Origin of the sequence: Methylocystis sp., assembly GCF_050246715.1 — a bacterium.
Taxonomy (GTDB): domain Bacteria; phylum Pseudomonadota; class Alphaproteobacteria; order Rhizobiales; family Beijerinckiaceae; genus Methylocystis.
On the sequence record NZ_JBFWVN010000006.1, the window covers coordinates 1 to 53937 of the forward strand.

Sequence of the window (53937 nt, forward strand, 5' to 3'; positions counted from 1 at the left end):
GAAGGCTCGTCTTCGATCCGGCCTTCCATGACACGGAAACCCTTATCGAACGCGTGACGGCCGGCTCATTCGACTATCGCGTGATTCCTGAAATTGCGCGCGCGATCCAGACGCATGTGAAATCGAGCGGGGCGCTCGAACGCTATGTGCTCAATCTCTGGCAGGCCCTGGTCAAGCCAGCTTCCCTGGGCATATCGCTGCCCGACGTCGACGTCGGCAATCTCCTCAAAGGCGGCGCGAGTCCGCGCGCTGTCGCGGCGCTGGCGCGCACGGCGCGCGTGAACGCCTGGCTCGAGGGACGTGATTATCTTGTTCCGGAAGACGTACGCGATGTGTTCATCGAAGTGATGGCGCACCGCATTTTCGTCGATCCGATTCACGCGCTGCGCGGCGACGATATCGTCAAGCGACTATGTCGAGCGGCTTTCGATGCGACGCCGGTTCCATGAACGGGATCGTCGATCTCCTCTATCGGCCACGCGGATGTTTCGCCGATAATCGCGCCGGCGTGCACAGCTCAAGCGAAGTCGGCGGCTTTGGAGTGTTTCGGGACCAGGCGCCTTTCATGCGCTATCCGGACGCCCGTCGCATCGACGTTCGCGCGACTCTGCGCGATCCGTTCGGCGAGACCTATGTGCGCCGCTTCGAACAAAGAGCGGCGATCGACGTTTATGCGCTCGTGGACCTCTCGGCGTCGATGAGCTTCGTCGGCGCGGCCGACAGGTTTCGCGTCGCCATCGGTCTTTGCGCCGCTCTCGCCTATTCGGCGACGCGAATCGGCGATCGTTTTGGTCTGCTTCCTTATGAGGATGATTTGATCGACCGGCTGGCAGTCCCAGCGACACGTTCGAGGAGAGCGGCGCTCGCCGCCGTCGAAAGGCTTGGCGCCGAAACGCCCCGCGGCTCGAACGCGAAAGGCGTGCTCGCCGCCGCGGAGGCGCTCGGCGCTATGCGCAAGCTGGTAATTCTCATTTCCGACTTCCGCTGGCCCGGGCGCCTGATCGAACAGGCGTTCGATGCGCTTGCGCTGCATGATGTCGCGCCGATCGTTCTGGTCGACTCAGTCGAGTCGGTGCCGCCGAAATGGGGGGTGTTGGCGCTTCGCGACAGCGAGAGCGGCCGCCGACAAACTCTGTTGATGAGGCCCGCGCTGCAGCGGCGCTGGATGGTGGCGGAGTTGGCGCGTCGGCAAATCCTTGTCCGTCTCTCATCGCTGCGCAGTCGCGTGCCGATCTATGTTGAGGACAATTTCGATCCCGTCGATCTCAGCATTCGGCTGACGGCGGCGTGAGGCGCGAGATGCGCATTGCCTGTCTCATCCTCGCGCTTATCGCAATGCATCCCGCCGCCGCACAGCAGCTGACGGTAAGCATCCGCCCGGCGCGCCCGTTCGGCTATTTCGTCGGCGATCTCATCCAGGCGCGCGTCGATGTCACGGGTCCCGAGAACGCCGCGCTTTCGCACGCCTCCTTGCCGAAGCCCGGACCGCTGACCGGTTCACTCGATCTCCGGGAGGCGCGGCTTCGCGAAACCGTTGAAAACGGCGCCCGCTTGTGGCGTCTCGATCTCACCTATCAGAATTTCTATGTCGCGCTCGATGCGCGGGAAATTGAGATTCCCGGTTTCGACCTCGCATTTTCAACAGCGGCGGGCGCGGAGGTGGCGAAGGTTCCCGCGTGGCGTGTCGGCGTCTCGCCTTTGCGCGAGATTACGCCCCAGAAGCAGGAAGAGGCAGTCGACTATATGCGTTCGGACGGTTCAACGCCTTTTGTCGACGAAGCTCTTCCGCGACATCTTGCGATTGGCGCCGGCGTCGCCGCCTTGTTGGTTTTCGCTCTCGTCGCACGTGATCGCGCGTGGCCGCCATTTCAGCGGCGCAGAGCGCGCATTTTTTCGGCGCTTGCCAACGATATTTCAAACCGGCTCCACGGGTCCGACGACAGAGAATTGGACGCAGCGATCCAGTCGGCGCATCGCGCGCTCGATACGGCCTATGGCGCAACTTTGCTGTCGTCCGATCTTGCTGATTTTCTGCGCAGGCGTCCGGAATTCCGGCCGCTGCAAATCGATTTCGAGCGGTTTTTCGCTGCCTCGAAACGGCGCTTCTTCAGCGGAGGGGAAGCGAGTGACGATTTCCACAGGGAGCAGCTTGCGCAATTCGTGACGGCGCTCGCGAAGCAGGAGCGCTCAGGATGAGCGCGCTCGGTTTCGATCACATTGAGGCGCTGTTTCTGGCGCCGCTGGCGTTGATTCCGTTTCTGCGATCCATTCTGCGCGACACGGCCATACCCTCGCTCCTCTCGGCTCCCGTCGACAGTCTTTCCGCTCTTGTCGGCAATATCCTGAAACTGAGCGGCGTCATCGGAATCGGCGCCAGCCTCTTCGGCGCTGCTGGTCCCCATATTGCCGGCGCGGAAATTGAGCGCTTCGCCGAAGGCGCGCAAATCGTCATGCTGATCGACCGCAGCGGCAGCATGAACGAGACCTTCGCCGGGCGAACGCCGTCTGGAGGCGAAGAGTCGAAGGCTTCGGCGGCGAAGCGCATTCTCAAACGCTTCGTCGAGGCGCGTCCTCACGATCTCGTCGGCGTCGCTGTATTTTCGACCGCGCCGATGCTGGTGACGCCGATCTCCGATCATCTCGACGCCACGAAAGCCGCGATCGACGCGATTGATCGTCCCGGTCTCGACTATACCAATATCGCCAGCGGTCTTGCGATGGCGCTTTCGATGTTCAAAACCAGCGAAGCGGATCTCTCGCGCGTCATCCTGCTCCTATCCGACGGCGCTGGCGTCATCGATCCGAAACTGCGTGACGATCTGAAGGCCGAGTTTCACAAGACCAATGTCAGTCTTTACTGGCTGTTCCTGCGCGCCGAAGGCAGCACAGGCATCTATGGCCAGCCGGACGGCGACGACGAGTCCCCGCAGGCCGCGCCGGAACGCCATCTCGATCTCTTCTTTCGGTCACTCGGCGTTCCTTACCGCGCCTTCGAAGTGGAAAGCGCCGAAGAGACGGAGAAGGCGCTTAAACAGATTGACCGGCTCGAACGTAATCCCGTGCGCTACGTCGAGAAAATGCCCCGTACGGATTTGAGCGCATCAGCTTTCGCGCTGGCGCTTGCCGCCACAGCGCTGCTCGTCGTGGCGAAGTTCGCCGAAGTCGGTTTGGGCGGCGAAGGCGGCGCGCGATGACGTTTCCTTTAACTCGCGCCGCAGCCCTTTGGCGTGAAACTCGGTCATCGCTTCTTGTTGCGCTCTGCGTCGCGCTTGTCATGGCGACGATTGTGTCGCTCGTCGACTGGCGCGGCGCCATTGACGCCAACAACGCCATCGAGGCGCTGGACCAGGGTCGCGATATCGCCGTCGATACGAACGCCAGATCCGAGACGCTTCTTGCCCGCATCGCCTTTCTAGCGAAGCGAGGCGAAATCGATCGTGCGCGCGCATTAGTGGAGGCGCTTGATCGGAGCGCAAATGTCGACATGCGCGCGCGCGGACATTATCTCCTGGCGAACGCGCTGCTGCGCAAGGCGTTCGGCCTCATCGAGCGCTCCGAAGTCGATGCAGCCAATCCTTTCGTCAACCTCGCCAAGCGCGAATATCGCCGTGCGCTGCAGCTCGCGCCGGACTATTGGGACGCCAAATATAATCTGGACGTCGCCGCGCGGCTTGTCCGAGACTTTCCGGATTACGAAAGAAAGAGCGGCGACGAACTCAGCGCCGATCCCAAAAAACTCTGGACCGATATTCCCGGCAAGCCGAAGGGCCTGCCGTGATGCGCCCGGACCTGCGCGATCCGCGGCTCATCATGCTGGTGCTGGCGATTCTATCGCTCATCGCCGCCTTGGTTGCGTTGAAGATCACGATTCGACGACCGTCTTTCGATTTGCTTGCCGTCGTCGACATCACCGGCAGTATGAACGTTCGTGACTATGCGGCGTCCGGCCTGCCGGTCAGCCGCCTCGACGCCGTAAAGGCGGCGCTTCGCGCCATGCTTGTCGAAGCCCCCTGCACATCGCATCTCAGTCTGGGGATTTTCAGTGAACGCAAGACATTTCTGCTGTTCGAGCCGATCGACGTTTGCGTCGATTTCGCGCCTCTCGAAGCCTCGATCGAGGCGCTCGATTGGCGCATGGCCTGGGAAGGCGACAGCCGCGTGTCTGCGGGCCTGTTTGGCGCCATCGATTTGGCGCGGCAATTGAAGAGCGATCTTCTTTTTTTCACCGATGGTCAGGAGGCGCCGCCGCTCCCGGCGCGTGGCGCGCCGACATTTGAGGGGCGCGCCGGCGAGGTGCGCGGCCTCGTCGTCGGTGTCGGCGGCTATGAGCTTTCTCCCATTCCGAAATTTGACGACAGGGGTCGCGAGATTGGATTTCTCGGCGTCGACGATGTTCCGCATGAGAGTCGCTTCGGCTTGCCGCCGGAAGGCGCTGAGCGGCGCGAAGGCTACAATGCGCGTAACGCCCCTTTCGGCGCCGCTGTGGCGGTTGGCGTCGAGCATCTGTCTTCCGTAAGGGAAGACTATTTGCGGTCGCTCGCCGAAAAAACGGGTCTCGCCTACGCGCATCTCGAGGACGGAAAGAGGCTGTGGTCGGACTATGCCGCCGTCGCCTCCGCCCGGTCTCGCGAAGGCGCTTTCGATTTGCGTCCGTTCTTCGGCTCAGCGGCTGCGCTCTTCATCTTTTTTGCCGCCGCCGGACCTTGGCTCGCCCGGGCTTTGGTTCGACTGCGGCAAGCCGTGCTCATCAACAGCCAACCGCGACCAGGGAGATCCAAATGAAAAAACTGCTGTTGCTCTTCGCTCTTTTGATGTGCGCGCCCGCGCTCGCACATGGGCCGACGCCGATCAAGGTCGATGAATCGATCGTCATCGCCGCCGACCCCAAAGCCGTGTGGGCGGTCGCGGGCAAGTTCGACGGTCTCGCAAACTGGCATCCCGACATTCAGTCGGTGAAGGCGACGGGTGGGGACGCCGCAGGCGCGGAACGCGAGATCGCCTTCAAGAAAGGCGGCGTTCTCAAAGAAGGGCTAGACGAATATGATCCAGGAGCGTTCAAACTCTCCTGGCGCATGTCCGACCCCAATCTCGACGCGATGCCGGTAAGTTCATACACGCTGACGTTCACGATCGAGCCTGCGCCGGCGGGCGGGAGCCTGGTGAAATGGCGCGGCCGTCTCTATCGCGGCGATACAAGCAATGAGCCTCCCGAAAACCTCAATGACGACGCGGCGCGCGTGGCGATGTCGAACTTCTTGCACGACGGTCTACAAAGCTTAAAGAAAAAGGTCGAAGGAAAATAGCCGCAGTGATGATGCTTGTTTCGCGTTACAAAACGCCAAGGCGATTCACATCGCGCGGCTAAACAAGCTTCATCGCCACCCTGTTTTCGACGGCGATGCGCAGCAGATCCGCCTTCGAGCGCGCGCCGAGCTTGCGTTTCAGCAAAATGCAATTATTCGCGACAGTCTTGTAGGAGACTTTCAGAATATGCGCGATTTCGGTCATGTCCTTGCCGTCGGCGAGATTGCGCAGGATTTCGATTTCCCGACCATTGAGGGCGTCGAGCGGATTGCTGGCGCGGCTCTGATCGGCGAAGGCGAGTTTCAGCGCGAAGGCGTTCGAGAGATAGCGCTCGCCCTCCGCCACTGCGCGGATCGCCTTGATAAAGACGCGCGGGTCCTCGTTCTTGGCGACGTAACCCCTCGCCCCGCCCTCTATGGCGCGCGCCGCAAAAACCGGATCGTCGTTCATGGTGAAGACGATGATTTTGGCGTTCGCGTCTCGCTTTAAGATCCGGCGCAGCAGTTCGAAACCCGAGACGCCGGGCAGATTGATGTCGAGCACGACAACGTCGGGCGCCGCCGAACCATAGCCTTCGAGCGCTTCGTCGGCGTTATGGGCCTCGAGCACTTCGATGTCGTTTTGTGCCGAAAGCATGCCGCGGCAGCCCTCGATCACCATGGGGTGGTCGTCGACGATGAGAACGCGCATTGTTTTTTCGCTTGTATGAGAGACAAAACCCATGTTGTGGGAACCGCTCGTCTTGTCAATCGATCGCCAGTGATCGTCAATGCTAAAGCACGGGACGTCGGACGAGGGCGCTCATCATGCGCGGTTTTTCGCTTAAAGCCAGGCTGGGGCGGTTGATCGGCATCGTGCTTGTCGCGACGCTGTTCATCAATCTAGCGATTCAGTTTCTTCACGCTGGGCCGCGCGTGCGCGCGGAAGCGGGAAGCAATCTTAGATTGATGCGGGAAGTTGTCTTGGCGACGATAGCAAATCTTCCCGAGAATGAAGATCCGGCGCCGGCGCTGAAGCGACTTTATGCGTCGCTCGGCAATCTTCGCCATGCGGATGTTGAGATCCTCGCGGCCAATGAACCGCCGCCTGCCGATTGGCTGGAGAAAATCCGCCATTCCGATCGCGGCGTTCCGGAATGGTTTGTGAAACTCGCCGGCGCCGCGCCGCGGGTCATGACAATTCCCGTGATCGTCAGCGGGCGCGCCTATAGCAACATCGTGGTGATCTCCAACCCATTCGACGAACTCGGAGAAATCTGGTCGGACATGTTATGGCTGGCGGCCATCAGCCTAGCGGTCACCACCATCTTTTTGACGCTCGTGCTTTTGTTTCTGCGTCACTCGCTTGCGCCCTTCGACGCCCTGAAGTCCGGCCTCGCGCGGTTGGAGGCCGGCAAGAGCGGCGTTCGCCTGTCGCTTGGCGGCGCGACCGAATTCAGATCGATCGCGGCTGCGCTGAATTCGCTCGGCGCGACGCTCGATCGCGTCAAGCAGGAAAACCGCGAACTCGTCGACAGGCTCATTCAGGTGCAGGAGGCGGAACGCAAGGATATTGCCCGCGACCTGCATGACGAGGCTGGTCCCTGCCTGTTTTCGATTCGCGCCACATCTGCGACTTTGCAGGAGCTTGTGTCGCATCCATCGCCCGACATCGACCGCTTGCGCCGGATGAGTTCGGCGATCGACAGGGCGAGCGAATCGCTTCAGTCGCTTTTCAGGAGTCTTCTCGACCGGCTGCGGCCGAAGGGTCTCGAAGAGCTTGGTCTGGAGCCGGCGCTTCGATCGCTCTTCGCCTCCTGGGCGCAGACCCATCCCGAGGTCGATTTGCGGCTCGTCGTCCGTCATGATCTTTCTGCGCTCGACGAGGAAACGGCGCTCGCCGCCTATCGCGTCGTACAGGAGGCGGTGACCAATATTTTTCGCCACTCCGGCGCGAGCAGGGGCGAAGTCATTCTGGAATTCGGATTGGACGCGCCTGCCGAATTTGATGATCCCGAAGGGAACGCGCCGCCGCACCTCAAAGTCGCCATCGAGGACAATGGGATCGGCCTTTCGGAAGGCATTGCGCCCGGCATGGGACTGCTCGGCATGAATGAACGCGTTCGCGCGCTGGGCGGCGCGCAACGGATTGAAAGACCGCAGTCCGGCGGCACGAGGATCATTGTGTCGCTTCCCTTGCGCGATGACGGCGAATGATCCGGCGAAGTCGTCCCATCGCTCACGCCAGTCGGGAAATTTCGGCAGGGAGATTGACGCAAGTTTCAAGATGAAAAATTGCGCGCCCCTCATTATTGTCGATTGAAGCCGCCGTCAGGGCGGAAACGACTCTGGAGGAGCAACGCCATGGCTTGGTCGCAACCCACTCTCGTCGAAATCTGCGTCGGCATGGAAATCACCAGCTATGAGTCGGCCGAGTTCTGATCGGCTGTATTCTTTCGGCGGCAGACACTGGAGCGCGCCGCGAGAGCGCGCTCTCAACTTTTAAGATCGAGCTCCTTTTCTGAATTTGGACCGTTCCGGCCCAAATCGGGCGCGGTTGTGCGCGAACCATCAGCCAGGCGGCGCGGTCGCCAGGCCATCATTGCTTGTCGGACATTTCGATCTGTTTCGAGCCAGTTTGTACGGCGGCGGCGGCGGTCGTTGCGGCGCCGGGCGCGCAGATTGTGGCGCTCGGGCTTATTTGCTGCTAGCATATTGTTTTTGAACGCCTCCTGCCGTTTAGAGCGCTTGCCCTCGGAAAATTTGCTCCTAATCTGGAGAGAATTGCACCGCCGAGGAGTAGGCAATGGCGTCCAGCGGCTTCCGTCTGCAGCTCGAAGGCTACGGCCTGACGACGGCAAATATCCTTTATCGTCTGCCGGATTATCCAAAGATCATCCAATCATATGTCTGGCAGGAATATGACCTTCATCCGGACTTTCCCGAGCTGCGCAAATTTCTCAGGTTCTGGATGCGCAGTCTCGATGGCCCGCTTCATTCGGTCATCGTCGCGCATTCAAGCCTCATCACGCCTGCTGAGATGAAGCTCCTTGACGGGGAGTTCAAAGTGCACTGACTCGGGCCGCCTTGCGAAACGAGGTTCGGCGAGACAAAATCGCCGCGGTTTCAAAGCGAGGCATGCCGTGACGGACGAGACGGACGCAAAATCTTGGATAGGGGCCTTCGAAGCGGCCGTAGTGATCGCCGTCGTGGCGGCGGCTTTCCTTCTGGCGAGGCACACGCGCGAGGTTCTTTCCCTGGATGAAGACCCCGAACCCCTCTCGCTGACCTTGGAGCGCGAAGCGGCCGAGGTGAACGCGACCCTTCCCGAAATGGTCAGCGAGGGCGTTCGCCTGGACAATACGACGGCAGGTCCGGGCAACGCCTTCAATTACAACTATACGATCGTCGATGACGAAGCGGCCCGGACTCTGGTCGCCAACCCCGAGAAGCTCGCCCAGTTGAAGACGCAGCTGCAGGAGCGCGTTTGTCTAACGATGCCGGAGCGCCGCGCGAGCGGCGCCATCATCAGATATTCTCTCAAAGACAATGAGGGCAAGATAATCGCCGACGTTTCAATCGACGCGGGGGACTGCTGAGAAAGGGCGGCGCGGCTCGCGGCGATTAAACTCCCGTCTCGAGTTTTTTCACTGTCCCGATGTTACGGGAGCGTCCGCTATTCAGCCGGCGCTTTCAGTCCGTTGCGGTGCGCCGCGATCCATTTTTGTAGTTCGGCGACATGGGCCCGCTCTTCCTGGACGAATTCCTTGGCGAGCGTTTTGATCTCTGGATCCTGTGTCGTCTCAAGCACATGCTTGTAATAATCGAAGCCGGCGCGTTCGGCCTCCAGCGCGATCTCCAGAGCCTGTCCGCGTCCCAGGAAGGGGTCAGCGGCCCAGATCGCCGCGGTTTCCGGGCTTTCAATGTCGGGCCAGACAAAATCTGTGGGCGCTTTTTCGGGCATTTTTCTAAATCCGGCGCGCGCACGGGCATCGTCGAGATGCAGTCGCGAATAATCCGCCAGCTGACGAAATAGCTTGCCGACTTCCCGGTTACCTGAGGACTCCATCGCATCGGCAAGCTGTCCGAACCGCTCTGCGGCGTCCTGCTCCAATCTGATGGCGTAGGCGAGAAACTCCTCGACCGACTCCATAATCTGTTCTCCCAGCGCGCAGCGTCTCTCGCGATCGTCTGCCAAGGCTCAATCGATGTTTGCGTCTCTTCATAGCCGCGCCAGCGGCCCACGCCAACCCACCGGCCGCCTATGCGGGAAAGAGGGCGGGACGCCGGCGTGAATCGGCCACTGTGAACCGGTATCCGCTGCGGTGGAAGATGCGCTACTGCGCAGGAACGCGCGATGGCTTTCCGTCTGCGCCGACGAAAGGAAATAGCCCGGCCTGAAAACATTGGGTCATATGTGCGGCTCTGGCGATCGCCTGTTCGGCCTGCGTCTTCGGCAGCGTTTCATTGGCGCTTTCGGTAAAGAGTTCTAGCCAGCGGGTAAAATGCGCTGGCTCGATCGGCAAATTGATGTGAACGCCGAATGGATGCCCTTGGTAGCGCTCCGTGCCAAGCAAGGATTTGGACCAGAAATTCGCGACAATTCCCATGTGCTGATCCAGATCGTCGATCGCCGAAAAGATCGGTCCCAGCAAGGCGTCCTTGGCGCCCTTGGCGTAGAAGCGGCGCACGCAATCGTCGATCGCGACCTCCAATTTGGCGCGTTCGGCTCCGTCCTTGATCGGCGGAATGGCGGCGGGCTCCATGGTTTTCTCCTCGTTTGCGTCCTGTTCCGGCGATCGAGCGCGGCTTCCGAAAAAGCGGAATCGGGTCTTTCGCCTAAAGTGCGCTCTATACTTTAGGAATCGGTCACTTTATTTGCATTTGGGCCATTTTGCCCAAATGCGGCGTGGTCTCGTTCCTGTTCGCGGCTTTCAGTGGAGTTGCGACCGCTTTTTTCTTGGCGTTGAGCAGAGCGTCGATTTTTTCGCGAACGAGTTCCGCCCGCAGCGGCTTCGCTAGGAAATCATGGGCGCCGGCGGCGATGCATATCTGGCCGAAGCCGCTCGACACCTGATCAACGACGACGAGAATTTTCGCTTCGGGAATGTGCGCCAGAAACTCCTGAATCAGATCTGGGCCATTGACGCGTATGACTCCCTCGGCAAGGACCAACAGGTCCGGCTTCATTTGCTTCGCTTTGGTCAGCGCGCCTGTCGCGCTCACCATTTCATGCGTCTCATATCCGTCGCGGAGCATGAACTGAACCGCTCCGCGAAGAATCTCATTGTCGTCGACAACGAAGACTCGCCAGCTTTTTATGACTTTCGTCCTCTCTACGCCGATCTTCATGGCAGTTCAGCTTGAGGATTGACCAACTGACTTACGAAGCAAAGCGCATGCCAATTAGGCGGCAACTCAGCCGGCGTCGGCGGGCGTCAAGCGGAAATAATCCGTCGATCGCTCCTGCGTCGCACGGCGTCGTCTTGCAGAACGCTATTGGCGCGCGTAACTCGCACCGCACTGTGGTTCGCATTTTCGGAGCTTTCTCGCGCATGAATCCGCTGAAATTATCTGCGTGAAGCAAGCGCCATACTTTGGAATTAAAACGTTTCCAAACTATCTGTGGCGGAAAGGCAACATTTGTCAAAAATATTACTGTACGCATTTGAATCTATACAGTTTAAAATGCTTCCATTGAGGAGTTTCTTTGATTGACCGGGCCGACCGCCAAATTTAGCTTCAGTCAAACTTCGCGAAAGCGCGAAAAAGGACAACGCACAAACCTCCCTGGCGGTTCCCGATGAGCGACGTTAAATCTCCAATATCGCTACGAATGCTGAATCAGTCGCGTTCGCGTAGCCGCGGCGCGGATTTTACCGCGGTAAAGGCGCTGGGCGTAGCCGCGGCGCTCGCTTCGAGCGTGAGCGCTTCGGCTCTGGCGCAGTCCGCTTCGACCACTCTACCGCCTGTCAAGATCGATGCGCCTCACGAAAAGCCGCGGGCGATGGCGCCGGCGAAACCCAAGCCAATCGCCGCCGCCCAGCCGCATCCGGCGCGTCACTCGACCGCCAATTCCCAGGCTGCGGGTCAACGCCGCGGCGCGCCGGGCGCGTCGGGCGGCGGCGGCCAGGGGTCGGGCGACGGCGGCCTGCCGATCCTTGCCACGGCGCCGAACGCCAATCCTTATGCTGATCCGGCTGCGCCCTATAAGGTCGATCGCCTGTCCTCGCCAAAATTCACCGAGCCGGTGCTCAACACGCCGCGCACGATCACTGTGCTGACCAAGGAAGTGCTCGACGACAAGAACGCCTTCACCTTACGCGAAATCGGCCGCAGCACGGCGGGCGTGACGCTCGGCACGGGCGAAGGCGGCAACGCATTTGGCGACCGCTTCTTCATTCGCGGCTTCGATGTGCGCAACGACATTTTCGTCGACGGCGTTCGCGATCCGGGCGTCAGCATTCGCGAAAACTTCTATACCGAACAGGTCGAAATTCTGCGCGGTCCTGGATCGACATTCGCTGGGCGCGGCACCGCCGGCGGCGCGATCAACATCGTCACCAAACAAGCGACCGATCGCGACTTCACCAATCTTACCGCGATCGGCGGCTTCTCCGACCACATGCGGCGGATAACGCTCGACGTCAACAAGGCGATCAGCCCTATCCTCGCGGTGCGCGTCAATGCGCTTTACCATGACTCGAATGTGGCGGGACGCAGCTTTGTCACCGACTACCGCGACGGCGTCGCCGGCTCGGTGGTGTTCAAGCCCCTTCCGGATTTGACGCTGACCGGCGAATATACGCATGTCTATCAGAACGGCCTGCCGGACTTTGGCGTTCCTTACAACCGGGTGTGGAACAGGCCGATGCCCGAAGGCGTCATTCCGCGCTATAACTGGTATGGTTTGATCAACCGCGACTTCCAGGTGGCGCTGCAGAATTTCGGCACCTTCACCGCGCATTATCGCTACAATGACAATCTCGTCTTTGACAGTCGCTTCCGGCAGAGCCGGTCGGTTCTGGACTATATCGGTTCGTTGGCGGAGGGCGCTAACCTTTTTGCTGGCACTGTGAGGATTAACGCGCAAAGCCGCTATCAAGTGGTGAACAATCTCGACGATCAGACCGAGGCGACGCTCAAAGTCGAGACGGGTCCTGTCAAACATGCGCTTGTCGCGGGCGTCGAATTCGCGCGGGAAGGCGTGACGCGCACCAATTACCAGGGGCTGTCTTCGGAATTGAACGGAATTCCCACTGGCAACAGCATTACCTGCAACCTCTATCTGCCGTGTACCTATCTGCCGTTTTTGACCACGCCATACCGCAATCCCGTTCCGACCCGGATCGCCGTCGACACGAAATCCGGCTATGTGATCGAGACGGCGAATTATCAGGACGTCGTGATCGTTAACGGCGGCGCGCGCTTTGACGATTACAACATCACGAGCCGCACCGAGAATCTGTCGACATTCGCGCGGAGTCATTCAGGCCTGTTCAATTGGAACGCCGGCGTCGTCTTCAAGCCGCTGCCCAATGTCAGCGCCTATGCCGCTTACGCGACTTCGGCGACGCCCGTCGGCGCCGAGCTCGACGGCGGCGCGGCCAATTATGGCGGCTTGAATACGGCGGTGCAGATTTTCCCTCCTCAAATGAACAAGGCGGGGGAGGTTGGTCTGAAATGGGAATTGTTTGACCGGCATTTGCTTGCAACCGCCGCTTTCTTCCGGACGGACGTGACCGGCGCACGAGAAGTGAATTCTCGCGTGACCACCGGTAACGCGGCCTATTTCGTCGACGGCATCGATCTCGAGGCGGCAGGCAATATCACGGAGAAGTGGATGATACTTGGCGGCATCGTGCTGATGGAATCGCAAGTGACGAGTTCCTATGCGCGCACCAACATCGGGCTGCCGCTCGCGAATATCGCGCATCAATCCTTCAGCCTGCTCTCGAAATATAAGGCGGGCGAACTGCTCGGCCTTGCGCCGGACGTGCTCGAAATCGGCGGCCAGTCGATCTATCGCTCGAAAATCTATGGCGGCAACAATCTCGTCGCCAATGGCGCTCCCGTCATCAACGCCTATGGCTGGCCGACGCCGACGGTCGCCAATCCCGTCTTGAACGTGCCGACGGAGCTGCCGTCATACTGGCGCTTCGACATTTTCACGGAGGCTAAGATCGGAAAGAACATCACGATGAAATTCTCGGTCAACAATTTGTTTGACCGCACGATCTATGACGCCTTCTACCAAACGGCGGCGCCCTTCGTGCAAATGTCGCCCGGCCGCTCCGTCTATCTTGAAACGCGCGTCCTGTTCTAGGAGTCGCATCAATGCTTGCTCACATAAGAGGCGCGCTCGAGAGAAAGGAGATCGACGTTCTGCGCCAGGCGATGGCGCAGGCGAAGTGGGAGGACGGCGCCTCGACAGCCGGTGCGAACGCCGGCGATCTGAAGCGTAATCAGCAGCTTGCGCCTGATTCCGAACTGTCGCGGGCGCTCGGCAAGCGGCTGCTTTCGTCGCTGCTTGCCAATCCTGCCTTTATTTCGGCGGCTGTCCCGCTACACATTTATCCGCCGCTCTTCAATCGCTACGGCGTCGGCGACCATTTCGATCCGCATGTCGACAATTCGATACGCGGCGACGCGGTGACTGGCGCGCGCATTCGAGTCGATCTCGCGGCGACCTTGCTGCTCTCCGAGCCCGATGAATATGAAGGCGGCGAACTGATCGTCGAAGACATCTACGGTTCAAGGCGATTCAAGCCGCCGGCGGGCGATCTCATCGTATACTCGGCTGGCAGTCTTCATATGGTGACGCCCGTGACGAGCGGCCTACGTCTCGCCTCATTTATGTGGCTGCAAAGCATGATCCGCGCCGATGAGGCGCGCAGCTTCATTTGCGATCTGGACGAGTCGATACAGGAGCTCGCGCCGCGCGTCGGGGCAGATGATGCGGATTTGCGCAGGCTAGTGACCGTCTACCACAATCTCATCCGCTATTGGGGAGAAGCATAGCGCTGATGCTTGTTTGCATTCCAGAAGTTCTTTCCAAACAGCAGGTCGCCTTTTTTCGCGCGGCGATGGACAAGGCGCCGTGGGAAGACGGCCGCGCGACCGCCGGCTCGCAGTCTTCCTTGGTGAAGAACAATCTTCAATTGCCGCAGAGCGGCGAGGTCGCGCGCGAACTTGGCGAGCATGTCCTCGAGGCGCTTGCGCAGTCGCCGATGTTCGTCTCGGCGGCGCTGCCCCACAGGATTTTCCCGCCGCTCTTTAATCGCTATGGCGTCGGTCATGATTTTGGATTGCATGTCGACAATGCGATCCGCGGCATTCCCGGAACGCCTATCCGCATTCGCACCGATCTCTCATGCACGCTGTTCCTTTCGGAAGCGGAAGAATATGACGGCGGCGAACTCGTGATCGAGGATCGGGTCGGACAGCAGGAAGTGAAACTCCCTGCCGGCGATCTGGTGCTGTATCCGTCGACGAGCCTTCATCTCGTCCGGGGCGTTACGCGCGGCGAACGCGTCGCGTCGTTTTTTTGGCTGCAGAGCATGATTCGAGACAATGTGGCGCGCGCTTTGCTCTTCGATCTTGACCAAGCCATTCAGTCGCTGACCACGCGACTCGGCGCCGGCGATCCCGCCTGCGTCAAACTCTCCGGAGTTTATCACAATCTCATCCGCACATGGGCCGAAGCATGAAAAATGTTCTGCAATTTATCACGATCTCGATGACCGCGCTTCTGCTTGCGCAAAGCGGGGCGACCGCGCAGGGATCGCATGCGGCGCTCGACGCAGCGATCGCAGCCAACAAGCCTCACGATCTTTCCGTCTGGACAATGTTCGTCAACGCCGACATCGTCGTGAAAATCGTGATGGTCGGTCTGTTGCTGGCCTCAGTGGCGACATGGACGATCCTCGTAGCCAAATCGATCGAGTTGAAGCGCGCGAGGGACCGTGTGCTGACGGCGATCAACCGCCTGTCCGACGCCCGCGGTCTCGCCGAGGCGCGGCTGGCGCTTGGAGGCGGCGACCGTCTCACCCAGTCGCTTCTCGCCGAAGCGACTCGCGAAATGAAACTTTCATCCGATATTCTCGCGGCGCCCGGCGTCAAGGAGCGTATCGCAGGCTGTTATGGAGAAATCGAGCGCGCCCAGGCGCTCGCCATCAAACGCGGCACCGGACTGCTGGCCTCCGTCGGATCGACGGCGCCGTTCATCGGTCTCTTCGGCACGGTCTGGGGCATCATGAACAGCTTCATCGGCATTTCCAAAGCGCAGACGACAAATCTCGCTGTCGTCGCGCCGGGCATCGCCGAAGCGCTTCTGGCGACGGCGGTCGGTCTGTTCGCCGCGATCCCCGCCGTGCTGATCTACAACCATCTCGCGCGGCAGGCGTCCGCCTATCTCGAACTCGTTTCCAATCTTTCCGGCGAATTGCTTCGCATCGTATCGCGCGATCTCGATCGCGCCGGACATGCGGCCGCCTCCAGCAAGATTCACGCGGCGGAGTAGCTCATGGCCGTTCATCTCAAAGGCGACCTTGAAGAAACCCACGAGATCAACGTCACGCCGTTTATCGACGTGATGCTCGTGTTGCTCATCATCTTCATGGTGGCGGCGCCCCTCGCCACAGTCGATCTTCCGGTCGATCTGCCGGCCTCCAACGCCGCGCCCCATGAAAAGCCGGACAAGCCAGTCTATGTGACGATTCAGAGCGATCTTGCGCTCGCCTTGGGCGAGACGCCGGTCAAGCGAAAGGATCTTGTTTCGGCGCTTGATGCGCATCTTAACGACAAATCGAAACGCATCTTTTTGCGAGCGGACGCCAGCGTGCCCTATGGCGAGATGATGGCGGTGTTGGAGAGTCTGCGCGCCGGCGGCTATTTGCGCGTCGCCCTCGTCGCGTTGGACGCCGGCGGCAAGGAGCCCAGCGCGCAATGAGCGCCGCCGCCGCTCTCCAAAATCCGCAGTCGAACGGCAGGCTTTGGAGCCTCGCCGTGGCTTTCGCCCTGCTTCTGCACGTCGCGGGAGCCGTCGCCGCCTTCCTAACCTTGCAGGGCGATGACGAGGAAGCTTCCGGCGCGCCGGCGATCGAAATATCTCTCGAGCCGGCGGCGCCTCGCGACGTCGAGGCCGCCGACCTGCCTCCGGGACCGGTCGCCGACGAAGCGGCCGCAGCGGCGCCCTCCGCCGCCGCTTCCGAGGCGAAGGAGGTGAAGGAGGAGCAGATCGCGCGAACCGAAGCCGAAGAGGCCGAACTCACGCACAACACCACTCCGGACAAACCGGTCGAAGAGGAAAAGAAGGTTCAGGCGCAGCCGGTGGTTTCAGCTGAATCGGCGGCTTCAGAAGCCACGGCGCCGCCCAAGTCGGACGCCGAGCAGATTTCCGACAGGCCGGTGTCGCCGGCGCAAGGCGTCGACGTCAAAGCGAATGCGGTCATTGTGACTTGGCAAAAGGCTCTGATCTCGCATCTCAACCGCCACAAACGCTATCCGAGCGGCGGCGGCCGTCGCTCGGCTGAAGCGAGCGTCTCGTTCACGCTCGACAGGCGTGGCCATGTCGTCAGCTGCAACATCAAGCGTTCGGCCGGACATCCGGCTTTTGACGATGCGGCGCTTGCGATGATGAAGCGCGCCGATCCGGTGCCGCCGCCGCCGCCAGTGATCGCCGACGAAGGGTTGACATTCGAAGTGCCGGTCCAATTCCGCGCCAAGGGAAAATGAGAACCGACTCTGATCCAACGGTCGTACTCTGACGCAAGCAGCTTGAGTGACTGCTTGCGCGGAGCGCGGCTGGCGAGCCTGAAGCTTGAGAGAGCTGGCGCGAGTTCTCCACAGAGCTTTTTGCAGCCACGCTTTTCTGTTTGTTAAAAAATTTGAAGCATTGTCGGAACTGATTTTCGAACCGGCGCTCCAATAAGCCACGTGGAGGGCTGCTCATGTCGCCACATGAAACCTGCACGAACCGGACAGAGCTGGCAATGAGAAGAAATCAAGCGCAGCGCGAGGAGCTCGACCTGGAGCGAACCATTATGCGGCTTGGCGAGCAGCTTCGGCGGCAATTCTCGGATGTCGCTTCGGAGCCATTGCCGGAAGACATGCTTGCGCTCTTGGAGAAGCTGAATCTAGCGGCGGAGTAAGTAGCCGCACGGATCAGCTTGGCGCATTCTCTCCGGACGATCGTCAAAGTTCAGTTTTGCGAGCGCAACTTTGAGATCCTCCGACGGCGCCTCGCTCAATGAGCGTCGAAGCAGCGCCTTGTCATCTTTCGAATCGATCGTCGGTGAAGCGATTGTCATGGCGTGCGTTCTTCCTGCTTGAAGAGAGCCTGCCAGACGGAAAGGTCATCACGCGCGTCTTTGCCCCGGAAGATGCGTTCAGCCGGTTGATCGGCAAATCCGGACGACTCGCCGCCTCGGACCGATCGCAGCCTGCCGCGCTTCAAACGATATTCGATGGTAAATGGGCGAATGACTTTTTTCATGGTTAACCCTTCCTTTCGCGAAGGCGCGACGATTAAACTTTAAGCGACGCCAATTGTTCCGCTTTTGTGGAATTCGGAAGAATGCGCTGATCCGCCAACTTCGAAAGGAAACGCCGGCGAGCTTGTCCCGCCGGCGTAGAAGCGCAGCAACCGGATCACGTTGCGCTCGGGCGGAATCGCCCAAACGCGGATGACGTGATCGATTTGGAAAGTTGAGCGCGCGCTCTATGCGAGAGTCTGGATTCCTCTATTTCGCTGCGCGCTTTAATGCCGCGAGATCCAGTCCTCGACTTGCGCTTTGGCCTTGTCCTTCGCCACGCCGTAGCGTTCCTGGATCATGCCTTCAAGCTGCTCGCGGTTGCCGTTGATGCGCGCAATGTCGTCATCCGTGAGCTTGCCCCACTGCTCCTTCACATTGCCTTTGAATTTCTTCCAGTTGCCTTCGATCGTGTCCCAGTTCATGGATTCCTCCTTATCTGGAGACGGCCGCAAGAAAGTGAGCCCGGGCCCGGCTTTCACGATTGAATAACCATTTGCTCGCGTAGATGTTCCGTCTAGACTCGCGCTCTCTTTCAGATTCAAGATTTCTCACAGCGTGGAAACTCTGCCGTAGCCTGTTCGCTAAACTCGAAAGCGCTTAGGAATTACAACGCAATGCGAACGATCATCTTTGTGGGGGTCGAAAGCCCGAGCCCATTACCGCACCGCTTCATGTCAGCGTGCTTCGCCTTTCGGCGCCGCCGCTAAGGCCTAATCCAAGCCTGCAGTTGGTTCAGCGGGGCACTGCAGCGTCGACGCCGCGCTATCGGGCTTGCAGCCTGATCTGATCGGCAAGCCGCGCGAAGACATAGCTCGCGATGAGCCCCAGCATCGCGAAGCAAGCGACGACCTTGAACACATAGCCGTGCCCTGTGGCGCCGGGCCATTCGTCGAGCAGATAGCCCATGAGCGGACCCATGAAAATATCCGGCGCGTAGCCGATGACTGACGCCAAGCCAACCGCGCTCCCTGTATGCTCCAGGGGAATTTGGCCGTCTTGCATGATCGCGAAATACAGTCCGCGCAGCCCAAATATGCCAATTCCGCTGACGACGATCGCCGAGACGAACGCCAATGCCATGCCGGCGTCAAGCGCCTCGGCGGCGAGCGTGAAACTCCCTGCCGCAAGCAGCGTGAAACAGGCGATGGTCATGACGGGCGCGCCAATTCGCTCGGCCAGATAGCCGACGCCAATGGCGGCGAACGGCCGAATCCAGAGCGATGCGACGCCGATGCGCGCTGCGTCGACCTCATTCAGTCCGATGACCTGGTTCGCATAAAGCGAAAAATCATCGATGGCTTTGAAGCCGACATAGGCGCAAAGAATAATCGCTGCTTGGAGCCAGACCGATGGCATGGCGAACACGCGGGCGACTCCGCTGATCGACATCGCTTCCTGTCGCCGCGCCTTGCGCGCCGGCAGCGCCAGAAAGATCAGCAAAGCGGCTCCGCCGGTCGTCGCGGTGAGGAGCAGAGTAATCTGCCGCAACGACTCCGTGCGCTGCGCGAGACTGGCTGTCTCGCTGTCTTCGGGCAGCAGCGCCGCGAACAAGACGACCATGATTGACGCCATGACCGCCGACAGCGCGCCTCTGCCGCCCTCAAGCAGTCCAAACGCGCGACTTTGAGAAAAGTTGAGGCCCCATTCGCGGGTGGCGCGAATCAACGGCGCCCAGAAGAGGGCGATCGTGGTGATCGCCCAATAGCCATATAAGAGCGCCAGCGTCGATGGAGACGGCAGCGTCATCAAGACGAGACCGCCGGCGGCGGTGGACGCCAATGCAACCGCCAACATTGCGCGTGCGGGGAGTCGATCAGCAAGCAGGCCGCCAAAAAAATACGCGGCCACCGCGACGACGCCATAAACCGAATAGGCGGCGCCGAGCTGAAGATTGGTTATCTGAAAGACGTCAAGGAGCGTGGGACGGAAGACGCGCGCCACAACAAACGGAAGCAGAAAGACCGACTCTCCGGCGACGATCAGCGCCGTGATCGCCAGTACGCGTCGCCGCGCCTGTTCACGCCTGAAGTCTGCCCCAGTCCCGGGCGCGCGGCGGACCGCGCCATGGACAGATTTTTCGGGCGAGACGCGCTCTGTTTGCGATGCCTCGTGCGTGTTCAAGGCGGCGTGTCTGGATCGCATCATGCTCAATCTAAAGGACCGAACAGCGCTAATCCACCCGCTTGAGGCGGAACATTGTTTGAACAAGTTGTGGCGTCAGCGATTCCACGCGGCATGGCGAGCGATCTGTTGCAGCGCTGGCGCCGGCAGCGCGTCGTCGCGCATCGATTTTCTGCTCGGCAAGGGAGCTTTTTAGCCGTGCGCGGCTTTTCATCGTCGCGGAGCGATCTACATTTACCCGTTGCTTTGGGCCGTACGGTGGGATCGCATCGAGGCTTTCCTCGGCCGAGTTCACGAACTGCGGCGACGCGATGTTAGAACATGGCCCGATTCAGCAAAGAGGGAGAATGGAATGCGCGCTTTACTCACGACGTCCGTGGCCGTCGGGCTCTTCGCTCTGTTTCTGGGCGCCTCGCCCGCTACCGCCGCGCCGGTGAGCGGCGTGGGGATTCGCGATCTGACAGCGTCCTCTTCGATCGTTCAGGAGGCGTGGTGCCGTAGGTGGCGTCGCTGCTGGCACGGCTATTACAGCGGCCGTCGCTGCCGCGTGTGGCGCCGGTGCTGGTAATCAATTTCTTTAGTTTCGCGCCGTAAACGGAACGCGCGTTTTTCTCGGATGGGACGGCCGACAACGCCGCCCCTCCCGTCGTCATTGCTCGCCAGGCACTTATAGTATTTCGCCGCGCGCTCGCTGCGGCTTGCGCATCTATGCACAGCATAGAGGTCGTTTAGCGTTCGATAGCGAATGTAAGGATGGATGAGGTAGCGGCCGCTGCCGTCGAGGAAATTGCCGAAGCGATCGATCTCGCCGCTAACGCTGGGATCAAAGTCGACGATCGCGTCGCGCAGGCTTTCGCCCTTGATGAAGTTCTCCGGCAATTGATCGAACGGCCCGTCGAAATATGTGTTGAGGCGGGAATCCTCTTCCCGCACGCCGATCAGGATACGCTGATCGAGACGTCGATCGCGATAGAAGGCAAAGCCGGTTCGTCGGCCGATGAAGAGCCGATCATTTCGTCGTGAGCGGACCAGTTCATCGGCGCCAGCGGAATTCTCGTCGAGAACATAATGAAAGAGCTTCAATCTTGAATTGTAGACGAGATAAAATCGCATGCCCGACTCATCGATGATCGGACCGAGGAATTCCTCATTCGGCCCGATCGCGCTTTCGGGCGGTCGCACGCCCGACAAATCTTCGAGCGCGAAGATGACGCTCTTTGAGCCTTGCGTGACGCGATAGGTCAGGGGCGCGACTTTCTCGACCGCGACGCCATGCGAAGAGTCGAGAATCGTGTGAAAGGCGCTGCCTTGGCCCGATCCCGCGCTCGTCTCCTGATAATATTCGAAGCGGAGCTTGCCGCTGTCGCGCTCCGCCGCCGGAAGGCGAATATTGCCCAGATAGCGCGTCCCATTCAGAACGAAGCTGAAATAGTAATAATTCTCCGTCGGATAGGTCCGGACTCGGTCCGGCAACGCGCCGAGAACGAAAGCGAATACGGCAAGAGGATCGTCAATGGCCAGCGTTGCCCGTCGCGTCGCGTCCTCGATCGACATTTCATTGGTGTAGAGCCGCGGAAGCTGCGCGTTCTGCGCCGCAGCCGGCGCTATCGGCGTTGACGCGATCAGCGTCAAAAGTCTCACGATCGACTGTATGCGATAGGCCATCAGCGCCGGTCCTTAGGCTGCGCTAGACGCTTCATATCTGCGCTTCGTTAGGCGGCGCTTTCGAGCGCCCTTCGGCATCATGCGCCCAGTATCGAAACATCGCCTCTCCATCGACCTGCGGATCAGCCCGTGTGCGACGGCGCACAGAATCGCGGCGCGCCTCTGCCTTAAATTTTGATCAACGCGAAGAGGAGAAGCCCATGAAACCGGTGATCGCGACAGGAATTTTCGGAATCGTCGCTATTGCATTGGCCGCCGAGACGCTCAACATCGCCATGGCGTTTGGCGAATTCAGCCATGTCGCGACCTTGAGTGGAGCGGTCTTTTAATAGCTGAGCCAGCGCCGCGTCGCGCGCCAAGGCCGCCGCGGATGGGATTTAAGCCCGCCACGCCGATGTCTTGACGGCGTCGGACGGCAAAGCCCGAGACAAATCCCCGTCCCGGGCTTTGTTTTCGGGTTTCAGTTCGGCCAGCAGCGGCGGCCATAAGGGCCGAGATGGAAGCCGGGCGGGCAGGGCCGGCCGTAGCGATAGCCGCCCCATTGTCCGCCCCAGCGGCAGCCGCCATAGGGGCCGCGATGGCCGTAGGGGCCGCAACCGCCATAGACCTGAACGATCGGCGCGGCCGCCGTCTCAGCGGGCGCGACCGGCATGGCCGCATGGGCGGGCGCGGCCAAAGCGGCGGCGAATATAAGCGCGAGACCCGTTCTCAATCGCATCTCCAATCTCCTTCTTTACCCGGACCGGCGCCGGGCGCGTTTTGCTTCGCCGGCGCCAATCGAATATCTGCGCCCTACCGGAGTCGTGGCAATTGCCATTTACGATCTAAGTTATTCGCCGCTCAAATGTTCACATATTGTTCTTGCGTCACGGTGGCGCGCCGGTTAAGCTTGCAACGCAATTTCGGCGAAAGAGTTGTTGGGGGCGGAAGATGGCGGTGAGGGTGGCGACGGTCGCTTTCGAAGGCGTCGAGGCCCGTCCCGTCGACGTTCAAGTGCAAATTTCGAGCGGCGCGGTGGTTTTCAACGTCGTTGGCCTTGCCGACAAGGCCGTCGCCGAATCGCGCGAAAGGGTGCGCGCCGCCTTGATCGCCTCGGGGCTGGCGCTGCCGGCAAAGCGTATCACCGTCAATCTCGCTCCCGCCGACATGCCGAAAGAAGGAAGTCATTATGATCTGCCGATCGCCCTTGGCGTCATGGCGGCCATCGGCGCCATCCCCTCGGACGCGCTCGAAGGTTTCGTTGTGCGCGGCGAACTCGCTCTCGACGGCGAGTTGACGCCGACGGCGGGCGTCCTGCCGGCGGCGGTGGCGGCGAATGCGCGGGGATTGGGTCTGATCTGTCCCAGCGAATGCGGGCCGGAAGCCGCCTGGGCGTCGAGCGAGATGGAGGTGATCGCCCCGCGCTCGCTCATCCAGCTCGTCAACCATGTCAAAGGCGCGCAAGTCCTCGCCCGACTGCAGCCGGCGGTCCGCAAACTCGCTGTCGATCAACCCGATCTTTCGGACATCAAGGGGCAGGAGAGCGCCAAGCGGGCGCTCGAAATCGCCGCCGCCGGCGGCCATAATCTCCTCATGAGCGGCCCGCCGGGCGCCGGAAAGTCGATGCTCGCCGCAAGGCTGCCGTCGATCCTCCCGCCGCTCACGCCGCGCGAATTGCTCGAAGTCTCGATGATTCATTCGGTGGCCGGGCAGATCGCTGGCGGCGAATTGACCGACCGGCGTCCCTTTCGCGCCCCACATCATTCCGCCTCCATGCCGGCGCTGGTCGGCGGCGGGACCCGTGCGCGGCCAGGCGAGATTTCGCTCGCGCATCATGGCGTCCTCTTTCTCGACGAATTGCCGGAGTTCCAGCCCCAGGTCCTCGATAGCCTGCGCCAGCCGCTTGAAACCGGCGAGGTGGCGGTGTCGCGAGCCAATCATCGCGCCGTCTATCCGGCGCGCTTTCAGCTTGTCGCGGCGATGAATCCCTGTCGTTGCGGCCATGCGAACGACCCTGGCTTCGCCTGCAAGCGTCAGCCCAACGAGCGATGCGTCGCGCAATATCAAGCGCGGCTGTCAGGGCCGCTGCTCGACCGTTTCGACGTCCAGATCGAAGTCCCTGCGTTGACCGCCGCAGATCTCGTGTTGCCGCCGCCGAGCGAAGGTTCGCGCCAAGTCGCGGCGCGCGTCGCGCGCGCGCGCGAAATTCAGCGCGCCCGCTATGACGCTCTCTCCCTGCCGGGCGTCGCCGCCAACGCCGCCGCGCCGGCGGGGGTGATCGAGCGCGTGGCTCGACTCGATGCGCCGGGCACGGCGCTGATTCGCGACGCCTCCGAGCGTTTCGGCCTCACGGCGCGCGGCTTTCACAGAGTTTTGAAGCTAGCGCGCACAATCGCCGATCTCGATGGCGCCGAATCCGTCGGCAGACCGCATCTCGCCGAAGCGCTTTCCTATCGCGCGGGGCTTGCATTGGGGCGGCTTGCGGCCTGATGATGGGCGCATGTCATTAGCCCAATTCGGGATTTTGGTCGCGTCACAGCTGATCCTGGCGGCGCTGGCGGCGGCGATTTGCGTCGCCTTGCTCAAGCACGGCCGCCGACAAGTCGAAGGCGAACTTGAATCGCTGCGCGATGAAATCTGGGAGTTGCGCGCCGCAGCCGCCGCCCGCGACCGCGCCGAGGCCGCGAGTCTGGCGAAGTCTCGCTTTCTCGCCGCGGTCAGTCACGAGTTCCGCACGCCGCTCAACGGCGTCATGGGACTGGCGCAGCTCCTCGCCATGACCAGGCTGACCGACGAACAGGCGAGCTATGTCGAAGCGATCGGCGATTCGAGCCGTTCGCTCTCGCAGCTCATCGACGACATTCTCGATTTTTCCAAGATCGAGGCCGGCAAGTTCGAGCTGCGCTGCGAAACCTTTGCGCTCGCCCCTTTTGTCGAAAGCGTCGTCGAACTTCTTGCGCCCCGCGCCCTGACCAAGGGCCTTGAACTCGCTAGCGTGATCTCGCCCGACGCGCCCCGTGAAATCGTGAGCGATCCGGCCCGGCTAAGGCAGGTGCTGCTCAACCTCATCGGCAACGCCGTGAAATTCACTGAACGCGGCGGCGTCGGCTTGCGCGTCATGCGCGACGGCGCGCGGCTGCGTTTCGCGGTGTGCGACACCGGACCCGGCGTGCCGGACGAGGCGCGCGAAGCGATTTTCGAAGAATTCGAACAGGCCGACCCTTCCGAGAACCACCCCCGCGCGGGCACGGGTCTCGGCCTCGCCATTTCCCGCCGGCTGGTGGCGCGAATGGGCGGCGCGCTCGCGCTCGTCGAATCATCCGACAAGGGTTCGGTTTTCGCCTTCACGCTCCCCGCGCCGCCGATCGCCGAAGACGTCGTTTCGACCCCGCTAGACGGACTTGAGACGCTCATCATCGCGCAAAGCGTCTTTGAAGCGCCTTATCTCGCGGAGAGCCTGCGTTACGCTGGCGCGAAGGCGGAGATCGTTGCGGCGGCAGACGCGCCAGACGCGATGCAAAGACGTCGTGAACGACCTTTCGACGCCATCATCGTCGACTGCGCGCTCGGGCCCCAAATGACCGCCGAACTGGCTCAATCCGCGCGCGCGGCGCAGGCGCGTCGGCTGTTCCTTCTCTTCTCGCCGCTTGAGCGGCGCGCCTTCGGCGAAGAGGCTTTGTGCGATTTCGACGGCTGGCTGGTAAAACCGGTGCGGATCGCCTCGCTTATCGCCCGCCTGTCGCACGCGAGCGCCGAGGCGCCGGCGAATGAGGAGGGCGCGCAGGCGCAGGCGCTCGCCGGAGTGAACGCGCTCGTTGCTGAAGACAATGAGATCAACGCGCTCATCCTGATGCGCCACCTCGCCAAGCTTGGCGCGAAGGTGACCAGAGCGGAAAGCGGCGCGCTCGCGCTTGCGCGCGCCCGTGAGGCGATTGAGGGCGCCGGCGCGCCCTATGACGTGATCGTCATGGATCTCTTCATGCCTGATTTCGATGGACGCGAGGCGAGTCTTCGCATTCGCGAAGCCGAAACGCGCGCGGGCGCCCCGCGCACGCCGATACTGGTGCTGACGGCCAGCGCCCGCGAGGAGGACGAACGCGCCGCTCGCGCCGCCGGAGTCGACGCCTTTCTCACCAAGCCGGTGGAGTTTTCTTCTCTCGCGGCGACGATCCAGGAATTGCGAGCAGCGTCGCGCCGAACATAAAGACGGCGGCGCCTTGTCAGGCGTCCGGCTGCGCGATCACGCCGAAGCGACCCGATTGGTAATCGACGAACGCCTGTCGCAATTCATCCTGCGTGTTCATCACGAAAGGTCCCTGCTGCGCCACGGGCTCGTCGATCGGTTCGCCGCTCATGATGATGAGCTTCGTGTCACTATTCGCCTCAAAAGCGACCTCGCCTCCTGTTTCGTCGAAGACGACGACGTCCATGGCGCGCGCGACCTTCTCACCGTTGACCTCGACTGTCCCTTCGAGAACCGCGGCAAGCGCCGTGTGGCCTTCCGGCAGCGTGAAGCGGACGCTTTTTCCCGCATCGATGCGCATGTCCCAAAGATCGATCGGCGTCGCCGTTTGCGCTGGTCCGCGATGCCCGTCGAATTCGCCGGCGATGACGCGAACGAGGCCGGCGTCGTCCGCCAGATCGACGCGCGGAATGTCCTTGTCGAGGAGGGTCTGGTAGCGCGGCGGGCTCATCTTGTCGCGCGCCGGCAGATTGACCCAAAGCTGCACGAGCTCGAAGCGTCCGCCAGACTTGGCGAAGCTTTCGGAGTGATATTCCTCGTGAACGACGCCCGATGCGGCGCGCATCCACTGCACGTCGCCGGGGCCGATGAGCCCGCCGGCGCCGGTCGAGTCGCGATGCGCGATTTCGCCATCCAGAATGATCGTCACGGTCTCGATGCCGCGATGCGGATGCGCCCCGACGCCGCGGCGCTTGGCGCTTGGCGGAAAGTCGAACGGTCCGGCATAGTCGAACAGCAGAAAGGGACTCACCCGAGCGCCATGCTCGTGATGCGAGAACAGCGAATGGACGGGAAAGCCGTCGCCGACCCAATGCATGGAATCGGGGGCGGGATAAACGCCGACGATTTTTCGCATGACAAAGGCTCCTTGCGGCCTATGTGGGCGACGGAGAGCGAAATGCAAATTGGCGTCTGGCGCAGGACGCGGTCCTTGACGCCAGGGGCCGCAAAACCGACAAGTCCGCCCGACGGCGAATCACTGCGGGGGCGCCGGCGGAGCAAGGACGGTTAGATGGACTGGATCATCCTCTTTATTGGCAGCCTCTGTGAGGTCGGCTGGCTAGTCGGTATGAAATATGCTCAAGGGTTTACGCGATTTTGGCCTTCGGCCATCATGGTGTTTTTCATGATGGCCAGCGTCGGGTGCCTGGGCCTTGCGGTAAAGACGATTCCAGCGGGTACGGCTTACGCCGCATGGACCGGCACGAGCATCGCCGCAGCGACGCTTGTCGGAGTCTACCTGTTCAACGAACCGACCACCATGCTGCGGCTAGGATCGATCGCTCTGATCGTTCTGGGCATCATCGGTCTGCGGCTCGGCGGCGTCGACATGAAATGAAATCGTCCCGATATTGCCTTCAAAGGAGCGTCGGGGACTGGCAAGCCGTTCGTCGGCGCCGCGAATTACATGCGCCAACCATGCGAGCCGGGAGGCTCGCGGTCCAGGATGCGCCGCCCTTGGAACGCGAGCCTCTAGGCTCGCCATAGCTCCAGCGATCGATCTAGTTATTTCCTGGCGTCGCCTTAGAAATAGCTCTCAAGCGTTCCGCGCCGGCGCACGTCGAGCGTGGCGCAATGAAAGGCGCCGCCGAACGCCGCATAGTGCAGGAAAGAGCAGGGGATCGGCTCGTAGCCCCACTTCTCCATCTGCCGCATCATATTGGTGTGATGCGGATCGACGATGACGCGCTTCTCGTCGATCATCAGAATGTTCATGCTGAGCCATTTGCCGCACATCGAAGTGATCGCCAGGATGCGATCATTGATCGGATCGGGCTCCGGCGCGACGAGAATGTCCCATTTCTTCAAAATATCGGGCAGTTCGTCGGGATTGATATATTCCGGATTGATCAGCAGTCGGCCCGGCCCGAGCGGCAGGATCGTCGTGTCGATATGCATTGGATTGGGGCAGCGGCTCTTGATCTCATGGATGCGATAGCCTTCGCCGAGATGGCGGCGGAGCCAGTCGATTCCCATGGCGTTCGTCACATTGGAGCGCGTGACGAAAATGTCCCGGCCGCAGCGGAAGAAGTCGGCGGCGTCGAACACCGGCTCGAATTCAGTGAGGATGTAGCGGATTTCCTCGCCCTTCTCCGGCAGTTTGAAATCTGGGTCGAAGAGTTCGTCAGTGAGCTGCGGCTTTGGCGCCGACGTCCAGCGCGCGCCGCGACGAAAATAGTCCTTGAGGATTTCGCGATAGGAGTGGGTCTCGAAATAGCGGCAGGGCCAGGCCATTGGCGTTTCGAGAATCTCGTCACCGAACACCAGCATCGAGTCGCGCGGGCAGGAATTGCAGAAGCCGCGCGACGACCAGTGCGGCGTCGAGAATTTCGCCTTGTGATTGACCGCGTCCGGCCGCGTCACCGTGACGCCGAGCGACTCGAGTAAAGCGATAAAGCCGTCGAGTTCCTGCTGCGCCGGCTCGATCATGAATTTCGGAAAGCGAAATCCGGCGGCAAGCGACTGGGCGCGCGCGGCCATGCCGGGAATATTGCAGGTGACGACCGGATGATCTGAAGGAATGGTCGAGCCTTCGAGGCGCCCGACGATGATCTCCTCCAACGGATCCCATTCGTTATGAGAATTGACCGGACATTCCGCGGCAATCGCGGACTCCATAGAAGCATGGATATTCATAATTTCGCCCCGGAATCGTTTCCCGCCAGAGACTTCTAACGCTTTTGAACTGTTCTTCAAGTCATGGGAAAAAGCGTCCTATTTCTTATGTTTGACGATCCGCCGGCTGAAGTCTCACTCGTTTTGTTTGAGATTGAAGCCCGCTGGGTGGCCAAACTATGTCGCCAAGAGCGGGCGCAGTCCACTCCGGTCCTCCCTTTGACCTGCGACGACTTGCCTTTTCCTCCGCATTGCGACATAAGGCGCGCTTCATAGAACCGCCCGGCCAGTAAGGGCTGCCGTGGCGGTTCTTTCGCTCGCGCGAAGCAGCGCCGGCCAATGAGGCCAGCGCTTAAAAACAACGGGCGCAGGCCCAGGAGAGCAAAATGCCCAAGTTGAAGACGAAATCGGGCGCGAAAAAGCGCTTCAAGATCACCGGCACAGGCAAGGTGGTCTATGCCCAAAAGGGCAAGCGCCACGGCATGATCAAGCGGACGAACAAGCAGATCAGAAATCTGCGCGGGACGAGCGTGCTGTTCAAGACGGACGGCGACAACGTCAAGAAATACTTCCTGCCGAACGGCTGATCCGCCTCTAAAACGCTTTCCCCGAAGGAGATTCGTCATGGCTCGCGTCAAACGCGGCGTCACCGCCCACGCCAAACACAAGAAGACTTTCAAGGCCGCCAAGGGGTTCTATGGCCGCCGAAAGAACACGATCCGCGCCGCCAAGGCCGCCGTCGACCGCTCGATGCAATATGCGACGCGCGACCGCAAGGCGAAGAAGCGCACCTTCCGAGCGCTGTGGATCCAGCGGCTCAACGCCGCCGTGCGCGAACACGGCCTGACCTATTCGCGCTTTATCGACGGCCTCGCCAAGGCGGGCGTGATGGTGGACCGCAAGGTCCTGTCGGAACTCGCCATCCACCAGCCGGAAGCCTTCGCGGCCATCGTCGCGCAGGCAAAATCGGCGCTGCCGCAGGCGGCGTAAGCTTTCCATCGCGATCAGGTTAGAGCCTCCCGCAGTTTGGCTGCGGGAGGCTTTTCTTTGGTAGACTTCCAGGTTCTTTTTCTTGCTGAAGCGTTTTGCCTCGGCGACTTGCTTGCCCGCTTATTGCGCGCCGACCTGGACTGGCGTCGCCTCGTCATGGCGTCGAGTTGCTCTATAATCTCGCCACGAGCTAGGGCGGAGCATGACCAACACATATGATCTCATCGTCATCGGCGGCGGACCGGGCGGCTATGTCGCTGCGATCCGCGCCGCGCAACTCGGCCTGAAGACGGCGGTCGTCGAGCGCGAACATCTCGGCGGCATATGCCTGAATTGGGGCTGCATCCCGACCAAGGCGCTGCTGCGTTCGGCCGAGGTCTATCGCCTTGCCAAGGAAGGCGAGCGGTTCGGCGTTCTTGAAGGCGCGCCGAACGCCGACGCGGCGCGCATCGTCGCGCATTCGCGTGAAGCGGCGGCGCGGCTCAATGGCGGCGTCGCCTTTCTGCTCAAGAAGAACAAGATCGACGTCATCTGGGGCGAGGCGACGATCGCGGCAAAGGGCGAGGTCCGGGTCGGCGCGCCGACCAAGGCGCCGATGCTGCCGCAATTGCCGGCGCCGAAATCCACGCTCGGCGAAGGACTCTATCGGGCAAAGCACATCATCATCGCGACCGGCGCGCGTCCGCGCGTTCTTCCTGGACTTGAACCTGATGGGAAACTCGTCTGGACCTATTTCGAGGCGATGAAGCCGGAAGCTTTCCCGAAATCGCTGCTCATCGTTGGCGCCGGCGCCATCGGCGTCGAATTCGCTTCCTTTTATCGGACATTTGGCGTCGAAGTTTTTCTCGTCGAAGCGCTGCCGCATATTCTTCCGGCCGAAGACGAAGAGATCGCGGCGCTGGCGCATCGGTCGTTCAAGAAGCAGGGCATCGACATTCGCGTCTCAACGACGGTGACGGGGGTCGAGAAAAAGAAGGATAGCCTCGTCGTTACGCTGAAAGGGCCGGACGAGGCGAGTCAGACGCTCGAAGTCGAGCGCGCGTTGTCGGCGATCGGCGTCGTCGCCAATGTCGAAAATCTCGGTCTGGAAGCGCTCGGCGTCGCGCTTGAGCGCGGCGTCATCAAAATTGACGGGCTGGGACGCACCAATGTCGAGGGCGTCTACGCGATTGGCGATGTCGCCGGCGGACCGATGCTTGCCCATAAGGCGGAGCATGAGGGCGTCTCCTGCGTCGAAGCGATCGCCGGACTGGACGCCCATGCGCTCGACAGATCGCGCGTGCCGGGCTGCACCTATTGTCACCCGCAGGTCGCGTCGGTCGGCCTGACCGAAGCGAAGGCGAAAGAGCAGGGGTTTGAATTGAAGATCGGCCGCTTCCCCTATCTCGCCAATGGCAAAGCGATCGCGCTCGGCGAGCTCGAAGGGCTGGTGAAGACGATCTTCGACGCCAAGAGCGGTAGGCTGCTCGGCGCGCATCTCTTCGGGGTCGAAGCGACGGAATTGATCCAGGGCTTCGTCATCGCGATGAATCTCGAGACGACCGAAGAAGAATTAATCCGCACGATCTTTCCGCATCCGACGCTGTCGGAAACGATGCATGAAAGCGTGCTCGCCGCCTTCGGCCGCGCTATTCATGTTTGAACGACTTCCGGTTGAACTGTTCGCCTGGACTGTCATTCCCGGCAGGCCGAAGGCCTGACCGGGAATCCAGAGCCGATGCGGAAATGCTGGTTTTGCTCTGGATTCCCGATCGCGCGCGTTGCGCGCGTCGGGAATGACAACCGAGCAATTCAACGGAAATGTTATCAGGCAAGGTGCGCGCCGAGGGCGCCAGGCGAGGGGCGTCCCCAACGAAACCTTTGCACGCCGGTTCTCAGCGCATCAGCTCTGCAGCACGTAAGCGCCCGGCGCGTCGCAAAGCGCCTGGCCCATTGCCGGCGGCGCGACCGGCGAGCCTGAGCGCGCGGCAAGCCATGCGCTCCATTCCGGCCACCACGAGCCTTCCCTGACGGTCGCGATCTTCGTCCATTCGTCAGGATCGGCGTAATGTTCGCCGTCCACCCTGGTCGTGAAGCGGTAACCGCCGCGCCTCTTCGCAGGTTCGGAGACGATGCCGACGTTATGGCCGCCGCTCGTCAGCAGAAAGGTGATTTCGGCGTCGGCGAGCAGGTGAATCTTATAAACCGAGCGCCAGGGCGCGACGTGATCGCGCTCCGTGCCGACGGCGAAAATCGGCGCGCCTACATCATTGAGCGCGACGGCGCCGCCATTGGCGCGAAGCCGGCCCTCGGCGAGATCATTGTTGAGGAAGAGCCGCCGCAGGTATTCGGAATGCATCTTGTAAGGCATGCGCGTCGCGTCAGCGTTCCAGGCCATCATGTCGGTCATCGGCTCGCGCTCGCCCATCAGATAGGACTTTAGCGCATAAGACCAGATGAGATCATTGGAGCGCAGGAGTTGGAACGCGCCGGCCATCTCCTTGGAATCGAGATAGCCGTGCTCCCACATCAAATCCTCAAGGAACGCGAGCTGGCTCTCGTTTACGAAGAGCGTCAGTTCTCCGGCTTCGGTGAAATCGGTTTGCGCCGCGAGCAAGGTCACGCTCTTGAGACGGTCGTCATTGTCCCGCGCCATGGCGGCCGCGGCGATGGCGAGCAGCGTGCCGCCAAGACAATAGCCGGCCGCGTGAATCTTTCGGTCCGGCATGAGTCGCGAAATCGCGTCGAGCGCGGCCATGACGCCGAGCCTGCGATAGGCCTCCATGTCGAAGTCCCGATCTTCGCTGCACGGATTGCGCCAGGAAATCATGAACACCGTAAAGCCTTGCTCGGTCAGATAGCGAACGAGAGAATTATGCGGCGACAGATCGAGAATGTAATATTTCATGATCCAGGCGGGCGTGATCAGCACCGGCTCCGGCCGCACCGTCTCGCTCGCCGGCGCATATTGAATGAGTTCGATCAGCCGATTGCGATAGATCACCTTGCCCGGCGTCACCGCGACATTCTTGCCAGGAACGTAGGCTTCGGCGCCCACCGGCCTTTTGCCGCCGGCGCGACGCTCCATGTCCTCAAGAAAATTCTGCAATCCGTAGACGAGATTAATGCCGCCCGTCTCCATCGTCCGTTGCAGCGCTTCGGGATTGGTCGCTAAGAAATTCGACGGCGAGAACATGTCGAGCAATTGCCGCGAGGCGAATTCGACCGCGTTTTCATGCTGCCTGGTGACGCCGCTGATGCCCGTCGTGGCGTTGTGCCACCATTGCTGGTTCAGCAAAAAGCCTTGATAGAGCAGAGCGTAGGGCCAGCGCCGCCACGCTTCGGCGGCAAATCTCTTATCCTGAGGCAGCGGCTCGATACAGGGCGCGGCGTTCGGTTGCATCGCGCAGCGCGAGGCGTAGCTGGCGAACCGCCAAGACTTGCGCATCGCCTTCTCAGTGAGCTGCATCTGTTTTCCGGGCGAAGAAGCAAGATGGACCACCCAATCCCAATAGGCGCCCGCCATGGCGGCTGGCGAAAGCCCGCCGGTCACATGCGCGATGCTGGCGTGAAGCGAGCGGTCGATGACGTCGCCGAGCGCCGCGTAGCCGTACGACTCTCCCTCGGTGGCGCGCTCGGCCGCGAGAAAGGCGCTCGGCCAAGCCTCGACAAAGGCTTTCGACGCGAGCCGCGGAAAGCCGTGAACCGCTCTGGGCTGAACCGGGTTGGAGTGGACCGGGTTGGAGGATGTCCGCTCTGTGCGCTCCCCATTCGTCTGCGCAATATTCGCGTGGGTCGTCATCAACTTCCCTTAATCCGAGGCGCTCGGTTGGAGTCTGATCTTATTTTGGATGATGCTGCGCTGCAACATCCGCCTTTCTCGGGACTTCCTAGCCGGGCTTTATGGCCGCATTTAATGGCCGGGCTTGGTCAAGCCGCGAGCGCCACCATCTCCTTGTGAAGAAATGTCGACTGGGGAGACCGTCGTGAGAGCCATCGCCGCCGCCATGCTGACGCTCGTTTCGACCTGCGCGCTCGCCGCGCTCAAGCCCGGCGACGTCGCGCCGGACTTCACTATTGAGGCGGCGCAGGGCGGCAAGGATTTCGCGTTCTCGCTGCGGCAGGCGCTCGCGAAGGGGCCGGTGGTTCTCTATTTCTATCCGAAATCCTTCACTAGCGTTTGCACCGTCGAGGCGCATGAATTCGCCGAGGCGATGGATGAATTCGCCGCGATGGGCGCAAGCGTCATCGGCGTATCGAGCGACAAGATCGCCACGCAGCGCGAATTCTCATTGAAAGAGTGCCGGGACAAATTCCCGGTCGGCGCCGATCCCGATTTCAAAGTCATCAACGCCTATGACGCGGCTTTCAAGGTCCCGATCGCCGGGGCGATGTTCGCGAACCGCATCTCCTATGTCATTGCGCCCGACGGCAAGATTCTTTCGGTCGTCGAGGATTCCGGCGCGACGGCCCATATTCAGAATGCGCTCGCGGTCATGAAGCGATGGCGCGACGCGCACGGAAAGTGAGACGAAATTCGGGGGCCATTCAGCTGTCATTCCCGACGTGCGCAATGCGCGCGATCGGGAATCCAGAGCAACATCCATGATCCTTGTTGTGGCTCTGGATTCACGGTCAGGCCTTTGGCCTGCCGGGAATGACAATGGTCCAAGCAAACGGATCAGCCGGAATCCGTATGAGTCCGCCTCTTGCGATCAATATTTCCGGATCAGCCAGCGCAGCAGAACGATTTGCGCCAGCAGCACGGCGACATGCGTGTTCCAATTGACGAAGATCGCGCAGGGCTCGTTCTCGTCGCCGCAGCCGAAGCTCCGTTCAAGCGGCGGATCGACCAGCCAGCCGACCGGCGCGCCGAGCGGAAAGGAGAGCGCCTGCATCGCTTGGCGCGCGAAGCGCCCAGTGGCGCGCAAACGTTCCGACAAATCATAGTCGTCGTAAGCGTTGACGTAGATCGCCAGAACGGCGAACGAGAGAGCGACAGTCGCGATCGCATAGGCCAGCCATGCGACGCGCAGGAATCGCGCCCGCCCATCTTGCGGCGGGCCGTCGCTCACCCCTTCTTCGGGCGAATTCGGATGATCACGTCGCAGCCGACGACTTCCATCCCTTCGGGCGGCGCCGGCAGCCGCGCAAATTCGACCGAACCGTCGGCGGCGTCGAACATGCGGCCCGTGCCTTCATCCATGAAATGATGGTGCGGCGATATGCGCGTATGGAAGTAGGTGCGCGGTCCCTGCACGGCGATCTCGCGCAACAGACCCGCTTCGGCGAATTGGTTGAGCGTGTTGTAGACCGTGGAGAGCGACATGGTCAGACCGGCCTCGCGCGCCTCGGCGTGCAAGGCTTCGGCGCTCACATGCCGGTCGCCGTTGCCGAACAGCAGCCGGCTCAGGGAGAGACGCTGAACGGTTGGACGCAGGCCCGCGGCGCGCAGCCGCGTTTTGAGGTCCGATATCTTCGTTGCGCTCTCGGGGGACTGATCGCGCAGTTTGATCGAACGATCGAAACTGGTAGTCGAAGGTTGATGAGTCATTCGTGGCGACAGGCGAGCATCACTCGCTCCCTATTCATGTAATAGATTTTTTTCAGTAGAAGGCAGCGCCCGCCCCCTGTCAAACGAAATGGCGGAAGGTGTAATATTTCCAAAGAAGCAGCAAAGGATTGGCTCATGACTAGGCGCCTTGCGCCAATACACTGGGCGCCGATTGACCGCCGACGAATGCTCGGCGGTTTTGCGCGCGCGTTGGCGGCCGTCTGCATTGTGCGAGATCGCGCTCAAGCCGACACGTTTGAGGCGTTTTTGCAGGGCCTGTGGCCGTCAGCTCAGGCGGCGGGCGTCTCGCGCGAGACCTTCGACGCGGCGATCGCCGGGCTTTCGCCGGACCCTTCGGTCTCGACCAAGCCGCGCGCGCAGGCTGAATTCATCGTCTCGATCCCTGCCTATCTCGCCGGAGCTGTGACGAATGGTCGCGTGTCGCGCGGACGCGCCGTTGCCGCGGAACTTGCGGGACCGCTTGGCAGGGCGCAGGCCCGCCATGGCGTTCCCAGCGAAATCGTCGTCGCCATTCTCGGCGTCGAAAGCAATTTCGGAACGGCGGCCGGCGGCGCCGACGCGTTGCGCGTCTTGGCGACGCACGCCTGGCAGGGCCATCGCGCGGAAACCTTCATCGACGAATTCGTGGCGGCGCTCGTCATGCTCGAAAAGGGCTATGCGAATCGCGCGCAATTGCGCGGCTCCTGGGCCGGGGCGATGGGCCAGCCGCAATTCATGCCTTCCGCCTATCTCAAATTCGCGGAAAGCGACGAAGGCGGCGGCGCGCCGGACATCTGGCGCTCGCGCGCCGACTCGGTCGCGTCCATCGCCAATTTCTTGGCGAAATCCGGCTGGGTGGCGGGATTGCCGGCGGTCATCGAAGTCCGGCTGCCGGAAGGTTTTGACTATGCGGCCTTCGATCTCGATTTCGCTCGCTGGCGGCAGCTCGGCGTCAAGCGCGTAGACGGCGCCGCCTTGCCGGCAAGCGGCGCCGCGAGCCTTTACCTGCCGGCGGGCGCCAGCGGCCCCGCCTTTCTCATCACCGACAATTTTGAGGCGATCCGTCAATACAACACGTCCGACGCCTATGCGATGTCGGTCGCGCTGCTTGCCGACCGCATCGCCGGACGCGCCATTCCGCGGGCGCCTTGGCCGAAGGTCGCGCCGCTGTCGACCGCCGACGTCAAGGCGATGCAGCAGCTCCTCAGCGAGCGCGGCTTCTATCAGGGAACATTTGACGGCAAGCTCGGTCGCGCGAGCCGCAACGCCGTCCACGCCTTTCAATTGAGCGCCGGCGTGCAGCCCGCCGACGGCTTTGCGACGAAAGAGGTTCTGTCGCGGCTGCGCGGCCGTTAAGGCGATGCAGTGAAATAACTGAATCGGCGCAGCGTTGGCGAGCTGGGAGTTTCGCGGTCCGTAGGCGACGCATCTGGACCGCGAGCCTCCAGTCTCGCATGGTTTTGCGAACGAGCCGGAATTGGCGCACTTAATTCGCCGCAACGCCTAAAAACGCTTCGGTTCAGATGTCGAGATCGCGATAGACGGAAACTTCCCTTTCGCGCGCGGTGCGCGCCGCGTCGCCGGCGCGAATCCCGCGCCAGACGTCGAAGGCCATGACCAGAGTGGTGAACAGGCCGGAGATTTTTCCGACAATGAAGCTGAAGGGAAAGATCAGACGGTCCGGCGCAAGGATGAATTGCCCGCCGAGAAAAATGACGACGGCGTTGATGAAATAGGCCGGGCGAAACAGCGATTTCTCTTCCCACGCGCTTTGCGCATAGCTGCGCGAGTTCTTCTTCACCGCGCGGTTATAGGCAGGATTTGCAAACAGGCCCCCGAAGCGCCGTTTGGGAGGAAGCGCATTCGGTCCGGCGAGCAGCGCGCGATAACTCTGACGCAGCGAGGCATGCGCGAGCAGCGCGAGCAAAATATTGGCGAGCGTGAAGGCGATTTTGAGCTGGACAAAGGAGAAGGACAGCTGCGCGGCGAGGTCGACGAAAAACAGTTGCGTGAAGGCGTTGAGCGTGAAAGCCGAGCGATGAAAGCTCGCGCGGTTGATGTCTTGAGTCTTCTCGTCGATGAAGGCCGCGCCTGCCTTTGTCTCGGCCCGTTCCCTCAGCACCAGACAATCATAGTCGTCGGTCTTGAAGCGCCTCGCGATTTCTTCGATCGTCTCGTTTGGCGAGCCGCGCTTGATCTTGAAGGTCGCATTGCCGAGGAAGGTGGAAATCCGCGTGAAAAGGCCGCGCGCCATGGCGTAATGCGATGTGACCGACGTAAGAAAATCTGGCTCTCCCGCCATTGCGCGCACCTGAGCTGAATCTCTCGTTCGATTGCTGTTATAGCGGCAACGCGCGCCGGCGCCGACCCTTTGCCTGCCGGTTGATCCGGTCCGGCCTCTTGGCCATATTGAGGCCAGTTTGGATCCTCGCGCCTCCGCTTCTTGGGAGCCGCACACCCCTTGAGGTGTTCCGCCATGTTCAGCGCCTTTTTGACGCCGCGATCGATCGCCGAAGCCGCCGCGCCCGCCCCAAGGGCGGAAGCGTTGCCGGAATGGAATCTCGCCGATCTTTATCCCGCGACCGATTCGCCGCAGGTCGCGGCCGATCTCGCCAGAGCCGCGCAGGAGGTTGCGCAATTCGGCAAGGATTATCGCGGCCGGCTCCAGTCGTTTGCGGAAGGGCCAAACGCCAGCGCCGAGCTGGGCGCGGCGGTCAAGCGGTATGAAGAGCTGCAGGACTTGCTCGGTCGGCTGATGTCCTTCGCCGGCCTTCTCTATAGCGGCGACACCACCGACCCGGCGCGCGCCAAATTCTATGGCGACGTGCAGGAGAAAGTCACCAACGCCTCGGCGCAGCTGCTCTTCTTTCAGCTCGAACTCAATCGCCTCGACGATTCGACATTGATGGCGGCGGCGAGCAAGGAGCCGCTCGCGCGTTGGAAGCCCTGGCTGGAAGACATCCGCAAGGAAAAGCCTCACGAACTCGAAGACAGACTCGAAGAGCTTTTCCACGAAAAATACATTTCGGGCGCCGCCGCCTGGAATCGTCTCTTCGATGAGACCATCGCGTCGTTGCGCTTCAAGGTCGGCGGCGAGGAACTCGCGATCGAGCCCGTGCTCAATCTGATGCAGGACCCGCGCGAAGCGACCCGGCGCGAAGCGGCCGAAGCGATCGGCCGGACGTTGAAGAACAATCTACGCACCTTCTCTCTCATCACCAACACTTTGGCGAAAGACAAGGAAATCTCGGATCGTTGGCGCGGCTTTGAGGACGTCGCCGACTCGCGTCATCTCTCCAATCGCGTCGAACGAGAAGTCGTCGAAGCGCTCGCGCAAGCGGTGGAGGCCGCCCATCCGCGCCTGTCGCATCGCTATTACAAGCTCAAGGCGAAATGGTTCGGCAAGGACGCGCTCGACTATTGGGATCGCAGCGCGCCGCTGCCGGCGACGCCGGCCAAGCGTTATTCCTGGCCCGAGGCGCGCGAAATCGTGCTTGAGGCATACAACGGATTTGCGCCCCGCATGGCGGAGATTGCCGGTTGCTTCTTCGATAAAAACTGGATCGACGCGCCGGTGCGTCCCGGCAAGGCGCCGGGCGCCTTCTCGCATCCGACGGTCCCTTCCGCGCATCCCTATGTGTTGCTCAATTTCCAGGGCAAGACCCGCGATGTGATGACGCTCGCGCATGAACTCGGCCATGGCGTGCATCAGGTGCTCGCGGCGCGACAGGGCGCGCTGATGGCGCCGACGCCGCTCACCCTCGCGGAGACGGCGTCCGTCTTCGGCGAAATGCTGACCTTCCGCGCGCTCATCGCGCAGGCGTCGGACAAGGCGCAAAAGCGCGCGCTGCTCGCGTCGAAAGTCGAGGACATGCTCAACACCGTCGTGCGTCAGATGGCGTTCTACGCCTTCGAGCGAAAGGTGCACAACGAACGCCGCGAGGGCGAACTCACCGCCGACCAGATCTCCGATCTATGGATGAGTGTTCAGGGCGAAAGCCTCGGCCCTTCGATCCGGCTGGGCCCAGGTTATGAAACCTTCTGGGCCTATATTCCGCATTTCATCCATTCGCCGTTCTACGTCTATGCATACGCCTTCGGCGATTGTCTGGTGAATTCGCTCTATGGAGTCTACCAGAAAGCGCATGAGGGATTCGCCGAGCGCTATTTCGCTTTGCTCGAAGCCGGCGGCGCCAAGCCCTATGACGAATTGCTCAAGCCCTTCGGACTCGATGCGCGCGATCCCGCCTTCTGGAACATCGGCCTCGAAATGATCGAAGGCCTGATCGCGGAACTGGAGGAGATGGAGGCGTGAGACGAATGCCGGCTGATCTCTTCCGTTTGGCCGGTCATTCGCGGCGGTCCGAAGAGTTGATTGGGCGCCGGCGGCTTATGCGATCGCGGACCCTCGTTGCGCCGCGCGCGCCGACAAAGCAGCAGCCGCTAAAATAGAACGCCGGCCCGAGGCCGGCGTTTTCCATCGCAGTCGGCGCTTATTGCTGGCCGGCGCGGATCGTAAATTTCGAGCCGTCGCATTTCACTTCCCCGCTCAGCACGTGTCCGCTGGCGGTGGCGGCGGGCTTGCCCGTCCAAACGCAATTCTTCTTGTCGTCGGTGCGATCCACGAGATTGACCGTGTAAGCCTCGCCTTCGGCCGTGCCCTCAAGTTTGTAGTCGAGCATCTTGCCGTTATCGAATTGCAAGTTGGCCGCGCCTGAGAGCTTGCCGCCAGCATTATCGAGCGTCCAGGTCCCTGACGCGACCTTGATGCCAACCGCGTTGGTTTCAGTCACGCTCCATTTCGTGTTCTCGGCGGCGGCGGCGGCGCACATCGCCAGTCCAATTGCGGTCGTCGTCAATGCAATCTTGATCATCCTTGGTGCTCCCACAGTTGCTGATCGGCGACACTTCCGCCGCAGCGCCGACTGAGGCTCAAGAGAATGCGGCCAATCGAGCCTCTCGGCTTCTCGCGCGTTTGCGCGAAGGGCGACAACGCGTGAAACGATGCGCAATGTCAAATAAATTTATGGAATGCGCCGTCAAGCGCTCGTCAAAAAGGAAAGTTAGATGTCTCAACAAGACTGGACTCGCGTCGACGAATACATCTCCGCGGCGCTGATTTCTAAGGACGAATCTCAGCAAGCGACGCTCGCCGCCAATGCGCGCGAAAATCTTCCTGCGATCGACGTGTCGCCGCCGCAGGGCAAATTGCTGCAGCTGCTCGCAAGCGCCATCGGCGCAAGACGCATTCTCGAAATCGGAACGCTCGGCGGCTATTCGACGATCTGGCTGGCGCGCGCGGTGGGCGATGGCGGTAAGGTCGTCACCTTTGAAGTCGATCCGCGGCACGCCGAGGTCGCCCAGGCCAATATTGCCCGCGAAGGCGTGAGCGCGCGCGTCGACCTGCGCGTCGGTCCCGCGCTCGACATGTTGCCGCTGCTGGAATCAGAGCGCCCGGAGCCGTTCGATCTCGCCTTCATCGACGCCGACAAGCCCAGCAACGCCGCTTATTTCGCCTATGCGTTGAAACTGACTCGGCCAGGCGCGCTGATCATCGTCGATAATGTCGTTCGGGAGGGCGCGGTCGCCGATCCTTCGCAAACCGATGGCGGCGCGCTCGGGGCGCGCGCGCTGTTTGAGGCCGTCGCGGAGGAGAAGAGGGTCGAGGCGACGGCGGTGCAGACCGTCGGCGCCAAGGGGTGGGACGGCTTTCTGATCGCGCGCGTCAAATAGCCGACTTTGGGAGTTCTCGAGCGCTGTCGAACGCTCCTTTTGCGCCGCGCCGTTTGCGGCGTAGAGGCGCGCCGTCGGCGCCGAACATGGCGGCTTCGACCTGGTTGCCGCGGTCGTCATAGCGCCAGGAGATGCGCGCCGCCCCTAAATCCTTACGGACCGTCGGCTTGCCCTCGGCGTTGAAATAGGCCTCCTCGACCTGATTGCCCTTGTCGTCATAGAAGCGCGCCACCCGGGCGGCGCCCAGGCTCTTGCGCTTCATTGGGCGGCCGTCGTGGTCGAAATAGGTCTCGACGACCTCCACCCGTCCGCGCGTCGGCGCCGGGTCGGCGATGGCTTCGGGCGCGACGCGAATGTCGCCGTCGTTTGCGGCGGTGAGCTTCCCGTTCTGGGAGCAGCGTCGCTCTCCCGAGGCGGCGCGGCGCGTCGTCTTAACGAGGCGCGTCGCCAAATGAGTCTTCTGTTCCATGATCCCAAATCGCTGGGCGGTCCGATGGCTCGTCGCAGCCGTCAGTCTGAAAACTGAGCGGCGCATGCGCGCGAGGCGACGCGCGCTGACAAACGACGGAAACGCTGTTCTGACTCCCCGCCGCCGGCTTGCCGGCGCATCGGGCGTGAGGCCGCGGATGCGGCAAGCGTCAGATCAGGACAGGAGGGGCGCGGGACCCGAGAGGCGGAGTCGACGCCTCGGGGAACAGGGAGGTCTCGTCAAAAGCGAGCTTGATCGTCGAGAATGCCGCCGCCGGTGGGCGCGGTTCGCCGACGAAGGCCGACGCGGCGGTCGCTCCGCCAAGCGACGCGCAATGCACCACGCAGCAGACGTCGCCGCCTTGCCGCGCCGGACGCGCGGGCGTCGCCGGATCGCCGGAAAGCGGTCCGGACGATTTATTGAAGCAGATGGCGCTGGCGAAAAGGCTCGAACTGCGACCGCTGAACGAGACGCCAATAGCGAAGCCTTGCAAAACAAGCAGATAGGCGACGAGCAGAGTGACTGCCGTCGATCCGCACTGCCATGTCCTGACTTCGCTGCGACCGCTCATAGCGGATCAAAGCTATTCACTGATTCCGTTAAGGTCAATGGCGGCGCCGGGGGCGCCGCGGTCAGGGACTCCAGGGCCGGGTTTCTTCCGGCGCGCGTTCAAGAGCCTTTTGCGCCTCGATGGCGTTGGAAAGAGCGCGCAGCGCCTCTTTGACGCCGACGCCGCTCGCCGACGAAAGGAGCAGGGACGTCGCCTGCCGCTCGGTTGCGGTCTTTGGCCCTGCCGAGGCGATTGCTCGCTTCAGGCGTTCCCGCTGCTTCTTAAGATGATCCGCATCGACCGCATCGATCTTGGAAAGCGCAATGATTTCTGGCTTTTCGGCGAGGCCGGCGCCATAGGCCGCAAGTTCGGCCCGGACGATCTTGTAATCCTTGCCGGCGTGTTCGCCGGTCGCGTCGACGAGATGCAGCAGCGCCCGGCAGCGCTCGATATGGCCAAGGAAGCGGTCGCCGAGCCCGTGACCTTCATGCGCGCCTTCGATGAGACCGGGAATGTCCGCCAGCACGAATTCCCTGTCGCCGCTGCGCACCACCCCGAGGCCGGGGTGAAGCGTGGTGAAGGGATAGTCGGCGATTTTGGGTTTCGCCGCCGTCACGGCCGCCAGAAAAGTCGATTTGCCGGCGTTCGGCAGGCCGATGAGCCCGGCGTCGGCGATCAATTTCAGCCGCAGCACAATGGTGCGCTCTTCGCCCGCCTGGCCGGGATTGGCGCGCCGCGGCGCACGATTGGTCGACGTGGTGAAATGGGCGTTGCCGAAGCCGCCATTGCCGCCCTTGCAGATGACGACGCGCTGGCCGACTTCGGTGAGATCGGCGATCAGCGTCTCCTCGTCCTCCTCGAAAATCTGGGTCCCGACCGGTACTTTCAGCACCGCGTCGGCGCCGCGCCCGCCGGCGCGGTTCTTGCCCATGCCATGTCCGCCGGTCTTGGCCTTGAAATGCTGCTGATAGCGATAATCGATCAGCGTGTTCAGCCCGTCGACGCAGAGGGCGACGACATCGCCGCCGCGCCCGCCGTCGCCGCCGTCCGGCCCGCCGAATTCGATGAATTTCTCGCGCCTAAACGAGACGCATCCGGCGCCGCCGTCGCCGGACCGCACATAAACGCGGGCTTGATCAAGGAATTTCATTTCCCGCTCACGTCGAAGGAAAGCGCGGCCGGCGCGCGCCGAACAGCGTGTGCGCTTCGCCGCGCTTCAATTCGAACAGCTCCACTTCGATCTCGCCGCCGCGCGCCGGCGCCGGCAGCACGCCGCGACCGATGTGTCGAAATCCGAGCTTCTCATGCACATGCAAGGAAGACGAATTATCCGGGCGCGCCGAGGAGACGATCCGGTCAAGCGAGGTAATGCCGAAGGCGAGGTCGATCAGCGCTCGCGCCGCCTCTGTCGTGTAGCCTTGTCCCCAATAGGGTTTCCCTAGCCAAAAGCCGAGCGTCGCCGCGCCGCGCCGGTCGGCGCCGTGCAGGCTGACGAGGCCGATCGGCTCGTTCGGACGGTTTTTCGGGGTGACGACGAGATGCAGGCCGCCGCCGACGGCATTCTCCAAACGCGCCGATTTGATGAAAGCGTCGGCGTCATGCGCTTCATAGGGATGGGGGATGTTCGCCGTCATCAGCGCGACGTCGGGTTCGCTGGCCTGACGGCGAATCTCGTCGGCGTCAGCCGCGCGCGGCCAACGCAGCCACAATCGCTCGGTTTCGAGCCGGAAAACGTCGTCATGCGTGATTTCGGGAAACATCCAACGCTCCAAGCGATATTCGGAAATATTGGCCTAAAGCCGTTAAGGAGAATGTTCTCCCTATTGGCCTGTTACGGCTTTTCCGGACATCTCGCCTGGAACGTTTCCCGCCTGGATCGCCAGCAAGCGGGTCGAGACGACCGTAATCCGCCGGAATGATCGGCGGCGGGTCGTCCCTACCGCCTTACTCTGCGGCCTGCGCCGGCGTTACCGATACGCTAGAACGTCCGCCGCTTGACTTAAATTCAACGACCCCGTCGACGAGGGCGAAGAGCGTGTGGTCCTTGCCCATGCCGACGTTGCGGCCTGGATGCCACTTGGTGCCGCGCTGACGTACAATGATATTGCCGCCGACAACCGATTCGCCGCCGAATTTCTTGACGCCGAGACGCCGCCCGTCCGAATCGCGGCCGTTGCGCGACGAGCCGCCTGCCTTCTTGTGAGCCATTGTTTTGCTCCGAATGTCCTATGCGGCGACTGGGCCGCTTTGTTCCTTAGCGTCGCGAGAGGGCGATCAGCCCTCGATCGCGGTGATTCTGACGAGCGTCAGGTCCTGACGATGACCGCGCTTGCGCTTTGAATTCTGCCGACGGCGCTTTTTGAAAGCGATCGACTTGGCGCTGCGGGTCTGTTCGGCGATTTCGCCTGAAACCTTTGCGCCGGCGACGGTCGGCGCGCCGATCTTGGGGCTGTCGCCGCCAAGCATCAGCACTTCGTCGAAGGTGACGGCGTCGCCCGGCGCGCCGTCGAGCGCCATGACGGTGATCACGTCCCCGGCGGCGACGCTATATTGCTTGCCGCCTGTTTTGATGACTGCGAACATCTTCTTGTCCTGTGTTCGTCCCGGCTCTGGCGGTGGCGCCGGCCGGCTTCTTTGCAGTTGGTTTTTTCCGCTTCGATATTGCGCGAAGGCGCAAACGAAAAACGCGGCGAAACCGCCGCGCCGAAGCGGAGTTCATCTACCCTCCAATGAGGGCGGCTGTCAAATGCTTGGCGGCGAAAAGGAATGGCGCCGCGCATTGGGCGCCGCGCCGCTTCTTCGGCTAATTGAAGCAGCCGTTGGCCTGCATCTGGACGAACCAGACGGCGCAAGCCGCCTTGGCGCGCTCGTAGCGCTGGCGGCGATAACCGCCATAGCCGCCGGGGCCATAATCATCATAGCCCTGCCCATAGCCGCCGCCGTAGCCCGGCCCATAGGCTCCATCCTGGTAATCTTCATAATCCCCATCTCCGCCATAGGGACCGCCCGGATAGTGGCGGCCGTAGCCGCCGCGATAGAATCCGCCGAACTGATGTTGGCGGACGCAATTATTGTAGTTTTGCGCGACCGCGACGCAGAGCGGCAGATTGGCTGATTTGGCGGACGGCGAAGCGAGCAGGGCCGCCGCGCAGGCGGCGCCCACAAGGGACCAGGTCGCAAGGCGCATGTCGGCGCTTCCTTGATTGCGCCTGCAGGGCGCTGATTGCATGGCGATTTTTGACCGGCTCCGCTTAAAGCAAGCTGAACGGCCTCGGCTCGGCCGCAGGAATCACCAGCCGGCGATGCGTTTGCAGGACGTGTCGCCTGCGCCGAAGGCGTAATGGTCGCCGCAGGCGAAGGCGACCGGCGGTTCGCCCGTCTGTTCGAAAAGGTCGTAGCCTTCCTTCAGGTTTTTCCAGAATCCGGTCCAGTGTTCATATTTGCCGCTCGCGCCGACGAAAGCGAGCCAGCCGCCGCCGGTTTCTCGGGCGAGCGCCTGCTCCGTCATCCGAAAGGGAAAAATATGTAGCTGCACTTCCTTCTGCCCGGCGCGCAGCGCCGCCTCGACGAAGGCGTAGATTTCCTCGATGCCGCGGTCGGTCATGGCGAAACAGCCGACCGATTTGCAGGCGCCATGCACCATGACGAGGCCGCCGGTCCGGCCGTTCTGACGATCGAAAGCGTTGGGATAGCCGACGTTGAAGGCGCGATGATAGTTGGAATTGGGATGCAGCTGCTTCGCTGAAACGCTGTAGAAACCTTCCGGCGACTGGTAATCAGCTTCCTTCAGCTTGGGTCCGAGCCTGCCCGACCATTTGCAGATCGGATAGGTCTTATAAAGAGAGAAGCGCGAGTTGCTCTTTCGTAGCCACAGTTCGAGCTGGCCCTCCTGCTTGAAAATCCGCACGAAGACCTGATCGCCCATGCCGTAACGGATCGGGGTCTCCTGCTGAAAGGCCTCGTCAGGCGCGGGCCGCAGCGTTGGCTCGACGGCGCGCGCCACCTGGGTCGAATGCGCCGGTTCGGCCGGTCCCGTCGGCGTCGCTTCGAGCGTGGCTCTCGCCGACGGTTGCCGTGGGCCGGCTGGCGACGCATTCGTGGCCGACGCGGCCGTTTCGGCTTGGGTCTGCTCGGGCGTCGCCGCGGCGGATTCAGCGAAGCGGATCGCAAGTTCGGCGAGATCGGCCGGCCGCAATGGCGGCAGCGGCGTGGCTTTCTCGGCGGCCGTGGGCGGCTCGGGCGGGATGGAGACCGAACCTTCGACCCCGTCGGCGGCGGGCGGCAGCGCCGCGACCTCGGCCGACGACGCGAGCGGCGCCGCGTCCAAAAGCAGCGGCGGCGCGATCATCGTGGCGGGCGGTGGAACAGGGGGAAAAGCGCCGGGCTGGATGCGCATGGCGACGCGCATGCCGGTGGGGAGGGCGCCGCTCCAAATCTTGCGCGCCGCTTCGCTCCGGGCGGGCGCGCCGCTCCCGGTGACGGGCATCGAGCGGAGGGCTGCGAACCCGCCGATGAGCGCGACGACGGCGGCCGCCGCCAGCGCCAAAAGGGTCCGTCGCGGCGTCATGCGCCCGTGCAGCCTCTCTTAAGATCACGCTGCATTTGGGCAAAAGAGCCCAAATGCGGACAACGCGATCGATCTCAAAAATTCAGAGCGCGCGCTCCGCGAAAAACCGGATTCCACTTTTTCGCGGCGCGCTCTGGTCGAGCCCGGGCTGAACAAAGACATGAATAAAGGCGGTTTAGTGGCCTTCGAAGGCGACCAGCGTGCGCACCGGCACGCCGAGCGCCTCGAGCCGCTTCACGCCGTTAAGATCGGGCAGGTCGATGACGAAACAGGCGGCGGCGACATCGGCCCCGCCTTGGCGCAGAAGCTTCACCGCGCCCTCCGCCGTGCCGCCGGTGGCGATGAGGTCGTCGACGAGGATTACGCGCTCGCCGGGGTTCACCGCGTCCTCATGCATCTCCATTTCGTCGACGCCATATTCGAGTTCATAGGCGACCGAGACGACGCGATGCGGCAGCTTGCCCTTCTTGCGGATCGGGATGAAGCCGGCCGAGAGCTGATGCGCTACGGCGCCGCCTAAGATGAAGCCGCGCGCCTCCATGCCGGCGACCTTGTCGATTTTCGTCCCCGCCCAGGGCTGCACCAGTTCATCCACCGCCTTCCGAAACGCCTTGGCGTCGCCGAGCAGCGTGGTGATGTCGCGAAAGAGGATGCCCTTCTTGGGGTAATCCGGAATCGTGCGAATGGCGTCGGCGAGGGGCATGAAACGGCCTTCGGATCAGTGGCGGCGTCGCCGCGAATGGCTGGACATGGCGAAAGCGCCACGGCGTGAGAGAGATACACGCAGGACGGGGGAGGGCGCAAATGGGGGAATGGGTGGCGGAGCTTAGGCGCCCTGGCGGACGCATTAAGCGGCGATTATCGGCCCATTAGTCAAAATAAATAGACTCGGCGCCCCAGTCCTTTACTGGCAATCGCGACGTCGGAATATAACTGTAGTACATAACGCACCAAGGCGGTTGGACCGGCGTCGCTCCTGACCCTTTGATCAAGAATGACAGGAAGGGACTACGCTCATGGTCAAAATCGTTTGCGTTCTCTACGACGATCCGGTCGACGGCTATCCGAAAACCTATGCGCGCGACGAAGTCGCGCAGCCGAAGCTCTATCCCGACGGGCAGACGCTGCCCTCGCCCAAGGCCATCGATTTCACACCCGGCACGCTGCTTGGGAGCGTTTCCGGCGAACTCGGCTTACGAAAATTCTTGGAATCGCAGGGCCACAAGCTGGTTGTAACGTCTTCCAAGGATGGCGCCGACAGCGCTCTCGATCGGGAGCTTCTCGACGCGGACATCGTCATTTCACAGCCATTCTGGCCCGCCTATATGACGCGCGAGCGTATCGCCAAGGCGCCGAATCTCAAACTTATCGTGACGGCGGGAATCGGATCGGATCATACCGACCTTCAGGCCGCGATCGATCGAAGGATAACGGTCGCCGAGGTCACCTTCTGCAACAGCATCAGCGTCGCCGAACATGTCGTGATGATGATTCTGGCGTTGGTGCGGAACTATATTCCCTCCTATCAATGGGTCGTGAAGGGCGGTTGGAACATCGCGGACTGCGTCGCCCGCTCGTACGACCTAGAGGCAATGCAGGTCGGAACCGTCGCGGCGGGGAGGATCGGGCTCGCGGTATTGCGTCGCTTGAAGCCGTTTGATGTCGGGCTCCACTATTTCGACCGACACCGCTTGCCCCCAGCGGTCGAAAAGGAACTCAATCTCACCTTTCACCCAAGTGTCGAAGACATGGTGAAATCCTGCGACGTCGTCACGATAAACTGTCCGTTGCATCCGGAAACGGAGCATCTTTTTGACGAGAAGATGCTGTCGAAGATGAAACGCGGCTCCTATATCGTCAACACGGCGCGTGGCAAGATCTGCGATCGTGACGCCATCGTGCGCGCGCTCGAAAGCGGCCAACTCGCGGGATACGCGGGCGACGTTTGGTTTCCGCAACCGGCGCCTGCAGATCATCCATGGAGGATGATGCCCCATCATGGCATGACGCCGCACATCTCGGGCACGAGCTTGACGGCGCAGACCCGCTACGCCGCCGGCGTTCGAGAGATTCTCGAATGCTGGTTTGAAGGCCGGCCGATCCGAAACGAATATCTTGTGGTTGAGGGCGGAAAGCTCGCTGGCGTCGGCGCGCATTCCTACAGCGAGGGCGACGCAACCGGCGGCTCGGAGGAAGCGGCCCGTTTCGTGGAAGCATAGTAGGAAACGCGGCGAAGGTGGAAGCGCGGTCATTCGCGCTTCTACTTTTTGAGCAGTGGCGAATGTGCGCAGTTTCAATGATCGGAGGCGTCGCCGAGAGTGTTCATTCGCCAGCTTGAATATCTTGTGACGCTCGCTCGCGAACGCCATTTTGCGCGCGCCGCCGAAGCATGTTGTGTTTCGCAGCCGGCGTTGTTATCGGCGATCAGGCATCTGGAAGAGGAGCTCGGCGTCGCCATTGTCGAGCGCGCACAGAAGTTCGTCGGCTTCACTCGGGAAGGCGAACAGATTTTGACATGGGCGCGGCAAGCGCTCGCGGCGTGGGACGGGTTGCGGCAGACAGCGGCGCTGTCGCGCGGCGCGCTCAGGGGATCGCTTCGTATGGGCGCCATTCCAACGACATTGCCTATCATGTCGTTGCTCACCGGACCCTATTGGCGCGCTTACCCCGACCTGAAGCAGCAGGTGAAGTCGCTGAGCAATGAAGAAATCATTCGAAGGGTGGAAAATTTCGAGCTGGATATCGGGCTGACCTATCTTGAAGAGCAGAATTTGGATCGATTCAGGGTCCTGCCCTTGTATCGAGAGCGATATGTCCTTCTTGCGCGGGACGCCACTCTGTTTGGGGGCGGCGCGTCGATCGACTGGCGCGACGCCGCGGAGCTGCCGCTCTGCCTGTTGACGCCCAATATGCAGAACCGCCGGATCATCGACGCGGCGTTTCTGCGCGCAGGCGTTTGTCCGCGCGTCGTCGTCGAAACTGATTCAGGCTTTGCGCTCTATTCGAATGTCCGATGCGCTGAAGTATTCAGCATTATGCCTCACAGTCTGCTTGCGCTGTTCGAAATGCGCGAAGAGCTGACGGCGATTCCGCTAACGCCAGAGCTCAATCGCGGAATCGGGCTTATTGCGCTCAGTAGCGATCCCGCGCCGCCGATCGTTTCGGCGATCTGGTCGATCACGGAACAGCTCGACTTGAGGTCGCGCTTCGAATTTCCTCAGTATTCGTAACGCGCTCATGCGTCCCAGCAGGAGCCGCGCGCTTTTATGCGCGCGACCTTGCCGATCTTGGCGCCGCGCCAAGGGTTGGTGAAGGCGGCGTCATCGTCGTGCGAAAACGACATTTTCACTATCGTCCGCCTCCTGCATATTCTGGGCGAGCCCGGGCTCTGACCAAAACAAGCGCATGATCGGGGCGAGCGCGGCGCGTCTCGTTCCGATCAGCCGCCGTTCACCCGCTTCATCACCGCATCGAGCTTCTTCAGCAACTCAGGATCGCGCGCGTCGGGCGCGGTGAGGATGGCGTTGTCGAGCGCCCGGTCGGAGCCGACCGGGCAGGGCTCGTGCTCGCCCGGAAACTCCGCCAGAATCCGCGTCAGGAGACGCGCGACCGTCGAAGAATTCTTCTGAACGACCGCGATCACCGCGGTGATGTCGACATTGTCGTGATCTGGATGCCAGCAGTCGAAGTCCGTCACCATGGCGACGGTGGCGTAAGAGATCTCGGCTTCGCGCGCGAGCTTGGCTTCCGGCATCGCCGTCATGCCGATCACGTCATAGCCGGCCGCCTTATAGGTGAGCGATTCGGCATAGGACGAGAACTGCGGACCTTCCATGCAGACATAGGTTCCGCTGGTGACGTGAGCGATGTTTTCGGCCTTGGCCGCCGCGGCGATGCGCGCGGACAGCAGCGGCGCGATCGGATGCGCCATCGATACATGGGCGACGCAGCCATTGCCGAAAAATGAGGATTGCCGCCCGAAGGTGCGATCGACGAATTGATCGACGAGGACGAAGAGACCCGGAAAAAGCTCCGCCTTGAAGGAGCCGCAGGCCGAGACCGAAATCAGATCAGTGACGCCGGCCCGCTTCATGGCGTCGATATTGGCCCGGTAATTGATCGTCGAGGGCGAGAGCCGATGGCCCCGCCCGTGCCGCGGCAAAAAGACCGCCTGCGTCGCGCCCATTTGGCCGAAGCAAAGCTCGTCGGAAGGATCGCCCCAGGGCGCCGTAACGCGCTCGCGGCGAATATTGGTCAATCCCGGCAAGTCATAAACGCCTGACCCGCCGATAATTCCGACGACCGCTTTGGTCATGGATGTAGTCTCCTCGCTTTGCTGTTGCCCGGTTCTTTCTTATCCGGCGAGCGCCGGCGCCGAAAATCGCGGCATTGTGACAGGGTTGCGCCCCCAAAACGCCTGTGTTAGGGGACGCTCGCCTTGGAGCTGGGGCGCAGCGGCCCTCGTTCCTTTTCCTACAGCATCCGTCGTTTGAGGCTAACCGCTTATCGTCGCGACCGCGCGATTTGCACTGCGGGCGGCGTCTCCAGACGATGTAGATTGACGAGCGAACCAGGTGGCTCAAGCCGAAGATTCCTTATCGGGCGTCGCAGGTCGCTACGCCTCCGCACTTTACGATTTGGCGACGGAAAAACACGCCGCCGATGACGTCGCCGCCGCTCTCGACAAGTTTGAGGCTTTAATTGACGGCAGCGACGATCTGAAGCGTCTGGTGAAAAGCCCGGTGTTCTCCGCGAAGGAGCAGATCAAGGCGCTCGACGCGGTTCTCGACAAGGCGCAGATTTCCGGCATCGCCGCCAATTTCATCCGCCTCGTCGCCGCCAAGCGTCGTCTCTTCGTCATCTCCGACATGATCGCCGCCTACCGCCAACTCAACGACAAGGCGAAGGGGCTGGTGCGCGCCGACGTCACGGTCGCCGGGCCGCTGAAGCCCGATCATGAAGCGGCTCTGCGCGAGGCGCTCGCCGGCGTCACCGGCGGAAAGACCGTCGATCTCAACGTCAAGACTGATCCGTCGATCATCGGCGGGCTCGTCGTCAAACTCGGTTCGCGCATGGTCGACGCTTCCGTTCGCACCAAGCTCAATTCAATCCGCACACGCATGAAAGAGGTCGGCTGATGGATATCCGCGCCGCAGAAATTTCCGCGATCCTCAAGAATGAGATCGCCAACTTTGGCGCCGAGGCCGAGGTCACCGAGGTCGGCCAGGTTCTCTCGGTCGGCGACGGCATCGCCCGCGTCTACGGGCTGGACAATGTCCAGGCCGGCGAGACGGTCGAATTCGAGAACGGCGTGCGCGGCATGGCCCTCAATCTCGAAACCGACAATGTCGGCATCGTGATTTTCGGCTCCGACCGCGACATTAAGGAAGGCCAGACGGTCAAGCGCACCGGCGCCATCGTCGACGTGCCCGTCGGCAAGGAGCTTTTGGGCCGCGTCGTCGACGCGCTCGGCAATCCGATCGACGGCAAAGGCCCGATCAAGACCGCGACCCGCGCCCGCGTCGACGTGAAGGCGCCCGGCATCATTCCGCGCAAATCGGTGCATGAGCCGATGGCGACCGGCCTCAAGGCCGTCGACGCGCTGATCCCGATCGGCCGCGGCCAGCGCGAACTCATCATCGGCGACCGCCAGACCGGCAAGACCGCGATCGCGCTCGACACCATCCTCAACCAGAAGTCCCTGAACGACGGCGACGACGAGAAGGCGAAGCTCTACTGCGTCTATGTCGCCATCGGCCAGAAGCGCTCGACCGTGGCGCAATTCGTGAAGGTGCTCGAAGAGCGCGGCGCGCTCGACTATTCGATCGTCGTCGCCGCGACGGCCTCCGATCCGGCGCCGATGCAGTTCCTCGCGCCCTTCTCAGGCTGCGCGATGGGCGAATATTTCCGCGACAATGGCATGCACGCGGTCATCATCTATGACGATCTGTCGAAGCAGGCCGTCGCCTATCGTCAGATGTCGCTGCTGCTGCGCCGCCCGCCGGGCCGCGAAGCCTATCCGGGCGACGTCTTCTATCTGCATTCGCGCCTGCTCGAGCGCGCCGCAAAGCTTTCCGACGATCGCGGCGCCGGCTCGCTGACCGCGCTGCCGGTCATCGAGACTCAGGCGAATGACGTGTCGGCCTATATTCCGACCAACGTGATCTCGATCACCGACGGCCAGATCTTCCTTGAGACCGATCTCTTCTACCAGGGCATTCGTCCCGCGGTGAACGTCGGCCTGTCGGTGTCGCGCGTCGGCTCGTCGGCGCAGACCAAGGCGACCAAGAAGGTCGCCGGCAAGATCAAGGGCGAACTCGCGCAATATCGCGAAATGGCGGCCTTCGCGCAGTTCGGCTCGGACCTCGACGCGGTGACTCAGCGCCTCCTCAATCGCGGCGCGCGCCTCACCGAACTGTTGAAGCAACCGCAGTTCTCGCCCTTGAAGATGGAAGAGCAGACCTGCGTGATCTACGCCGGCGTCAACGGCTATCTCGATCCGCTGCCGGTCAATCGCGTGCGCGCTTTCGAGGACGGGCTGCTTGCGGTGCTGCGCTCGCAGCATGGCGACATTCTGGAAAGCATCCGCACAACGAAGGACTTGACCGACGAAACGGCGGGCAAGCTCAAGAACGTCGTCGAAACTTTCGCGAAGTCCTTCGCTTAACGAGCGTCGTCATGGCCAGACAAGCCCGGCCATGACGGGCATCGCTGATACGAGACAGGCAAAACGATATGCCCTCGCTAAAGGATCTTCGAAACCGCATCTCCTCCGTCAAGGCGACGCAGAAGATCACCAAGGCCATGCAGATGGTCGCCGCCGCAAAGCTGCGGCGCGCCCAGTCGGCGGCGGAGGCGGCGCGTCCCTATGCCGAGCGCATGGAGTCGGTGCTCGCCAATCTCGCTTCCGGCGTGACGGCGGGCGGGCCTCAGCTTCTGGCCGGCAACGGCAAGGACGATACGCATCTTTTGATCGTCGCCACCGCCGAGCGTGGCCTCTGCGGGGCTTTCAATTCTTCGATCGTGCGTCTCGCTCGCGAGCACATCACGCGGCTTCAGGATCAGGGCAAGACCGTCAAAATCCTCTGTGTCGGCAAAAAGGGGTTTGAGCAGCTCCGCCGTCAGTATGAGCGCCACATCATCGAGCTGATCGAGCTGCGCGGCGTCAAGCAGATCGGCTTCGACAACGCCGATGAGATCGGCAAGAAGATCATCCGCATGTTCGACGAGGGCGGCTTCGACGTGGCGACGCTGTTCTTCTCGCGTTTCAAATCGGTGATCGCGCAAATCCCGACCGCGCAGCAGATCATTCCGGCGCAGATTCCCTCGAACGAAAATGCGCCGGCCATCGAAGGTCCGCAGCCGTGCTATGAATATGAGCCGGGGCAGGACGAAATTCTCTCGACGCTGCTGCCGCGCAATATTTCGGTGCAGGTGTTCCGCGCGCTGCTCGAAAACGCCGCCTCCGAGCAAGGCGCGCGCATGAGCGCGATGGACAACGCCACGCGCAACGCCGGCGAAATGATCCGCAAGCAGACGACCCTCTACAACCGGTCTCGGCAGGCGATGATCACCAAGGAGCTCATCGAAATCATCTCGGGCGCCGAGGCGCTCTGACGCATTTTAGGACGAGGACGAAACATGGCCGCCAAC

Annotated in this window: 61 protein-coding genes (1 of these 61 only partly in view); 36 read left to right on the forward strand and 25 right to left on the reverse strand. The window is 61.8% G+C overall.

Annotated elements, in window-relative coordinates; all coding sequences use genetic code 11:
• The 7 genes from AB7I51_RS04205 to AB7I51_RS04235 form a co-directional block, all read left to right on the forward strand.
• On the forward strand, window positions 1–449 hold a 449-nt coding region (locus AB7I51_RS04205; protein ID WP_428402923.1), incomplete at its 5' end, for an AAA family ATPase.
• Window positions 446–1291, forward strand: coding sequence for a DUF58 domain-containing protein (locus AB7I51_RS04210; protein WP_428402924.1), 846 nt, complete (start codon window positions 446–448; stop codon window positions 1289–1291). The genes AB7I51_RS04205 and AB7I51_RS04210, both read left to right, overlap by 4 nt.
• A gap of 8 nt (window positions 1292–1299) precedes the next feature.
• Window positions 1300–2196: a nonribosomal peptide synthetase MxaA gene (locus AB7I51_RS04215; RefSeq protein ID WP_428402925.1), complete on the forward strand. Its 897-nt coding sequence runs from the start codon at window positions 1300–1302 to the stop codon at window positions 2194–2196.
• A complete protein-coding gene (locus tag AB7I51_RS04220; protein WP_428402926.1) occupies window positions 2193–3194 on the forward strand; it encodes a vWA domain-containing protein in 1002 nt (333 codons plus the stop codon). Before AB7I51_RS04215 ends, AB7I51_RS04220 begins: the two co-directional genes overlap by 4 nt.
• Window positions 3195–3274: 80 nt before the next feature.
• The gene (locus AB7I51_RS04225; protein WP_428402927.1) at window positions 3275–3778 is read left to right on the forward strand and encodes an MxaK protein; all 504 of its coding nucleotides are present in this window, start codon (window positions 3275–3277) and stop codon (window positions 3776–3778) included.
• Window positions 3778–4782, forward strand: coding sequence for a vWA domain-containing protein (locus AB7I51_RS04230; protein WP_428403012.1), 1005 nt, complete (start codon window positions 3778–3780; stop codon window positions 4780–4782). The genes AB7I51_RS04225 and AB7I51_RS04230 overlap by 1 nt, the downstream gene beginning before the upstream one ends.
• Window positions 4779–5303 carry an SRPBCC family protein gene (locus AB7I51_RS04235; RefSeq protein WP_428402928.1) on the forward strand — a complete coding sequence of 175 codons (525 nt, stop codon included), beginning with the start codon at window positions 4779–4781 and terminating at the stop codon, window positions 5301–5303. The genes AB7I51_RS04230 and AB7I51_RS04235 overlap by 4 nt, the downstream gene beginning before the upstream one ends.
• Window positions 5304–5361: 58 nt before the next feature.
• Here the strand turns inward: AB7I51_RS04235 and AB7I51_RS04240 are convergent, their stop codons facing one another.
• Window positions 5362–5994, reverse strand: a complete 633-nt coding sequence (locus AB7I51_RS04240; RefSeq protein ID WP_428402929.1) for a response regulator transcription factor — start codon at window positions 5992–5994, stop codon at window positions 5362–5364.
• Between the two features lie 116 nt (window positions 5995–6110).
• Here AB7I51_RS04240 and AB7I51_RS04245 point away from each other — a divergent pair, with 116 nt between their 5' ends.
• From AB7I51_RS04245 to AB7I51_RS04260, 4 genes are all read left to right on the forward strand, one after another.
• Entirely contained in the window at window positions 6111–7499 is a 1389-nt protein-coding gene (locus AB7I51_RS04245; RefSeq protein ID WP_428402930.1) for a histidine kinase, read from the forward strand.
• A 147-nt stretch (window positions 7500–7646) separates the two neighbouring features.
• Window positions 7647–7724 carry a pyrroloquinoline quinone precursor peptide PqqA gene (pqqA, locus tag AB7I51_RS04250; RefSeq protein ID WP_428403013.1) on the forward strand — a complete coding sequence of 26 codons (78 nt, stop codon included), beginning with the start codon at window positions 7647–7649 and terminating at the stop codon, window positions 7722–7724.
• Window positions 7725–8088: 364 nt separating this feature from the next.
• The gene (locus tag AB7I51_RS04255) at window positions 8089–8358 is read left to right on the forward strand and encodes an usg protein (protein ID WP_428402931.1); all 270 of its coding nucleotides are present in this window, start codon (window positions 8089–8091) and stop codon (window positions 8356–8358) included.
• Window positions 8359–8425: 67 nt separating this feature from the next.
• Window positions 8426–8881, forward strand: a complete 456-nt coding sequence (locus AB7I51_RS04260) for a hypothetical protein (protein WP_428402932.1) — start codon at window positions 8426–8428, stop codon at window positions 8879–8881.
• A gap of 77 nt (window positions 8882–8958) precedes the next feature.
• On the opposite strand, the gene AB7I51_RS04265 is transcribed toward AB7I51_RS04260, so the two are convergent.
• The 3 genes from AB7I51_RS04265 to AB7I51_RS04275 form a co-directional block, all read right to left on the reverse strand.
• A complete protein-coding gene (locus tag AB7I51_RS04265) occupies window positions 8959–9435 on the reverse strand; it encodes a ferritin-like domain-containing protein (RefSeq protein WP_428402933.1) in 477 nt (158 codons plus the stop codon).
• 184 nt (window positions 9436–9619) lie between these two features.
• On the reverse strand, window positions 9620–10048 hold the full coding sequence (locus AB7I51_RS04270; protein ID WP_428402934.1) for a group III truncated hemoglobin: 429 nt from the start codon (window positions 10046–10048) through the stop codon (window positions 9620–9622).
• A gap of 103 nt (window positions 10049–10151) precedes the next feature.
• On the reverse strand, window positions 10152–10634 hold the full coding sequence (locus tag AB7I51_RS04275) for a response regulator (RefSeq protein WP_428402935.1): 483 nt from the start codon (window positions 10632–10634) through the stop codon (window positions 10152–10154).
• Between the two features lie 451 nt (window positions 10635–11085).
• On the opposite strand from AB7I51_RS04275, the gene AB7I51_RS04280 reads away from it, so the two are divergent.
• From AB7I51_RS04280 to AB7I51_RS04315, 8 genes are all read left to right on the forward strand, one after another.
• The gene (locus AB7I51_RS04280; protein WP_428402936.1) at window positions 11086–13608 is read left to right on the forward strand and encodes a TonB-dependent receptor; all 2523 of its coding nucleotides are present in this window, start codon (window positions 11086–11088) and stop codon (window positions 13606–13608) included.
• Between the two features lie 11 nt (window positions 13609–13619).
• Window positions 13620–14303, forward strand: a complete 684-nt coding sequence (locus AB7I51_RS04285; RefSeq protein WP_428402937.1) for a Fe2+-dependent dioxygenase — start codon at window positions 13620–13622, stop codon at window positions 14301–14303.
• Window positions 14304–14308: 5 nt separating this feature from the next.
• Entirely contained in the window at window positions 14309–14992 is a 684-nt protein-coding gene (locus AB7I51_RS04290; protein ID WP_428402938.1) for a Fe2+-dependent dioxygenase, read from the forward strand.
• Window positions 14989–15804, forward strand: a complete 816-nt coding sequence (gene exbB, locus AB7I51_RS04295; protein ID WP_428402939.1) for a tonB-system energizer ExbB — start codon at window positions 14989–14991, stop codon at window positions 15802–15804. The genes AB7I51_RS04290 and exbB overlap by 4 nt, the downstream gene beginning before the upstream one ends.
• A 3-nt stretch (window positions 15805–15807) precedes the next feature.
• The gene (gene exbD / locus AB7I51_RS04300) at window positions 15808–16233 is read left to right on the forward strand and encodes a TonB system transport protein ExbD (RefSeq protein ID WP_428402940.1); all 426 of its coding nucleotides are present in this window, start codon (window positions 15808–15810) and stop codon (window positions 16231–16233) included.
• Window positions 16230–17018, forward strand: a complete 789-nt coding sequence (locus AB7I51_RS04305; protein WP_428402941.1) for a TonB family protein — start codon at window positions 16230–16232, stop codon at window positions 17016–17018. Before exbD ends, AB7I51_RS04305 begins: the two co-directional genes overlap by 4 nt.
• Before the next feature lie 215 nt (window positions 17019–17233).
• Window positions 17234–17434: a NepR family anti-sigma factor gene (locus AB7I51_RS04310; protein WP_428402942.1), complete on the forward strand. Its 201-nt coding sequence runs from the start codon at window positions 17234–17236 to the stop codon at window positions 17432–17434.
• A gap of 98 nt (window positions 17435–17532) precedes the next feature.
• Window positions 17533–17784 (forward strand): hypothetical protein, encoded by a 252-nt coding sequence (locus tag AB7I51_RS04315; protein WP_428402943.1) that lies wholly within the window; start codon window positions 17533–17535, stop codon window positions 17782–17784.
• Between the two features lie 258 nt (window positions 17785–18042).
• Here the strand turns inward: AB7I51_RS04315 and AB7I51_RS04320 are convergent, their stop codons facing one another.
• The 3 genes from AB7I51_RS04320 to AB7I51_RS04330 form a co-directional block, all read right to left on the reverse strand.
• Window positions 18043–18240, reverse strand: coding sequence for a CsbD family protein (locus tag AB7I51_RS04320; protein ID WP_428402944.1), 198 nt, complete (start codon window positions 18238–18240; stop codon window positions 18043–18045).
• A gap of 340 nt (window positions 18241–18580) precedes the next feature.
• On the reverse strand, window positions 18581–19963 hold the full coding sequence (locus AB7I51_RS04325; RefSeq protein ID WP_428402945.1) for an MFS transporter: 1383 nt from the start codon (window positions 19961–19963) through the stop codon (window positions 18581–18583).
• Window positions 19964–20464: 501 nt separating this feature from the next.
• Window positions 20465–21604, reverse strand: coding sequence for a hypothetical protein (locus AB7I51_RS04330; RefSeq protein ID WP_428402946.1), 1140 nt, complete (start codon window positions 21602–21604; stop codon window positions 20465–20467).
• Between the two features lie 200 nt (window positions 21605–21804).
• On the opposite strand from AB7I51_RS04330, the gene AB7I51_RS04335 reads away from it, so the two are divergent.
• Complete coding sequence (locus AB7I51_RS04335) at window positions 21805–21933, forward strand: hypothetical protein (RefSeq protein ID WP_428402947.1); 129 nt, start codon at window positions 21805–21807, stop codon at window positions 21931–21933.
• Window positions 21934–22064: 131 nt separating this feature from the next.
• Here the strand turns inward: AB7I51_RS04335 and AB7I51_RS04340 are convergent, their stop codons facing one another.
• The gene (locus AB7I51_RS04340) at window positions 22065–22322 is read right to left on the reverse strand and encodes a GCG_CRPN prefix-to-repeats domain-containing protein (protein WP_428402948.1); all 258 of its coding nucleotides are present in this window, start codon (window positions 22320–22322) and stop codon (window positions 22065–22067) included.
• 212 nt (window positions 22323–22534) lie between these two features.
• Here AB7I51_RS04340 and AB7I51_RS04345 point away from each other — a divergent pair, with 212 nt between their 5' ends.
• Both AB7I51_RS04345 and AB7I51_RS04350 read left to right on the forward strand, forming a co-directional pair.
• Window positions 22535–24073: a YifB family Mg chelatase-like AAA ATPase gene (locus AB7I51_RS04345; RefSeq protein ID WP_428402949.1), complete on the forward strand. Its 1539-nt coding sequence runs from the start codon at window positions 22535–22537 to the stop codon at window positions 24071–24073.
• 10 nt (window positions 24074–24083) lie between these two features.
• Complete coding sequence (locus AB7I51_RS04350) at window positions 24084–25787, forward strand: ATP-binding protein (protein ID WP_428402950.1); 1704 nt, start codon at window positions 24084–24086, stop codon at window positions 25785–25787.
• A 16-nt stretch (window positions 25788–25803) separates the two neighbouring features.
• Here AB7I51_RS04350 and AB7I51_RS04355 read toward each other — a convergent pair whose 3' ends face one another.
• On the reverse strand, window positions 25804–26682 hold the full coding sequence (locus AB7I51_RS04355; RefSeq protein ID WP_428402951.1) for a pirin family protein: 879 nt from the start codon (window positions 26680–26682) through the stop codon (window positions 25804–25806).
• A 156-nt stretch (window positions 26683–26838) separates the two neighbouring features.
• Here AB7I51_RS04355 and AB7I51_RS04360 point away from each other — a divergent pair, with 156 nt between their 5' ends.
• Window positions 26839–27165, forward strand: coding sequence for a DMT family transporter (locus tag AB7I51_RS04360; RefSeq protein WP_428402952.1), 327 nt, complete (start codon window positions 26839–26841; stop codon window positions 27163–27165).
• Window positions 27166–27350: 185 nt separating this feature from the next.
• Here the strand turns inward: AB7I51_RS04360 and AB7I51_RS04365 are convergent, their stop codons facing one another.
• Window positions 27351–28463, reverse strand: a complete 1113-nt coding sequence (locus tag AB7I51_RS04365) for an amidinotransferase (RefSeq protein ID WP_428402953.1) — start codon at window positions 28461–28463, stop codon at window positions 27351–27353.
• A gap of 365 nt (window positions 28464–28828) precedes the next feature.
• On the opposite strand from AB7I51_RS04365, the gene rpmI reads away from it, so the two are divergent.
• The 3 genes from rpmI (at window position 28829) to lpdA (ending at window position 31074) form a co-directional block, all read left to right on the forward strand.
• The gene (gene rpmI, locus AB7I51_RS04370) at window positions 28829–29029 is read left to right on the forward strand and encodes a 50S ribosomal protein L35 (RefSeq protein ID WP_018264712.1); all 201 of its coding nucleotides are present in this window, start codon (window positions 28829–28831) and stop codon (window positions 29027–29029) included.
• 37 nt (window positions 29030–29066) lie between these two features.
• A complete protein-coding gene (gene rplT / locus AB7I51_RS04375) occupies window positions 29067–29432 on the forward strand; it encodes a 50S ribosomal protein L20 (protein ID WP_428402954.1) in 366 nt (121 codons plus the stop codon).
• Between the two features lie 202 nt (window positions 29433–29634).
• The gene (gene lpdA / locus AB7I51_RS04380; protein WP_428402955.1) at window positions 29635–31074 is read left to right on the forward strand and encodes a dihydrolipoyl dehydrogenase; all 1440 of its coding nucleotides are present in this window, start codon (window positions 29635–29637) and stop codon (window positions 31072–31074) included.
• A 240-nt stretch (window positions 31075–31314) separates the two neighbouring features.
• Here the strand turns inward: lpdA and AB7I51_RS04385 are convergent, their stop codons facing one another.
• Complete coding sequence (locus tag AB7I51_RS04385) at window positions 31315–33213, reverse strand: PHA/PHB synthase family protein (RefSeq protein ID WP_428402956.1); 1899 nt, start codon at window positions 33211–33213, stop codon at window positions 31315–31317.
• A gap of 184 nt (window positions 33214–33397) precedes the next feature.
• On the opposite strand from AB7I51_RS04385, the gene AB7I51_RS04390 reads away from it, so the two are divergent.
• Window positions 33398–33940 carry a peroxiredoxin gene (locus tag AB7I51_RS04390; RefSeq protein ID WP_428402957.1) on the forward strand — a complete coding sequence of 181 codons (543 nt, stop codon included), beginning with the start codon at window positions 33398–33400 and terminating at the stop codon, window positions 33938–33940.
• 186 nt (window positions 33941–34126) lie between these two features.
• On the opposite strand, the gene AB7I51_RS04395 is transcribed toward AB7I51_RS04390, so the two are convergent.
• Window positions 34127–34486: a hypothetical protein gene (locus tag AB7I51_RS04395; protein ID WP_428402958.1), complete on the reverse strand. Its 360-nt coding sequence runs from the start codon at window positions 34484–34486 to the stop codon at window positions 34127–34129.
• A complete protein-coding gene (gene irrA, locus AB7I51_RS04400; RefSeq protein WP_428402959.1) occupies window positions 34483–34965 on the reverse strand; it encodes an iron response transcriptional regulator IrrA in 483 nt (160 codons plus the stop codon). The genes AB7I51_RS04395 and irrA overlap by 4 nt, the downstream gene beginning before the upstream one ends.
• Window positions 34966–35100: 135 nt before the next feature.
• Here irrA and AB7I51_RS04405 point away from each other — a divergent pair, with 135 nt between their 5' ends.
• Window positions 35101–36321 (forward strand): lytic murein transglycosylase, encoded by a 1221-nt coding sequence (locus AB7I51_RS04405; RefSeq protein ID WP_428402960.1) that lies wholly within the window; start codon window positions 35101–35103, stop codon window positions 36319–36321.
• 163 nt (window positions 36322–36484) lie between these two features.
• On the opposite strand, the gene AB7I51_RS04410 is transcribed toward AB7I51_RS04405, so the two are convergent.
• Window positions 36485–37267 carry a hypothetical protein gene (locus tag AB7I51_RS04410; protein WP_428402961.1) on the reverse strand — a complete coding sequence of 261 codons (783 nt, stop codon included), beginning with the start codon at window positions 37265–37267 and terminating at the stop codon, window positions 36485–36487.
• 174 nt (window positions 37268–37441) lie between these two features.
• Here AB7I51_RS04410 and AB7I51_RS04415 point away from each other — a divergent pair, with 174 nt between their 5' ends.
• Complete coding sequence (locus AB7I51_RS04415) at window positions 37442–39280, forward strand: M3 family oligoendopeptidase (RefSeq protein ID WP_428402962.1); 1839 nt, start codon at window positions 37442–37444, stop codon at window positions 39278–39280.
• A 178-nt stretch (window positions 39281–39458) separates the two neighbouring features.
• Here AB7I51_RS04415 and AB7I51_RS04420 read toward each other — a convergent pair whose 3' ends face one another.
• A complete protein-coding gene (locus AB7I51_RS04420) occupies window positions 39459–39797 on the reverse strand; it encodes a hypothetical protein (RefSeq protein ID WP_428402963.1) in 339 nt (112 codons plus the stop codon).
• A gap of 235 nt (window positions 39798–40032) precedes the next feature.
• On the opposite strand from AB7I51_RS04420, the gene AB7I51_RS04425 reads away from it, so the two are divergent.
• Window positions 40033–40698, forward strand: coding sequence for an O-methyltransferase (locus AB7I51_RS04425; protein ID WP_428402964.1), 666 nt, complete (start codon window positions 40033–40035; stop codon window positions 40696–40698).
• On the opposite strand, the gene AB7I51_RS04430 is transcribed toward AB7I51_RS04425, so the two are convergent.
• From AB7I51_RS04430 to AB7I51_RS04470, 9 genes are all read right to left on the reverse strand, one after another.
• The gene (locus tag AB7I51_RS04430; protein WP_428402965.1) at window positions 40691–41167 is read right to left on the reverse strand and encodes a hypothetical protein; all 477 of its coding nucleotides are present in this window, start codon (window positions 41165–41167) and stop codon (window positions 40691–40693) included. The genes AB7I51_RS04425 and AB7I51_RS04430 overlap by 8 nt on opposite strands.
• 169 nt (window positions 41168–41336) lie before the next feature.
• A complete protein-coding gene (locus AB7I51_RS04435; protein ID WP_428402966.1) occupies window positions 41337–41738 on the reverse strand; it encodes a DUF2946 family protein in 402 nt (133 codons plus the stop codon).
• A 61-nt stretch (window positions 41739–41799) separates the two neighbouring features.
• On the reverse strand, window positions 41800–42867 hold the full coding sequence (gene obgE, locus AB7I51_RS04440; RefSeq protein WP_428402967.1) for a GTPase ObgE: 1068 nt from the start codon (window positions 42865–42867) through the stop codon (window positions 41800–41802).
• Between the two features lie 7 nt (window positions 42868–42874).
• The gene (locus AB7I51_RS04445; protein WP_428402968.1) at window positions 42875–43477 is read right to left on the reverse strand and encodes a GNAT family N-acetyltransferase; all 603 of its coding nucleotides are present in this window, start codon (window positions 43475–43477) and stop codon (window positions 42875–42877) included.
• Window positions 43478–43661: 184 nt separating this feature from the next.
• Window positions 43662–43925: a 50S ribosomal protein L27 gene (rpmA, locus tag AB7I51_RS04450; RefSeq protein ID WP_428402969.1), complete on the reverse strand. Its 264-nt coding sequence runs from the start codon at window positions 43923–43925 to the stop codon at window positions 43662–43664.
• A gap of 66 nt (window positions 43926–43991) precedes the next feature.
• A complete protein-coding gene (gene rplU, locus AB7I51_RS04455; protein ID WP_428402970.1) occupies window positions 43992–44300 on the reverse strand; it encodes a 50S ribosomal protein L21 in 309 nt (102 codons plus the stop codon).
• Between the two features lie 220 nt (window positions 44301–44520).
• Window positions 44521–44904 (reverse strand): hypothetical protein, encoded by a 384-nt coding sequence (locus AB7I51_RS04460; protein ID WP_428402971.1) that lies wholly within the window; start codon window positions 44902–44904, stop codon window positions 44521–44523.
• A gap of 102 nt (window positions 44905–45006) precedes the next feature.
• Complete coding sequence (locus AB7I51_RS04465) at window positions 45007–46284, reverse strand: L,D-transpeptidase family protein (protein WP_428402972.1); 1278 nt, start codon at window positions 46282–46284, stop codon at window positions 45007–45009.
• A 175-nt stretch (window positions 46285–46459) separates the two neighbouring features.
• The gene (locus AB7I51_RS04470) at window positions 46460–46987 is read right to left on the reverse strand and encodes an adenine phosphoribosyltransferase (RefSeq protein WP_428402973.1); all 528 of its coding nucleotides are present in this window, start codon (window positions 46985–46987) and stop codon (window positions 46460–46462) included.
• Window positions 46988–47300: 313 nt separating this feature from the next.
• Here AB7I51_RS04470 and AB7I51_RS04475 point away from each other — a divergent pair, with 313 nt between their 5' ends.
• Both AB7I51_RS04475 and AB7I51_RS04480 read left to right on the forward strand, forming a co-directional pair.
• Window positions 47301–48503 (forward strand): NAD-dependent formate dehydrogenase, encoded by a 1203-nt coding sequence (locus AB7I51_RS04475; protein ID WP_428402974.1) that lies wholly within the window; start codon window positions 47301–47303, stop codon window positions 48501–48503.
• A 99-nt stretch (window positions 48504–48602) separates the two neighbouring features.
• On the forward strand, window positions 48603–49514 hold the full coding sequence (locus tag AB7I51_RS04480; protein ID WP_428402975.1) for a LysR family transcriptional regulator: 912 nt from the start codon (window positions 48603–48605) through the stop codon (window positions 49512–49514).
• A gap of 209 nt (window positions 49515–49723) precedes the next feature.
• Here AB7I51_RS04480 and AB7I51_RS04485 read toward each other — a convergent pair whose 3' ends face one another.
• Window positions 49724–50599, reverse strand: coding sequence for an S-methyl-5'-thioadenosine phosphorylase (locus tag AB7I51_RS04485; RefSeq protein WP_428402976.1), 876 nt, complete (start codon window positions 50597–50599; stop codon window positions 49724–49726).
• Between the two features lie 259 nt (window positions 50600–50858).
• Here AB7I51_RS04485 and AB7I51_RS04490 point away from each other — a divergent pair, with 259 nt between their 5' ends.
• From AB7I51_RS04490 to atpD, 4 genes are all read left to right on the forward strand, one after another.
• Complete coding sequence (locus AB7I51_RS04490; RefSeq protein ID WP_428402977.1) at window positions 50859–51422, forward strand: F0F1 ATP synthase subunit delta; 564 nt, start codon at window positions 50859–50861, stop codon at window positions 51420–51422.
• Window positions 51422–52951 carry a F0F1 ATP synthase subunit alpha gene (atpA, locus tag AB7I51_RS04495; RefSeq protein ID WP_428402978.1) on the forward strand — a complete coding sequence of 510 codons (1530 nt, stop codon included), beginning with the start codon at window positions 51422–51424 and terminating at the stop codon, window positions 52949–52951. The genes AB7I51_RS04490 and atpA overlap by 1 nt, the downstream gene beginning before the upstream one ends.
• Before the next feature lie 68 nt (window positions 52952–53019).
• The gene (locus tag AB7I51_RS04500) at window positions 53020–53901 is read left to right on the forward strand and encodes a F0F1 ATP synthase subunit gamma (protein WP_428402979.1); all 882 of its coding nucleotides are present in this window, start codon (window positions 53020–53022) and stop codon (window positions 53899–53901) included.
• A 24-nt stretch (window positions 53902–53925) separates the two neighbouring features.
• Window positions 53926–53937: the beginning of a F0F1 ATP synthase subunit beta gene (atpD, locus tag AB7I51_RS04505; RefSeq protein WP_428402980.1), read on the forward strand. Its footprint extends 1416 nt past the window's final position; the window shows 12 of its 1428 coding nt (coding positions 1–12); its start codon is at window positions 53926–53928; its stop codon lies beyond the right edge, outside the window.

Bases quoted from the DNA above. Each gene is read 5' to 3' on its own strand.
- AB7I51_RS04210 (WP_428402924.1), top strand. From the start codon at position 446: ATGAACGGGATCGTCGATCTCCTCTATCGGCCACGCGGATGTTTCGCC.
- AB7I51_RS04215 (WP_428402925.1), top strand. From the start codon at position 1,300: ATGCGCATTGCCTGTCTCATCCTCGCGCTTATCGCAATGCATCCCGCC.
- AB7I51_RS04220 (WP_428402926.1), top strand. From the start codon at position 2,193: ATGAGCGCGCTCGGTTTCGATCACATTGAGGCGCTGTTTCTGGCGCCG.
- AB7I51_RS04225 (WP_428402927.1), top strand. From the start codon at position 3,275: ATGGCGACGATTGTGTCGCTCGTCGACTGGCGCGGCGCCATTGACGCC.
- AB7I51_RS04230 (WP_428403012.1), top strand. From the start codon at position 3,778: ATGCGCCCGGACCTGCGCGATCCGCGGCTCATCATGCTGGTGCTGGCG.
- AB7I51_RS04235 (WP_428402928.1), top strand. From the start codon at position 4,779: ATGAAAAAACTGCTGTTGCTCTTCGCTCTTTTGATGTGCGCGCCCGCG.
- AB7I51_RS04240 (WP_428402929.1), bottom strand. From the start codon at position 5,994: ATGCGCGTTCTCATCGTCGACGACCACCCCATGGTGATCGAGGGCTGC.
- AB7I51_RS04245 (WP_428402930.1), top strand. From the start codon at position 6,111: ATGCGCGGTTTTTCGCTTAAAGCCAGGCTGGGGCGGTTGATCGGCATC.
- pqqA (WP_428403013.1), top strand. From the start codon at position 7,647: ATGGCTTGGTCGCAACCCACTCTCGTCGAAATCTGCGTCGGCATGGAA.
- AB7I51_RS04255 (WP_428402931.1), top strand. From the start codon at position 8,089: ATGGCGTCCAGCGGCTTCCGTCTGCAGCTCGAAGGCTACGGCCTGACG.
- AB7I51_RS04265 (WP_428402933.1), bottom strand. From the start codon at position 9,435: ATGGAGTCGGTCGAGGAGTTTCTCGCCTACGCCATCAGATTGGAGCAG.
- AB7I51_RS04270 (WP_428402934.1), bottom strand. From the start codon at position 10,048: ATGGAGCCCGCCGCCATTCCGCCGATCAAGGACGGAGCCGAACGCGCC.
- AB7I51_RS04275 (WP_428402935.1), bottom strand. From the start codon at position 10,634: ATGAAGATCGGCGTAGAGAGGACGAAAGTCATAAAAAGCTGGCGAGTC.
- AB7I51_RS04280 (WP_428402936.1), top strand. From the start codon at position 11,086: ATGAGCGACGTTAAATCTCCAATATCGCTACGAATGCTGAATCAGTCG.
- AB7I51_RS04285 (WP_428402937.1), top strand. From the start codon at position 13,620: ATGCTTGCTCACATAAGAGGCGCGCTCGAGAGAAAGGAGATCGACGTT.
- AB7I51_RS04290 (WP_428402938.1), top strand. From the start codon at position 14,309: ATGCTTGTTTGCATTCCAGAAGTTCTTTCCAAACAGCAGGTCGCCTTT.
- exbB (WP_428402939.1), top strand. From the start codon at position 14,989: ATGAAAAATGTTCTGCAATTTATCACGATCTCGATGACCGCGCTTCTG.
- exbD (WP_428402940.1), top strand. From the start codon at position 15,808: ATGGCCGTTCATCTCAAAGGCGACCTTGAAGAAACCCACGAGATCAAC.
- AB7I51_RS04305 (WP_428402941.1), top strand. From the start codon at position 16,230: ATGAGCGCCGCCGCCGCTCTCCAAAATCCGCAGTCGAACGGCAGGCTT.
- AB7I51_RS04310 (WP_428402942.1), top strand. From the start codon at position 17,234: ATGTCGCCACATGAAACCTGCACGAACCGGACAGAGCTGGCAATGAGA.
- AB7I51_RS04315 (WP_428402943.1), top strand. From the start codon at position 17,533: ATGAGCGTCGAAGCAGCGCCTTGTCATCTTTCGAATCGATCGTCGGTG.
- AB7I51_RS04320 (WP_428402944.1), bottom strand. From the start codon at position 18,240: ATGAACTGGGACACGATCGAAGGCAACTGGAAGAAATTCAAAGGCAAT.
- AB7I51_RS04325 (WP_428402945.1), bottom strand. From the start codon at position 19,963: ATGATGCGATCCAGACACGCCGCCTTGAACACGCACGAGGCATCGCAA.
- AB7I51_RS04330 (WP_428402946.1), bottom strand. From the start codon at position 21,604: ATGGCCTATCGCATACAGTCGATCGTGAGACTTTTGACGCTGATCGCG.
- AB7I51_RS04335 (WP_428402947.1), top strand. From the start codon at position 21,805: ATGAAACCGGTGATCGCGACAGGAATTTTCGGAATCGTCGCTATTGCA.
- AB7I51_RS04340 (WP_428402948.1), bottom strand. From the start codon at position 22,322: ATGCGATTGAGAACGGGTCTCGCGCTTATATTCGCCGCCGCTTTGGCC.
- AB7I51_RS04345 (WP_428402949.1), top strand. From the start codon at position 22,535: ATGGCGGTGAGGGTGGCGACGGTCGCTTTCGAAGGCGTCGAGGCCCGT.
- AB7I51_RS04350 (WP_428402950.1), top strand. From the start codon at position 24,084: ATGTCATTAGCCCAATTCGGGATTTTGGTCGCGTCACAGCTGATCCTG.
- AB7I51_RS04355 (WP_428402951.1), bottom strand. From the start codon at position 26,682: ATGCGAAAAATCGTCGGCGTTTATCCCGCCCCCGATTCCATGCATTGG.
- AB7I51_RS04360 (WP_428402952.1), top strand. From the start codon at position 26,839: ATGGACTGGATCATCCTCTTTATTGGCAGCCTCTGTGAGGTCGGCTGG.
- AB7I51_RS04365 (WP_428402953.1), bottom strand. From the start codon at position 28,463: ATGAATATCCATGCTTCTATGGAGTCCGCGATTGCCGCGGAATGTCCG.
- rpmI (WP_018264712.1), top strand. From the start codon at position 28,829: ATGCCCAAGTTGAAGACGAAATCGGGCGCGAAAAAGCGCTTCAAGATC.
- rplT (WP_428402954.1), top strand. From the start codon at position 29,067: ATGGCTCGCGTCAAACGCGGCGTCACCGCCCACGCCAAACACAAGAAG.
- lpdA (WP_428402955.1), top strand. From the start codon at position 29,635: ATGACCAACACATATGATCTCATCGTCATCGGCGGCGGACCGGGCGGC.
- AB7I51_RS04385 (WP_428402956.1), bottom strand. From the start codon at position 33,213: ATGACGACCCACGCGAATATTGCGCAGACGAATGGGGAGCGCACAGAG.
- irrA (WP_428402959.1), bottom strand. From the start codon at position 34,965: ATGACTCATCAACCTTCGACTACCAGTTTCGATCGTTCGATCAAACTG.
- AB7I51_RS04405 (WP_428402960.1), top strand. From the start codon at position 35,101: ATGACTAGGCGCCTTGCGCCAATACACTGGGCGCCGATTGACCGCCGA.
- AB7I51_RS04410 (WP_428402961.1), bottom strand. From the start codon at position 37,267: ATGGCGGGAGAGCCAGATTTTCTTACGTCGGTCACATCGCATTACGCC.
- AB7I51_RS04415 (WP_428402962.1), top strand. From the start codon at position 37,442: ATGTTCAGCGCCTTTTTGACGCCGCGATCGATCGCCGAAGCCGCCGCG.
- AB7I51_RS04420 (WP_428402963.1), bottom strand. From the start codon at position 39,797: ATGTGCGCCGCCGCCGCCGCCGAGAACACGAAATGGAGCGTGACTGAA.
- AB7I51_RS04425 (WP_428402964.1), top strand. From the start codon at position 40,033: ATGTCTCAACAAGACTGGACTCGCGTCGACGAATACATCTCCGCGGCG.
- AB7I51_RS04430 (WP_428402965.1), bottom strand. From the start codon at position 41,167: ATGGAACAGAAGACTCATTTGGCGACGCGCCTCGTTAAGACGACGCGC.
- AB7I51_RS04435 (WP_428402966.1), bottom strand. From the start codon at position 41,738: ATGAGCGGTCGCAGCGAAGTCAGGACATGGCAGTGCGGATCGACGGCA.
- obgE (WP_428402967.1), bottom strand. From the start codon at position 42,867: ATGAAATTCCTTGATCAAGCCCGCGTTTATGTGCGGTCCGGCGACGGC.
- AB7I51_RS04445 (WP_428402968.1), bottom strand. From the start codon at position 43,477: ATGTTTCCCGAAATCACGCATGACGACGTTTTCCGGCTCGAAACCGAG.
- rpmA (WP_428402969.1), bottom strand. From the start codon at position 43,925: ATGGCTCACAAGAAGGCAGGCGGCTCGTCGCGCAACGGCCGCGATTCG.
- rplU (WP_428402970.1), bottom strand. From the start codon at position 44,300: ATGTTCGCAGTCATCAAAACAGGCGGCAAGCAATATAGCGTCGCCGCC.
- AB7I51_RS04460 (WP_428402971.1), bottom strand. From the start codon at position 44,904: ATGCGCCTTGCGACCTGGTCCCTTGTGGGCGCCGCCTGCGCGGCGGCC.
- AB7I51_RS04465 (WP_428402972.1), bottom strand. From the start codon at position 46,284: ATGACGCCGCGACGGACCCTTTTGGCGCTGGCGGCGGCCGCCGTCGTC.
- AB7I51_RS04470 (WP_428402973.1), bottom strand. From the start codon at position 46,987: ATGCCCCTCGCCGACGCCATTCGCACGATTCCGGATTACCCCAAGAAG.
- AB7I51_RS04475 (WP_428402974.1), top strand. From the start codon at position 47,301: ATGGTCAAAATCGTTTGCGTTCTCTACGACGATCCGGTCGACGGCTAT.
- AB7I51_RS04485 (WP_428402976.1), bottom strand. From the start codon at position 50,599: ATGACCAAAGCGGTCGTCGGAATTATCGGCGGGTCAGGCGTTTATGAC.
- atpA (WP_428402978.1), top strand. From the start codon at position 51,422: ATGGATATCCGCGCCGCAGAAATTTCCGCGATCCTCAAGAATGAGATC.
- AB7I51_RS04500 (WP_428402979.1), top strand. From the start codon at position 53,020: ATGCCCTCGCTAAAGGATCTTCGAAACCGCATCTCCTCCGTCAAGGCG.